Source organism: Streptomyces sp. NPDC056600 (assembly GCF_042792855.1).
Classification (GTDB): domain Bacteria; phylum Actinomycetota; class Actinomycetes; order Streptomycetales; family Streptomycetaceae; genus Streptomyces.
This window is the reverse complement of the sequence record NZ_JBHTVQ010000025.1, coordinates 1-54,810: the sequence shown is the minus strand read 5'-3', so window position 1 is coordinate 54,810 and position 54,810 is coordinate 1. Positions and strand designations below refer to the sequence as shown.

Genomic DNA, 54,810 nt, shown 5'->3' with positions numbered 1-54,810 from the left:
CGTGAGCGGGGACAACGCCTCGCTGGACGTGGTGCGCGGGATCGCGGAGCGGTTCGGCCCCTTCGACGTGGCGGTGCTCTTCGCGGGCGGGGTGCTGACGCCGCTGCTGCCGGGCGCCTTCCTGACCCTCTCCAGCGCCTGGGCCGCGCAGGCCGCGGAGATCCTCGGGGCGCGGCAGGTGGTCCCGCTCCACTTCGAGCACTGGCAGCACTTCAGCGAGGGCGGCGACGCCCTGACCGAGGCGTTCGCGGCGGCGGGGCTCTCCGACCGTCTGCGGATGCCGAAGCCGGGCGGGAGCGTGGAGGTGGCGGCCGGGTAGGCGCCGTGGGCGGCCGCCCGCGGACCGGAGGGCCGGGGGGGCCGGGGGCCCGGGGGTGGCCGGGGCCGCGGTCCGGCTCCTCACGGGTGGCGCATACGGTCGCGGTGTGGAGACGACGCGCCGGGTGGCTGCCCGGATCCTCTGTCTGGACGCCGTCGGACGCCTGCTGCTCATGCGCTGGCGCGACCCGTTCGACGGGACGCACCTCTGGGAACCGCCGGGGGGCGGGGTCGAGCCGGGCGAGACGCCGTTGGCCGCGGCCCGCCGTGAACTGGCCGAGGAGACGGGGCTCGACCCGGCCGCCGTCCTCGACCGGTCGGTGCCGGTCGGGCGTGACGTGGTGTGGGGCGGCAAGCGGTACGTCGGGACGGAGCACTTCTTCGTCGCGCGGTTCGCCGAGGAGCGCCCCGCGCTGGTGCGGACCGGCCTGCTCCCCTACGAGCTGACCAGCCTGGACACCCACGCCTGGGTGGCGTGGCCGGACCTGGGCTCGCTCCCCGACCCGGTCGAGCCGCCGCAGCTGGCCGCCGTGCTCGCCACGCTGGCGCCGGACGGCCCCTGGCGGGACGACGCCTGACGCGCGGGACCGGCTGCGCGGGCGGGCGTCCGTGACGGACCCGGCGCGCGTGGGAGGGCGACCCGATCGCCCCTGAACCCGCACGTCGGCGCCCCGTAAGGTGGCCGTATGTTCGATCGTCTGGAGATCACGGTGCTGCCGCCGGGACCCCGGTGGTCGGCCCAGGTGCGGTTCTGGGTCAACGGCGAGGACATCGTCGAGGAGGCGGTCGCACAGGGCGGTCGCGGTCCGTGGGCCTCGGACGTGCTGCCGGAAGGGCGGCACAGCCCGCTGCGCGGGACCGGGGAGGCCCGCCGCCTGGAACTCGGGGAACCCGAGTGCACCGGCGGGTGCTGCGGCTTCATGACCCTGGTCGTGCAGCGGTTCGGAGAGATCGTCCGGTGGTCGGACCGGCAGGTGCCCTGGCCCGCGCACACACTCGTGCCCCACCCGCCGCCGGACCTCCACTTCGACGCCGGGCAGTACGACGCCGAACTGACGCGCGTCGAGGCGGACCGCTGGTGGCAGGTGTACTCAAGGCTCGCGTAGGGGCCGGTCGGGCGCCCCGTCTCAGGCCGGCAGGGGGCGGCCGTCGTCGGCGGGCCGGTGGATGGGGCCGTCCAGGGCGGAGAGCGGGAGGGCGGTGCCCCCGCGGCGGGTGCGGACGATCTCCGCGGCGATGGACACGGCCGTCTCCTCGGGGGTGACGGCGCCCAGGTCGAGGCCGATCGGCGAGGCGAGGCGGCGCAGAGCGGCCTCGTCGACGCCGGCCTCGCGCAGCCGGGCGGTCCGCTCGGCGTGGATGCGGCGGCTGCCCATCACGCCGATGTACGCGGCGGGCGTGCGCACCGCCTCGACCAGCAGCGGGACGTCGAAGCGGGGGTCGTGGGTGAGCACGCAGATCACCGTCCGCGCGTCGACCTCGGTGGCCGCCAGGTAGTCCGAGGGCCAGGCCCGCACCACCTCGTCGGCCATCGGGAACCGCTCGGGCGTGGCGAAGACGGGGCGGGCGTCGCAGACGGTCACCCGGTAGCCGAGGAAGGCGCCCATCCGCGCGGTGGCCGCCGCGTGGTCGATGGCGCCGAACACCAGCATCCGCGGCGGCGGCGTGAAGCTCCGGACGAAGACGGCCGTCTCCTCGCGGCGCCGCTCGCCGCGCGGGCCGTAGCGCCGCAGCGCGTCGCCCCCCGCGGACAGCAGCGCCCGCGCGTCCTGCGCCACAGCCCGGGCCAGCTCGGGGGCGCCGCCCCACGCGTCGTCGCCCTGGGGCAGGGTCCCGCCGTCGCCGTCGGCCACGGTGCCGCCGTCGCCATGGGTCCCGGTCCCGCCGTCGCCGTGGGCCACGGTCCCGTCGGGCCGCACCGCCAGCTGCGCGCCGACCGCGACCCCGACGGCCGGGCCGTCACCACCGACCGCGCCGTCAGCGCGGATCTCGCCGCCGCCTTCGCCACGGCCGCCGTCCTCCCCCGCGGCCCCGCCCCGGCCGGGCGGCTCCGCCGCGGGGGCCGTGTCCACCACCGTCGCCAGGGCCACCGCCTCGCCCCGCTCCGCCGCCTCCAGGACGTCCAGCAGCGCGGCGCGTTCGCCCGCGCCCCGGTAGGCGCGGACCAGCACCCGCAGCGTGCCGCCGCAGGTGAGGCCCACCGCGAAGGCGTCCTCGTCGCCGACCCCGAAGACGTGGACCTGCGGGATGCCGTCGGCCAGCACCGCCAGGCCGGCCTCGTAGACCGCGCCCTCGACGCAGCCGCCGGACAGGCTCCCGGCCACCGCGCGGTCCGCGCCGACCGCCATCGCGGCGCCGGGCCGCCGGGGCGCGCTGCCGTGGGCCTCCACCAGGAGGGCCACCGCGAAGTCGGTCCCGGCCTCGTGCCACCGTCGCAGCGGCGTCAGCAGGTCGATCATGAGGTCGTTTTAACACTTAAAGAGTTTTGAAGACACCCCTTGTGGCCTGCCCGGAAAGGGTGTTAAACATCTCCGCAATCGAATATTCAGGCATTAGATAACTCTGTGTAGCGGTTCCCGTGCCCCCGGTCGCCGCGTCGCTGGAGGTCCTGCCCATGCTCCTGCTCCCCAACGGTCTGGTCGCGCCCACCCAGCGCACCATCGCGCCCTTCGCCCTGCACCGCCCCACCTCGGTGGAGGAGGCGGTGTCCGAGGGCGCCCGCCCCGGCGCGGTCTACGCGCAGGGCTGCAGCGACCTGTTCGCCCAGTTCCGGGAGGGGCTGCGCTGCGACAGCCTGGTCGCCCTGGACCGGGTCGCCGGGCTGGACGGGGTGGTCGCCGAGGACGGCGGGCTGCGGATCGGCGCCGGGGTCGCCCACCACGACGGCGCCCGCCACGAGGTGGTCCGGAGCGCCCTGCCGAACTTCGCCGCGGCCTGGGGGCGGATCGCCAACCACCGGATCCGGCAGCGGGCGACCGTCGGCGGCAACCTGATGGCGCGGCGCACCCGCTACGAGATGTCGATCATGCTGCAGGCGCTCGGCGCGCGGCTGCTGTTCCACACCCCCGAGGGGCCGCTGGAGCTGGACCCGGCCGCCCTGTGGGACCGGCCGGAGCCGCCCGGGGCGCTGCTGACCGAGGTGGTGGTGCCGGACACCGCCGGCGTCTGGTTCGGCTACGAGCGGTCGATGCGCCCGCTGGCCACCGCCGCCGTCGCGGTGCGCGGCGACCAGGTCACGCTGACCGTGGGCTCGGAGTACACCCGCCCGCACACCGTCCGCCTGGCCCTGGGCGAGGACCCCGCCCGGGCCGCGGCCGCACTGCCCGACGGTGTCGGCGACGCCGCGGCGGGCGCCGACTACCGCCGCCACCTGGCCGGGGTTCTGCTGCGCCGCCTGCTGGACGCCCGTACCGCCGAACAGGCCGAAGAGAAGGAGAGCGCGTGAGCACCGACCGGACCGCCGCCCGGCGGATCACCGTCGATGTGGAGGTCGACGGCCGCCGTCGCCGCGAGGAGATACCCGCGCAGACGGTGCTGCTGGACCTGCTGCGCGACCGGATGGGCAACACCGGGGTGAAGGCGTCCTGCGAGCGCGGCGTCTGCGGGGCGTGCACCACGCTGATCGACGGCGTGCCCACGGCCTCCTGCAGCGTCTTCGCCTTCAGCGTGGACGGCCGCTCGGTGGAGACCGTCGCCGGGCAGTCCGAGGGCGGCGGACCCGGCCCCGTGCAGCGGGCGTTCGCCGAGTGCGGCGGCTTCCAGTGCGGCTACTGCACCCCCGGCATGGTGATGCTGACGACCGCCCTGCTGCGCGAGCACCCCGAGCCCACCGAGGAGCAGATCCGCGACTGGATCTCCTCCAACATCTGCCGGTGCACCGGCTACGCGATGATCCTCGACTCGGTCCGCCGGGCCGCCGAGCTGATCCGGGAGGAAGCGTGACCGGCAGGACCAGCGCCTTCGGCTCCACCGCGCCCCGCAAGGACGCGACCCTCAAGGTCACCGGCGCCGCCCGGTACACCGCGGACGTCACGCTGCCCGGCATGCTGCACGCCAAGGTGCTGCGCAGCCCGCACCCGCACGCCCGGCTGGTGTCGGTGGACGCGACCAGGGCGCGCGAGGTCCCCGGCGTGCACGCGGTGATCACCCGCGACGACCTGGACGGACTGGACGCCGTCTACGGCTACTTCATCAAGGACCAGCCGATCGTCGCGACCGACCGGGTGCGGTACGTCGGCGACCCGGTCGCGGCGGTGGCCGCCGAGGACGAGGCGGCCGCGCTGGCTGCGCTCGCGCTGATCGACGTCGAGTACGAGGTGCTGGACACCCTGCCGGACGTCGAGGCCGCGTTGGCCGAGGGCGCCCCCGAGCTGTTCCCCGGCGACAAGCCGCGCGGCGTGGTGCCGCCCTACGGGGCCGGGGCCTCCGGCGCGCTGTGGCCCAGGCCCAACGTCTGCTACGAGTTCCGCTACGAGACGGGCTCCGACGAGGTGTGGGAGCGCTGCGACCACGTCTTCGAGGACACCTTCGTCTTCTCCCGGATGAACCACTTCCACCTGGAGCCCTTCGTCACCGTCGCCGACGCGCGCGGCGACCGGATCGAGGTGTGGACCTCCACCCAGAACCCGTTCCCGCTGCGCCGGGAGATCGCCCGGGTGTTCCGGGTGGAGGAGTCCTCGGTGCGGGTCGACGTGCCGTTCGTGGGCGGCGGTTTCGGCGCCAAGCACAACTGCAAGACCGAGCCGGTGGCGATCCTGCTGTCGAGGCTCACCGGGCGGCCGGTCCGCTACTGCCTGACCACCGAGGAGGGCTTCCTCACCCTCAGCCAGCACGCCGCGGTGCTGAAGGTGCGCACCGGCCTCCTGGCCGACGGGACCTTCGTCGCCCGGGAGAGCGAGGTGCTGCTCGACGCCGGCGCCTACACCGACGGCAGTCCGCTGGTCGCGGAGAAGGCCGGCTACCGCATCCCCGGCCCCTACCGCTGGGAGCACGTGCGCTCCTCGTGCGCCTGCGTGATGACCTCGACCACGCCGGCCGGGCCGTTCCGCGGCTTCGGGGCGACCCAGGCGACCTGGGCGAGCGAGAGTCAGATCGACATGATCGCCCGACGGCTCGGCATGGACCCCTACGACCTGCGGGTGAAGAACCTCAAGGCGCTGGGCGAGCCGTTCATGCCGGGCGAGAGCGGCATCGACAGCGACCTGGTCGAGGGACTGGACCTGGTCGCCGCCGAACTCGGCTATCAGGGCCGGGAGAAGCGGCCGAACCGCGGCATGGGACTGGCGATCGGGTTCAAGGACGGCGGCGGCGTCAACAAGCCGGCGCAGGCCCGGGTGAAGGTCAACGCGACCGGACAGGTCATCGTCTCCACCGGCTCGGTGGAGATCGGCCAGGGCATCTCGACGGCGCTGTGCCTGGTCGCCGCGGAGGTGCTGGGGCTGCCGCCGGAACGGATCTCCTACGCGTCCGTCTCCACCGACACCTCCCCCTTCGACCAGGGCACCAACGCCTCCTCCGGCATGACGGTGACGGGACGCGCCGTGCAGCTCGCCGCCGAACAGGCCCGCGACCGCGTGCTGGAGTTCGCGGCCGGCCGGCTGGGATGCGCGCCGTCCGACCTGGAGCTGGTCGACTGGGGAGTGCGACTGGACGGCACGGTCCACCCGCTGACGCCGATGATCCTGGCCGTCTTCGGCGGCACCGGCTACGAGTTCAGCGGCGACGGCTTCTTCAAGGCGCCCAACTCCCCTCAGGCGCCGCTGGAGGCGCCCTGCGTGTTCTGGGAGATCGGCTGGGCCGGCGCCGAGGTCGAGGTGGACCCGGACACCGGCGCGGTGACGGTGCTCAAGCTGGTGGCGAGCGGCGACGTCGGACGGGCCGCGAACAAGCTGGTGGTGCGGGGGCAGGAGGAGGGCGCCGCCCTGATGGGCTACGGGCAGGCGCTGTTCGAGGAGATGCGGTACGAGGACGGCGTCCTGGTCAACGGCGAGGCGCTGGACTACCGGGTGCCGATGGCCGAGGACCTGCCCGCCTCCTTCGTCTCCATCTCCCAGGAACAGGGCCACGGACCCGGTCCGTTCGGCTCCAAGGGCGCCGGCGAGGGCACCATGGTGCCGATCGCCGCCGCCATCGCCAACGCCGTGCAGGACGCCACCGGAGCGAGGGTCACCACCCTTCCGCTGACCCCCGAGCGGGTCTTCCGCGCCCTGCGGGAGGTGGACTCCCCCACTGCCTGAGCTGCCCGTCCCCGGCGGGGACAGCCCTCTCGCCGCACCCCCTCGGTCCGGACCGGACACCGGCCGAGGGGGCCTCGGCGCTGCCCCCGAGCGCGGCCGTCGAAGCATCGAATTAATTTCAGGCCAAAAATATTGACCCCTTAGATATGCGGTCCTAGGGTCGCCGCATCTGCTCACGCATCCGCCGACCCGCCCCGCTCGCGGAAGGACTCCCATGACGACCGTGGCCACGAAAGAGGTGGTGGGCTCCGGCTCCATCGCCGCCAGGATCGAACGACTGCCGCACTCCCGCTGGCACGTGAAGGTCCGCTTCCTCATCGGCGCCGTCACCTTCTTCGAGGCGTTCGACCAGCTGCTCGCCGCCTCCGCCCTGCCCGTCCTGACCGAGCAGTGGAACCTGTCCACCGGCCAGGCCACCTTCGCCGTCACCGCCGCCTCGGTGGGCATGCTGCTGGGCGCGTTCGTCGCGGGCTGGCTCGGCGACCGGATCGGCCGGGTGCGCACCGTCGCCCTCGGCGTGCTGCTCACCGGGCTCGCCAGCATCGCGGTGGCGGCCTCCGCCAACATCGAGATGTTCGCCCTGTTCCGCTTCGCGCAGGGCGTCGGCATCGGCGGCGTGGTGCCGATCGCGGCCACCTACATCAACGAGATCGCCCGCTCGGACAGCCGCGGCAAGCTGGTCCTGCTCTACGAGCTGATCTTCCCGGCCGGCCTCTCCGCGGCCTCCCTGACCGCCGTGTGGGTGGTGCCCAACCTCGGCTGGCAGGCGATGTTCCTGCTGGGCGGCCTGCCGGTGCTGCTCGCCCTGGTGCTGGTGCGCAAGGTGCCGGAGTCCCCGCGCTGGCTGGCCTCGCAGGGGCGCCTGGAGGAGGCCGAGGAGGTCGTCGCCCGGATCGAGGAGGAGATCACCGCCGCCACCCGCGAGCCGCTGCCCGAGCCCGCGCCGGCGATGCCGGCGGAGGAGTCCCGGGGCCGCCTGCGGGAGATCTTCCAGGGCCGCTACCTGCGCCGCACCGCCGTCCTGTCGACGATGTGGTTCGTCGCCTACTACGTGAACCACGGCATCTCGACCTGGCTGCCGTCGCTGTACACCAAGCACTTCGGCCTGGACCTCACGACGGCGCTCACCTACTCCCTGCTGAGCAACGCCACCGGCCTGGTCGGCACGCTGATCGCCGCCCTGGTGGTCGACCGCATCGGCCGCAAGCCGCTGCTGCTGACCGCGCTGATCGGCACCACCGCGGCGCTCGCTGCGCTCGCGGTGGCCGGCGCCACCTCCAGCGGCCAGGTCGCGCTGTTCGCCTCCTGCACCACCTTCTTCATCTTCGTGATCAACGCCTCGCTGTACCTGTACTCGCCCGAGCTGTACCCGACGCGCAACCGTGCCAAGGGCGCGGCCTTCGGCGGCGTCTGGAACCGCCTGGGCGTGATCCTCGGTCCGATCACGGTGGGCGCGATCCTCGCCTCCGGCGCCGACCTGAGCGTGATCTTCATCCAGCTGGCGGTCGTCGCCGCGGTGGGCGCGATCGTCGCCTGCTTCGCGGTGGAGACCAAGGGGAAGACGCTCGAGGAGCTGAACTCCTGACCTCGCGCGTCACGACGACGGGCCGGACACCCCGCACGGGGCCGTCCGGCCCTTCGCGTGCAGCGGACGTACCCGCGGGGTCCGTTAAGGGAGTAACTTTTCACCAGCAAGAAGAACCGGGGAGGGAGACCGCTGTGGCCGGCAGGGAACAGGGCGCCGATACGGACGCCGTGTCGCGCATCATCGAGGAGTGGCACCGTGAGCGGCCCGACCTCGACCCGTCCCCGATCGAAGTGCTGGGGCGGCTGCACCGTTCCTTCCTGCTCTACCAGGCGCAGACCAGCAAGCCGCTGGTCGCGGCCGGGCTCTCGATGGCCGGCTTCGACGTGCTGGCGGCCCTGCGGCGGGCGGGCGAGCCGTACCGGCTCACCGCGGGCGAGCTGGCGGCCACCAGCCTGGTCTCCTCGGCCGGTGTGACGCTGCGGCTGGACCGGCTGGAGGGCGACGGCCTCATCGTGCGCGAGAGGGACGCGGGCGACCGGCGGGTGGTCCACTGCCGGCTCACCCCGGCCGGCCTCAAGCTGATCGACACGCTCTTCGCGGAGCACCTGGACAACGAACGCCGGATGCTGGCCGGGCTCAGGCCGAAGGAGCGGGTGCAACTGGCCACGCTGCTGCAGAAGCTGGAGCGCAGCCTGGCGGACTCCGCGGACGCCAACGGCACGGGGTGACCGCTCGCCCTGCCGCACGACGCGGGCCCCCTCGCGCTTCTGGCGCGAGGGGGCCTGCGTGCGGTGCGGCGTGGGGCGAGGGCTCGGTTCAGGCGAGGAGTTCCGCCGCCTGCCGGGCGGCCTCCGCCCGGTAGAACCGGCGGATCCGCACCACGCCCAGGTCGTGCTGGTACAGGTTCTCCCCCACGTCCCCGTCGGCCGGCATGCCCTCCAGCATCACCCGGTCCTGCTCCAGCACCTCGTGGTGGCGCGCCTCCAGCGTGGTCCGGTACAGGAAGCGCCAGGAGGCCCGCTCCCAGCCCTGGACCTTCCGGGTCCGCCAGTGGAACACCGCGCACTCGGTCGCGGTGACCGGCACCACCATGCCGACGATGCCGAAGGCGCCGCCCGGCCCCGCGTACGGCTGGTACGGGATCTCCAGGTCGACCCAGTCGACGCCGGTGCGGCCGAACTCGACCCAGTCGAAGTTCACGCCGACCTGGTCGGTCTTCTCGAAGAAGAAGCCCCGCCCGGTCTCCCGGATGCGGAAGCGCGCCGACTTCGCGCCGCCGGACATGGAGTGGGAGTGGCCGTGCAGGAACGCCCCGTGCATCGGGTCCAGCACGTTGTCCACGTAGAAGCGCCACGGGGCGCCCCACTCGGCGTAGTTGAGGAAGTGGGCGGTGTCCGCGTCGCGCAGCCGGTCCGGCAGCACCAGCTCCGGCGGCTCGGGGTGCCGCTCGTCGCCCCAGTAGGCGAAGATCGCCCCGCAGTGCTCCTGGACGGGCAGCGAGCGCACCAGCCGCTTGCCCTCCAGGTTGCAGCCGGGCAGGCCGGGCACGGAGACGACCGTGCCCTCGCCGTCCACCTGGACGCCGTGGTAGAGGCAGGCGACCCGGTCGCCGAGGTGCTGGCCCAGGGAGAGCGGGGCGCTGCGGTGCGGGCACCGGTCGGCGATCATGTGGAGCTGCCCGGTGGGACGGCGGAAGAGCAGCCAGGGCTCGCCCCAGCGCGTCACGCGCTTCATCTCGCCGTCGCCCACGTGGTGCGAGGGCAGGACGGGGTACCACTGGTTGCGCAGCCCGGTGGCGTGGATCCGCTCGGCGAGTTCCTCGACGGACCCGGCGGAGGCAGGTGCGGCAGTCGTCATCTCGTCACGCTCCCAGTCGCTCGATCTCGGCCCGGAACGACTCCTCGGTCCAGGTTCCGCCGTCCGGCGGGAAGACGCTGCTGCTGTTCAGTCCCCGCACCACGTCGGCCAGTTCGTGGCCCTGCTTCGCGTAGACCTCTTCGAGGGCCCCGGCGAGCTTGAGTTCGTAGGCGGTGGGTTCGTGGGTGCGCGTCTGGTGCACCACGACATATCGGGTCGTCATGGGTTACTCCGGTGAACGGGCGTAAGGGGCGGTGGAGTTCAGAGGTCCAGCACCAGGCGGGCGGAGGCGCAGCGGGAGACGCAGATCATCATCGACCTGCCCGCGGCCTGCTCCTCGCTGCTGAGCAGCATGTCCCGGTGGTCGGGCGTGCCGTCGAGCACGCGGGTCTCGCAGGTTCCGCAGATGCCGTCGCGGCAGGAGGTCTCCACGGCGACACCGGCGTTCTCCAGGGCGTCGACGATCGACTCCTCGGGGCCGACGGTGACGGTGGCGCCGGAGCGGGCGCACTCGACCTCGAAGGCCTGCTCCCCGCCCTCCGGGGCGGGCGCCTTGACCGCGGCGAACCGCTCCAGGCGCAGCCGGTCGCGCAGGCCCCGCTCCGCGCAGGCGGTCTCGATCGCGGCGAGCAGCGGCTCGGGCCCGCAGCAGTAGACGAGGGCGCCGGGGTCCGCCTCGGCCTCGGCGAGGATCGCCGGCAGGTCGAGGTGGCCGTGGGTGTCCTGCGGGTGGAGCACCACGGGGCCGCCGCCGAGCGCGGCGAGTTCGTCGCCGAACGCCATGGAGTCGCTGCGGCGGCCGCCGTGCCAGAGCTTCCAGGGCCGGCCGAGGGCGGTGGCCTCGCGGGCCTGGGCGAGGATCGGGGTGATGCCGATGCCGCCGGCCACGAACAGGTACCGCTCGGCGTCCTCGAGGGCGAAGTGGTTGCGCGGGCCCTTGACGGTGACGCTCTGCCCGGGCCGCAGCTTCGCGTGCACGTGGGCCGAACCCCCGCGTGAGGACGGCTCGTTGAGGACGGCGATGCGGTAGCGGCCGGTGTCGGCGGGGTCGCCGCAGAGGCTGTACTGGCGGATCAGGCCGCCGAGGTGGACGTCGACGTGGGCGCCGGGCGTCCAGGCGGGCAGCGGCTTGCCGTCGGGGTGGACCAGTTCCACCGAGACGACGCCGTCGGCCTCCCAGGTCATCCGGTGGACCAGCAGGTCGAGCCGTGTCTCTTCTCGGGTGTCGCTCACGACCGCCCTCCTTCTCCTGGTGCTGGCTACGGGTGCTGACTACTGGGTCCGGCCGGGGACGGAGACCGGCGGGGTGAACGGGTTCTTCATGGGGCCGAGGGCGTCGAGGTCGACCTCGACGAGGGTGGGGCCGTCGCTCTCCACGGCGGCCCGGATCTGCGGGCCGGCGTCCTCCTCGGAGGCGATCCGCCGGTAGGGCAGTCCGGTGGCGGCGGCGAGCGCCTCGAAGTCGGGGGTGAACAGGTCGACGCCGGAGCGGCGGTCGAAGTAGCGGTCCTGCATGTTGCGCAGGACGCCGTAGCCGCCGTCGTTGAAGACGACCAGGGTCAGGCGGGGCCGCTCCTGGGCGAGGGTGAGCAGTTCGCCGAGGTGGACGGCGAGGCCGCCGTCGCCGGCCATCACCACGGTGGGCCGCTCCGGGTGGGCGAGGGCGGCGCCGATGCCCATGCCGAGGCCCTGGCCGATGCCGCCGCCGCGCGGGAAGACGTTGTCGCGCGGGTCGTGGATCGGCAGCAGGCGGTTGCCCCAGCTGGAGGAGGGGACGGTGACGTCCCGGGCGATCACCGCGCGGCGCGGGAGGGCGGCGGTGAGGGCGTCGAGGACGGCGGCCTGCGGGCCGATGCCGTCGCGCAGGGCGGCGCGGGCACTGTCCCGGGCGCCGCGCACCTGCTCGCCCCAGCCCTCCTCGGTGGCCGCGCCGCGTTCGGCGATCCGCCGGGCGAGCGCGGCGAGCACCGTGTCCGCGTCGCCGCGCAGGGCGTGCGTCGCGGGGTACACGCGGCCCAGGGCGGCCGGGTCGGCGTCGATCTGGACGTGAGCGGTGGGCAGCTGGAGCCCGTAGTCGCCGGTCTCGTTGGAGCGGAAGTGGGTGCCGACGCTGAGGAGCGCGTCGGCCTCGGCGAGCAGGGCGCGGCCGGTGGGGCCGGAGGCGAAGTTCCCGACGACGCGCACATCGTCCTCGGGTACGGCTCCGCGGCCGGAGTTGGAGGTCAGCAGGCCTGCCCCCAGGGCGTCCAGCAGCGCGGAGAGTCCGGCCCCCGCACGGGCCGCGCCTCCTCCGGCCCACACCAGCGGTCGACGCGCGCCGGCCAGCAGGGCGGCCGCGGCGTCGAGTTCGGCGGCGGACGGCTCCGGAAGCACCGGGGCCTCCGGGAGGGTGCCGTCCAGGGCCGCCGGGTCCTGGGGCGCGTACTGCAGGTCGATGGGCCACTCGACGCTCGCCGGGCCGCCGGGGACGGCGAGCGCGGCGGCGGCCGCCTCGCGCAGGATGCGTCCGGCCTCGGCGGGGTCGGTGACCGTCGCCGCGTACGCGGAGACCGCGGTCAGCATGCCCAGCTGGTCCTTGGTCTCGTGGATGAAGCCGCGCCCCAGGCCCAGGTAGGCGCTGTCGATCTGCCCGGTGACGTGGAGCACCGAGGTCCCGGCGGACAGCGCCTCGATCAGCGACCCGGCGGCGTTGCCGGCGCCGGTGCCGGTGGAGGTGAGCGCGCAGCCGAGGGTGCCGCGGGCCCGGCCGTAGGCGTCGGCGGCGTTGACGGCGCTCGCCTCGTGCCGCACGGGGACGAAGCGCAGGTCGCGGTCGACGGCCTCGACGAGCGGCAGGTTGTGGACGCTGACGACGCCGAAGACGGTGTCGACGCCGAGCGCGCGGAGCGTGGCGACCAGCAGGTCGCCGCCGTTGGGCGTGGTCATGGGTGGGGCTCCTGGGGCTGAGGGGGGCGCGGGCGCGGAGGGCTCAGGCGGCGTGGCCGATGCCGCCGCAGACGTCGACGCTGATGCCGGTGATGTAGGAGGCGCGCGGGGAGAGCAGGCCGGTGACGGCGTAGGCGACCTCCTCGGCGCGGCCGAGGCGGCCCAGCGCGATGCCCCGGTCGGCGGCGAGGGCGGCCTGCCAGTCGTCGTAGCTCCGGTCGGTGCCGGAGGCCCGGTACCGGCGTTCCCACTGGCCGGTGTCGATCAGGCCGAGGCAGACGGAGTTGACCCGGATGCCGTCGGCGGCGAGCTCCCGGGAGAGCGACTTGGAGAGGTTGAGGATGCCGGCCCGGGCGGCGCTGGTGGTGATCAGGCGGGGCGAGGGTTCCTTGGCGAGCACCGCGTTGATGTTGACGACGGCGGCCGCGTCGGAGCGCCGCAGCAGGGGCAGCGCGGCCTTGAGCGGGTTGAGGACGCCGTCGAACTTGAGCTCCAGCTCGTCGCGCCAGTCCTCGGTGGTGCACTCGGCGAACGGCTTCATCCGGGACTGTCCGGCGTTGTTGACCAGGCCGTCCAGTCCGCCGAACCGCTCCCGCACGCCGTCGACCATGCGGGCGACGGCGTCGGCGTCGCGGACGTCGCAGACCGCGGTGTGCAGCCGCTCGTGCGCGCCGATCCGCTCCAGGGCCTCGGCCCGCCGCCCGCAGGTGGCCACCTGGGCGCCCTCGTCGAGCAGCGTCCGGACGGTGGCGAGGCCGACGCCGGAGCTGCCGCCGGTGACCAGCACCGTGCGGCCGGTGAGTCCGAGATCCATGGGTGTCGTCTCCTACAGGTGATTCAGTGCATCGTGAAGCCGCCGTTGACGGCGACGGTCTGGCCGGTGAGGTAGCGGGACTCGTCGGAGAGCAGGAAGGCGATGAGTCCGGTGAGGTCGTCCGGCTGCTGCGGGCGGGAGATGGCCCGGTTGAGCCGGTACAGCTCGTGCCGTTCCTCGGGGATCCGCTCGGAGGACTCGCTCTCGGTGAGCCCGGGGGCCACCGCGTTGACGGTGATCCCCAGGTCGCCGGTCTCGCGGGCCATCGCCCGGGTGAGGGCGATCAGGGCGCCCTTGGAGGCGATGTAGTGCGCCAGGCGGGGCGAGCCGTACAGGGCGGCGTCGGAGGCGACGTTGACGATGCGGCCCTCGCCGTTCGCCCGCATCAGCGGGAGCAGCGCCCGGGCGACCAGCCAGGGTCCGCGGGCGTTGACGGTCATGATGCGGTCGAAGTCCTCGACCTCGATCTCGTGGAAGTACCGTCCGCCCACGGCGTCCGCCAGGCCCGCGTTGTTGACCAGGCCGTGGAGTTTGCCGCCGCTCGACTCGCCGACCTGGGCGGCCATGTCGGTGACCGAGGCCGGATCGCCGACGTCGCAGCGGACGAACTCCGCCTCTAGGCCTTCGGCGTTGAGCTCCGCCACCGCCTTCTCGCCCCACTCCGCGCGGAGTTCGGCGACGACGACGCGGAATCCGTCGGCGCCGGCCCGGCGGGCCGTGGCCAGTCCGAGGCCACGGCCGGCGCCGGTGACGACGACGGTGCGCCGCTCAGTCACGGGTGACGCCGTACAGCGGCGAGTACTCCGGGTAGGTCGGCACCTGCGGCTTCTGCGTGCCGATGATCACGCAGAACAGCGCGTCGGTGTCGCCCTCGTTCTTCAGCGAGCGGGTCACCCCGGCCGGGACGACGATCATGTCGCGGTAGCCGAGGGTGCGGTACTCGACCTCGTCGGGGCCGCGGTGGATGCCGACGCGGACCTGGCCCTCCAGGACGAAGAAGGCCTCCTCGACGTCGTGGTGGGTGTGCGCCGGGCCCTCGCCGCCCGGAGGGAGCAGCATGTTGGAGAAGGTGAAGCCGCCGGAGGGGAGGATCCGGGAGTCGTTCTCGTGGTTGCCGGTGGCGCCGGAGCCGACGTAGCGGATCTGGGCGCGGCGGTACTGCGGGCCGGCCTTCTCCTGGAAGGACAGGGTGCCCCAGTCGGGCTCCCGGGAGTCCTTGCTCGCGATGAGCCGGTCGGTGTAGGTGGCGAGGTCCCCGCCGTTGTCGTACTCGGTGGTGGTGAGAGGCATGACTGCTCCTGTTCGCGGTGTGGGATGTGCGGGTGGTGGTGGCGGTCAGTCGGACTCGGGGAGCCGGGCGGCGATGCGCAGGTGGGCCCGGACCCAGTCGTTGAAGGCGGCGGGCTGTTCCTGGTTGGCCAGGTGGCCCGCGCCGGTCATGATCACGAAGACGCCGCGGCGCATGGCGCCGGCGATGATCTGGCTCTCGGCGATCCCGGTGACCTGGTCGTCCTCGCCGCAGAGCACCAGGGCGGGGGCGGTGATCCGCTCCAGCTCCCCGGTGAGGTCGGTGGCGGCCATGGACTCGGCGGCGTGGCCGTAGCCGGGGAGCCGGACGGCGTCCGCCATGATGTCGACGGCCGCGCGGACCTGTTCCGGGGATGCCTGCGGGGAGAGCAGGCGCGGGGCGCGCCGCTCGGCGAACGCCCGCGGTCCGGCCTCGGCGAGCTGCTCGCCGCGGGCCCGCATGGCGGCGGCCTTCTCCTCGGCCGTGCCCGAGCCCCGCGTGGAGTCGGCGATCACCAGGCTGGCGACCAGTCCGGGGTGGCGCACGGCGAGCCGCATGGCGATCACGCCGCCCCAGGAGACGCCGACCACGTGCGCGTCGCCGCCGCGCTCGGCGATCAGGCGGGCCGCGGTGTCCGCATAGTCGTCGAGGGTCAACGGGCCCTCGGGGTCGGGTGACCGGCCGTAGCCGGGGGCGTCCCAGGCGACCACCCGGGCGACCGGGGCGAGGCCTTCGAGCTGGGCGGCGAAGGAGGCGGAGGAGGAGCCGATGCCGTGCAGGCACAGCACCAGCGGGCCCTTCTCGCCGGCCTCCTCGACGTGCACCGGGTGCGTCGCGTACGGCGTCGCCGTCGCGGGGGTCGCCGTGCGGGTCACAGGATCTGTCCCTTCCGCCCGGTGAGGGCGCCGATGCCGCGCAGGACCGCGTGCGGGACGACCTGGCTGGTGGCCGGGTTGCCCGGGTCGGGCGCGTGGTTGACCTCGAAGCGGTAGTGGCCGTGCGGCCCGGCGGCCTCCACGACGTGCCGGGTGAGGACGGCGGCCGGGTCGGCGACCACCCGCACCTCGACCTTGTCCGCGTCGCCCACGGCCAGGGCCACGGAGGCGGCCACGTTGGTGGAGCGCGGGAAGCGGGCGGGCACCTCGCGGGCGGTGCCGCACATGACCTCGACGGGGCGGTCGGCGGTGCGCATCCGCTCCAGCAGCCCGGCGTCCATCCAGGGCTGTTCGAGCGTCGCGGGCAGCTTGGTGGTGGTCAGCCGGACCTCGGTGAGCTCCCCCATGGTCCGCGCGGCCTGCAGCAGGTCGAGTCCGCCGACCGCGCCGCCGGTGAAGTACACCCGGCCGGGTCCGGCCGCGTGCAGCTCGGCGGCGAGGGCCTCGTCGGTGAGCGCGCCGGTGGAGGCCACCAGCAGGTCGGTGCCGGAGGCGAGGATGCGGGCGCCCCACTCGCGGACGAAGCCCTGGCCGGCCGCCTCCACGACCAGGTCGCACACCTCCAGCGCCTCGGCGATCGGGCACTGGGGGGCGGGCGCCTCGGGGCGGGGCCGGTTGTCGATCACGCGGGTGAGCTCGGCGCCGGGTACCTCGCCCCCGGCCAGGGCGGTGCCGACCACCCGGCCGATGGCGCCCCAGCCGACCACGCCGATCCGCAGCGGCGCGGCGGCGCTCACGCGGTCACCCCGGAGTTCCGGTCCGCGGCGGGGGCGGAGGTCCGGTCCGCGGCGGGGGCGGGGGCCGCGTCGACCGGCGCGGCCAGCGGGCCGGGGTCGGGGACGCCCGCCATGTGGCAGCGGATCTCCTTGCTGGGCGGCCCGGCCGTCCCCCACAGGTCGGACAGCTCGGGCACCCGGCGCCACACCTTGGCGATCCAGCGGTCCTCGACGATCTGCGCGACCTCGGAGGTGTACTCGCAGACCAGTCCGGCCGGGTCGGTGAAGTAGGAGAAGGTGTTGTCGCCCGGCCCGTGGCGGCCGGGACCCCACTGCGGCGTGATGCCGTGGTGCCGCAGCCGGCCCAGGCCCCGCATGAAGTGGTCGACCGAGTCCATCTCGTAGGCGACGTGGTTGAGGGAGGTCCACTCGGCCTGGTTGAAGGCGATGCAGTGGTGGTCGCTGTTGACCCGCAGGAACGCCATCTGGTGCTCGGACCAGTCGGAGACCCGCATGCCGAGCACGTCGCGGTAGAAGGCGACGGCGGCGTCGATGTCGACGGTGTTCAGCACGGTGTGCGTGACGCCGACCGGCACCGCGGCCTGCCGCCCGCGCTCGGGCACCGCCTCCACCAGGGCGCTGATCTCGATCAGCCGCCCCTCCGGGTCGGTGAACCGCACGCCGTACCCGCCGCCGGCCTGCTCCAGCGGGCCGGGGCCGTGCACGGGGACGATGCCCCGGCCCAGCAGCCGGCGGGCGGCCTCGTCGACCTCCTCGCGGGAGCCCACGGCGAAGGCGATGCGGCCGAGGCCCACCCGGTCGGCGCGGGTCAGGCGCAGCACGTGGTGCTCGTCGCCGGTGCCGCGCAGCCAGGCGGCGTCCCGGTCGGCGTCGACCGTCTCCAGGCCCCAGACCTCGGCGTAGAAGTCGGCGGACTCGGTGAGCGTCGGGACGAAGAGCTCCACGGCGCGCAGCTTGCGCAGCCGCGCGACGGGGGGCCGCTGGAGGGCCGTCTCGGACATGCCGTCTCTCCTGAACGTCGAACGGGGTGTGGGGTGAGGCAGGGCGGGTGCGGGTGGGGGCCGTGGCCTAGGAGGCCCAGGGCAGCGGGGCGGGGTCGGTGCCGAAGTACAGGGACTTCTGCCGCTGGTAACCGCGCAGCCACGCGCGGCCCTTCTCGCTGCCGAGTCCGCTCTCCTTCCACCCGGTGAAGGGGGTGCTGGAGCTGAACTGCTTGTAGGTGTTGATCCAGACGGTGCCGGCCTCGATCCGGCGGGCGAGCCGCCAGGCGCGGGCCAGGTCGCGGGTCCAGATGCCGCAGGCCAGGCCGTAGACGGTGGAGTTGGCCTGGCGGACCAGGTCCTCCTCGTCGTCGAAGGGCAGGCAGACCAGCACCGGGCCGAAGATCTCCTCCTGGCAGGTGCGGGCGTCGGCGGGCAGGCCGTCGAGCACGGTGGGCAGGTAGTACGCGCCGCCGGCGTACTCCTCGCCCTCGGGGACCGCCCCGCCGCACAGCACCCGGGCGCCCTCCTCACGGGCCAGGTCGACGTAGGCGGCCACCTGGTCGCGGTGCCGGTGGTGGACCATCGGCGCCACCTGGGTCGCCGGGTCGGTGCCGGGTCCCACGCGCAACTTCGCGGTGCGGGCGACCAGTTCGCCCACGAACTCGTCGTAGAGGCTCCGGGCGACGAAGAGCCGCGAGCCGGCGATGCAGGACTGGCCGCTGGAGGAGAAGATCCCGTACATCACGCCGGCCAGGGCCTGTTCGACGTCCGCGTCCTCCAGGACGACGGTGGGCGACTTGCCGCCCAGCTCCAGGGAGACGGGGATCAGCTTCTCGGCGGCGGCGTGCGCCACGGTGCGGCCGGTGTTCGTCCCGCCGGTGAAGGTGACCTTGCCGACCAGCGGGTGCTTGACGATCGCGTCGCCCACCACGCTGCCGCGGCCTGGCAGCACCGACACCAGTCCCTCGGGCAGTCCGCTCCCGCTGATCAGCCGGCCCAGGGCCAGCGAGGTGAGCGGCGTCCAGTCGGCGGGCTTGAGCAGCACGCCGTTGCCGGCCGCGAGGGCGGGGGCGATCTTCTGCGCGTCGGAGGCGATCGGCGAGTTCCACGGGGCGATGGCGCCGACCACGCCGATGGGCTCGTGGGTGGCGACGGTGACGTACGCGCCGCGTGAGGGGGTGACGGCGTCCTCCGCCGTCTCCAGCAGGGCCGCCGCGTACCGGAAGGTGCCCGCCGCGCTGGCCGCCAGCGCGGCGGTCTCCGTGAGGGTCTTGCCGGTGTCGGCGGTCTGGATCGCCGCGAGCCGCCCGGCGTTCGCGTCGATCAGTTCGGCGATCCGGTGCAGGTGACGGGCCCTCAGGTGCGGTGCCAGGTCCCGCCAGGCGGGGTCCGCGGCGGCCCGGGCCGCACCCCGGGCCGCCTCGTCCACGTCCTCGACGGAGGCGGCGTGCAGCGTGGTCAGCACCCGGCCGGTGGCGGGGTCCACGACCTCGGTGGGCGCGCCCGCCCCGGTCCTCCAGCGCCCGGCGATCAGCGCCTCGTCCGGCGGCAGCACCGTCTCGGTCATGGCTTCTCCTCCAGGGCGTTCCGCGTGGACGACCGGACCTTTGAGGCCCCGATCACTTGGCACTAAAAAGCTAACCCCTTAAATATTTCGGCGCAAGGGTCCACGCCCGGCGAAAGCGTGGACCCTGCACGGTTCCGGCCGTGCCGAGCGGCTTTGCGGGAAGAAGGCGGTGGTGACGAACTCATCCATGCAGATCAAGGCCGTGATCGTGGACGCCGTCGACCCCGAGCGCCTCGCCGGGTTCTGGTCCGAGGTGCTGGGCCGGCCGGTGGCGGGCCGCACGGGCCCCTACGTCTGGCTGGGCCGCCAGGGCGACCTGGTCGTCGGCTTCCAGCAGGCCGAGGCGCCCCGGCCGGGCAAGAACCGCGTCCACGTCGACATCGCCTCCCCCGACCCGGCCGCCGAGCAGCGGCGGATCGAGGCGCTCGGCGGGCGCCGGCTGCACGACTACGACGACGGCGGCTTCCTCGTCATGGCGGACCTGGAGGGCAACGAGTTCTGCGTCATCCCGGACGGCCCGGACGGCTCCGTCGGCCTCGACGACGAGGGCCGCGCGCACTACCTGGACCGGCGGGCCGACGGGGACGGTCACTGAACTCCCGCCCGTGACGCACCGACCGGTCACGCGGGCGGCGGCTCACGCCAGGGTGACGCGCACACCGCCCTCGGCCAGCACGTCGAGGACCACGCCGAACAGGTCGTGGGGCCGGCCGTCCGGTGTCAGCGCGTGGGACAGGTGCTCGCGTGCCGTCGCGGCCTCGCGCCAGAGCAGGGTGGCGGGGGCGGTGTAGCCGAAGGTGCCGCGCAGACAGTCGTCGAGGGCGGCCAGGCAGCCGCCGAAGTAGCCGCCCGGGCCGTTCACCGCCTCGCCGAGCGCCAGGTAGAGGCCCGGTTCGTCGGTGACGTGCCGGCCGTCGAGTACGTAGGCGTGACCGGCCTGCCGGTCGGGGCGGGTGCGCCGGCAGGCGCGCTCCCGGACGAGGTCGAGCCAGGCAACGCGGCGCCGGGTGTCGAGGCCGGCCCAGGCGCCCCGGACGTCCGGTGGACCGGCGAACCACCGTTCCCAGACGGGCCGGGTGTGTTCGGGAACGGGCGTGAAGAGCTCTCCGTCGAGCTCGAGGTCGATCCGGTCCGTTCCCTCGGACGCCGGGCGCCACGCGCCGACCCTGGCCCACAGCAGGCGTTCGGTGAGCGGCTCACCGAGGTCGTCCCGGATCTCCAGGGCGGCCTGCTCCAGGTCCAGCGCCCGCCGGGTGCCCTTCGCCAGTGCCGCCCGCAGCCGCTCCCCCGGGACGAGGCCCCGCAGGACGAGCGGCGGCGCCGACCGCTTGGGCGGCAGCACGCGGGCGAACTCCCGGCAGGAGCCCAGCAGGCGACGCCCGTCGTGCACCCGGACCCGGCCCCTGTGCCCCTCGGGCGGCCCTTCGTAGTCGTCCAGGCCGGTCAGGACGAGACCGTCCGCCCCCCGCGGCCGGCCCACGCTCTCCGCGTCCTCCAGCAGCCAGGGACCCAACGTCTCGTCGTCCGGGACCAGCCACACCCGGTCGCCGACCCAACCGCGCACCTCTGCCCGTGGATCCCAGCCGAACAGTTCGCAGGTCCCCCGCCCGGGCTCACCGAAGAGGCCTTCCACCTCGGCGCAGACGCCCCAGGCGTGCCCGTGCGCGCCGTCGACCAGCGTGTACCGCGCGTGCCCGCGACGGTCTTCGTCCTCCCTCACGGTGGGCATCATGCCCGGACCGGGTCTCCACGGCGAGGGCGTTTCCGCGTGCGGCGGGTGGGTGCTCAGCAGCCGATCAGGCGCGAGGCGAGGTAGCCCTCGATCTGGTCGAGGGAGACCCGCTCCTGCTTCATGGTGTCGCGCTCGCGGACGGTCACCGCGTTGTCGTCCAGGGTGTCGAAGTCGACGGTGACGCAGAACGGCGTGCCGATCTCGTCCTGGCGGCGGTAGCGGCGGCCGATGGCGCCCGCGTCGTCGAACTCGATGTTCCAGTGCTGGCGCAGCGCCTGGGCGAGGCCCTTGGCCTTCGGGGACAGCTCCGGGTTGCGGGAGAGCGGGAGCACGGCGACCTTGACCGGCGCGAGGCGCGGGTCGAGGCGCAGCACGGTGCGCTTCTCCATCTTGCCCTTGGCGTTGGGCGCCTCGTCCTCGACGTAGGCGTCGAGCAGGAAGGCCAGCAGGGTGCGGCCGACACCGGCCGCCGGCTCGATGACGTACGGCGTGTAGCGCTCGTTGGCCTCCTGGTCGTAGTAGACCAGGTCCTGGCCGGAGGCCTTGGAGTGCGCGGTGAGGTCGTAGTCGGTGCGGTTGGCGACGCCCTCGAGCTCGCCCCACTCGCTGCCGCCGAACTGGAAGCGGTACTCGATGTCGGCGGTGCGCTTGGAGTAGTGGGAGAGCTTCTCCTTGGGGTGCTCGTACCAGCGCATGTTCTCCTCACGGAGACCCAGGCCGGTGTACCAGCCCCAGCGCTGCTCCATCCAGTACTCCTGCCACTTCTCGTCCTCGCCCGGCTTGACGAAGAACTCCATCTCCATCTGCTCGAACTCGCGGGTGCGGAAGATGAAGTTGCCGGGCGTGATCTCGTTGCGGAAGGACTTGCCCATCTGCGCGATGCCGAACGGCGGCTTGCGGCGCGCGGAGGTCTGCACCTGGGCGTAGTTGGTGAAGATGCCCTGGGCCGTCTCGGGACGCAGGTAGGCGATGGAGCCGCTGTCCTGGGTCGGGCCGAGGTGGGTGGAGAGCATGCCGGAGAACTGCTTGGGCTCGGTGAACTGGCCCTTGACGCCGCAGTTGGGGCAGTTGATGTCGGCCAGGCCGTTCTCGGGGGCGCGGCCCTTCTTCTCCTCGAACGCCTCCTCCAGGTGGTCGGCGCGGAAGCGCTTGTGACAGGAGGTGCACTCGGTCAGCGGGTCCGAGAACGTGGCGACGTGGCCGGAGGCGACCCAGACCTCGGAGGCGAGGATCACGGAGGAGTCGATACCGACGACGTCCTCGCGGGAGGTCACCATGTAGCGCCACCACTGGCGCTTGATGTTCTCCTTGAGCTCGACACCCAGGTGACCGTAGTCCCAGGCGGCGCGCTGACCGCCGTAGATCTCACTGCAGGGGAATACGAAGCCACGGCGCTTGCTCAGGCTGACGATGGTGTCGATCTTGTCGGCGGCCACGGTGCTCTCTTCATTACGACGACGGGCGGCGGCGAAGGACCGGCCGGCGGCTGCCTCACCGGCCCCTCGGAGCTTGCTGTACAGCGAATGCCTCAGGTTACCGGCGGGGACTGCCCCCCGATCAAATCGGTTCCGCTCCCGGGACGCCAGGCGGGGACCGACACACCCCATCCGGCCCCTTCGCGCCGCTTTGACCTCCGCCTCCGCCTCCGTTGTTGACAACGGTTTCCATATTAGTTGAAAATGAGAGTCATGAACGTCCGACGACTCATATCCGCGACCGCCGCCGCCTCCGCCGTCGCCCTGGGGGCCACGGCCCTGACCGCGTGCTCCGGCGACGGCACGGCCTACGCCAAGAACACCGAGAAGTTCGATGTCGTCGCGTCGTTCTACCCCATGGCCTTCCTGGCCGAGGAGATCGGCGGGAAGAACGTGAACGTGACCACCCTGGTGAAGCCCAACCAGGAGCCGCACGACCTGGAGATCACCGCCCGCCAGACCGCCTCCCTCACCGAGGCGGACGCGGTCCTCTACCTCCAGGGCCTCCAGCCCGCCGTCGACGAGGCCGTCGCGCAGACCGAGGGTCCGCGGAAGATAGACGCCGCCTCGCTCACCGACCTGGAGAAGCACGGCGCCGAGGTCGACGGCCACGCCGAGGAGTCCTCCGACGCCCACGCGGACGAGCACGCGGACGAGCACGCCGAGGAGTCCGGCGACGAGCACGAGGGCCACGACCACTCCCACGAGGCCGACGGCAAGGACCCGCACGTCTGGCTGGACCCGGCCAAGTACGCCGAGGTCGCCCAGGGCGTCTCCAAGGCCTTCCAGAAGGCCGACCCCGAGCACGCGGCCGAGTACCGTGCCAACACCGAGGACCTGGTCAACCGCCTCGACGCGCTGGACAAGAAGTTCGAGGCCGGCCTGAAGGACCGGAAGACCGACGTCTTCCTCACCAACCACTCCGCCTTCGGCTACCTCGCCGAGGCGTACGGCCTGATCGAGGAGTCCCTCACCGGCCTCGACCCCGAGTCGGAGCCCAGCGCGGCCCGGGTCAAGGAGCTCCAGCACATCGCGAAGGAGGACGGCGTCACCACCGTCTTCTACGAGACGCTGGTCAGCGACCGCACGGCCCGCACCGTCGCGAGGGACGCCGGGCTGCGCACCGACGTGCTCGACCCGCTGGAGGGCATCACCGAGAAGTCCCGCGGCGACGACTACTTCCAGGTCATGGAGGCCAACCTCGCCGCCCTGCAGAAGGCGCTGGAGGCCAAGTGACCCGGCCGGACTCCCCCACCCAGGAGGGCACCGTGGACGAGCCCGTCATCTCCCTGCGCACGGTCCGCGCCGAGCTCGGCGCCAAACCCGTGCTCCGCGGCATCGACCTGACCGTGCGGCGCGGCGAGGTCGTCGCCCTGCTCGGCGCCAACGGCTCCGGCAAGTCGACCACGGTCCGTGCGGTCATCGGCCAGGTGCCGGTGGTCTCCGGCGAGATCGAGCTGTTCGGCGTCCCCCGCCGCCGGTTCCGGCAGTGGTCGCGGGTGGGCTACGTCCCGCAGCGCACCACCGCCGCCGGCGGGGTTCCCGCCACCGTGACCGAGGTGGTGGCCTCCGGTCGGCTGTCCCGGGCCCGCTTCGGCCTGCTCCGCAAGGCCGACCGCGAGGCGGTGCGGCACGCCCTGGAGCTGGTCGGTCTCGCCGACCGCGCCAAGGACCCGGTGGACGCCCTCTCCGGCGGCCAGCACCAGCGGGTGCTGATCGCCCGCGCGCTGGCCTCCGAGCCGGAGCTGCTGATCATGGACGAGCCGATGGCGGGCGTCGACCTGGCCAGCCAGGAGGTCCTCGCGGACACCCTGCGCGAGCAGGTCGCGCGCGGCGTCACCGTCCTGCTCGTCCTGCACGAGCTGGGCCCGCTGGAGCCGCTGATCGACCGCGCGGTGGTGCTGCGCGACGGCTGCGTGCTGCACGACGGCCCGCCGCCCAAGGCCCTGGGGCAGCACGCGCTGCCCGGCCACGACCACGTCCACCCGCACGACGACGAGAACGCCGACCACCTGCGCACGGGACTGCTGAGCTGATGGACCTCCTGAGCTACCCCTTCATGCAGCGAGCACTGCTCGCGGCCGTCCTGGTCGGCCTCACCGCCCCGGCCATCGGCGTCTACCTGGTCCAGCGCCGCCAGGCCCTGATGGGCGACGGCATCGGCCACGTCGCCATGACCGGCGTCGGCCTGGGCTTCCTGCTGAACTCCTCCCCGGTCTGGGTCGCCGCCGGTGTGGCGGTGGCCGGCTCGGTGCTGATGGAGCTGATCCGCTGGTACGGCCGCACCCGCGGCGACATCGCGCTCGCCATGCTGTTCTACGGCGGCATGGCGGGCGGCGTGCTGCTGACCGCGCTCGCCCCCGGCGGCACGAACGCGGGCCTGACCACCTACCTGTTCGGCTCGCTCACCACGGTGAGCGCCTCCGACGTCACCGCGATCTGCGTGCTCGCCGCCCTCGTGCTGCTCGTCACCCTGGGCCTGCGCCGCCAGCTCTTCGCGGTCAGCCAGGACGAGGAGTTCGCCCGGGTCACCGGGCTGCCGGTGCGGGCGCTGAACCTGCTGGTCGCGGTCACCGCGGCGGTCACCGTGACGGTCGCCATGCGGGTCGTCGGCCTGCTGCTGATCTCCGCGCTGATGGTCGTCCCGGTCGCCGCCGCGCAGCAGCTCGCACGTTCCTTCGCCGCGACCTTCGCGATCGCGGTCGCCCTCGGCGTCACCGCAGCGCTGGGCGGCACGACCCTCTCCTTCTACAACGACGTGCCGCCGGGCGCGACCATCGTGCTGCTCGCGATCGGCGCGTTCGTGCTGCTCACGGTGGCCGCGACGCCGCTGGCCCGGCGCCGGGCGGCGGCCGAGGCGCGGCGGGCGAGGGCGGCGCGGGTGCCGGGTCCCGAGGACGAGCCCGAGTACGACCTCGCCCTGGCCGAGGGGTCCTCCGGCGGATCCCACGCCGCGCCCTCGGCGGGCCCTTCGGGGAGGGCCACGGGTCCCGCCGGACGGCCGGGACCCTGACCCCGCACCGCCGGGCTGGCACAATGGCCCGGCGACCCACGAATGTGAGGAGGCAACGGTGACGCCGACCGCCGGATCGCCCGTACGGGGCCGTTCCACCCGACAGCGCGCGGCCGTCGCGGCGGCCCTGGACGAGGTCCAGGGGTTCCGCAGCGCGCAGGAGCTCCACGACCTGCTGCGGCACCGGGGGGACTCCGTGGGCCTCACCACCGTCTACCGGACGCTGCAGTCCCTCGCCGACGCGGGGGAGGTGGACGTCCTGCGCACCTCGGAGGGCGAGTCCGTCTACCGCCGCTGCTCCAGCGAGGAGCACCACCACCACCTGGTCTGCCGCGGCTGCGGCAAGGCCGTCGAGGTCGAGGGCCCCGCCGTCGAGCGGTGGGCCGACGCGATCGCCGCCGAACACGGCTTCGTCGACGTCGACCACACCGTCGAGATCTTCGGCACCTGCGCGAGCTGCGCGGCGGCCGCAGGCTGACGGGGGACCTCCCGGCTCACCGCGCACCGGAGCCCTGTCGTGTCCCGGCGCGTGCCCGGCGCGGGACACGACAGGGCTCCGACGCGCCGGGGCGCTCTACGAGGCGCACGCCATGCTGAGGTAGACGCGCACCTCGTCGTCCTGGAGTGTCTGCACCCTCACAGTGACGCTGTTGTCGCAGTCACCGATCCGGTTGCTGTAACTACCGCCCTCCATCGGCTCACCTTCGGGAAGGGCTTGCCATTCCCTCCCCTCGCCTTCGTATGTTCCGTCGAACAGGGCGAGGTCGGGCTGGCCGGAATCGACGAGGAACGTCCGCAACCCATCCCTGGACGTGTCGAACTGCACCTCTGCATCGCTGCCCGACCACTCCTCCTGCTCGCAGAACCGCAGGTTATCCGCATGCTCCGGAATCCCCAGGCCGTAGGCCCGCTCGATCTCCTCGAGACTCCGCCCGTCGGAACACCCGTCATACGTGCGAGGGCCGCTCCTCCCCGCAGCCTCCCCACCTGGCCCACCCGCACCGGGACCGCACCCGAAGCAGGCCAGAGAGGCAAGCACACACACGAGGAAACGCGATATCGCTCCCGGTCTGTCAGACATCGCGACCACCGATCAGAACCCTGGGGACGGGACGAAACCGGGCCACCACGGCGGCACACCGCTGGGGCAGTGCGGGCGAGGGGCGTCCCAGAACACGGAGATCGCGCACCAGATGATCGCGAGCAGCGTCACCGCGAGGACACCCGCGTGGAGAGGGGGACGGTTCCCGAGCAGGGCACCCACCGCGAACCAGCTCAGCAGCAGCAGTACCCAGAGACCGGGTATGAACAGGAACAGCAGGAAGCCGCCGTTCGCGGCGTTGTTCACCCCCACGTCGCAGGCGTTCCAGTACCGGCCCAGCAGCATGGCCGACAGCACCGCGAGGGCCATCGTCACCACCACGCCAAGACACCCGTGGAACTTCCGGTCTTCCATCCCCCCACCCCTCTCGTGAACCGCTGCCCGGCCAGGACTGGACCTCAGCTCCCCGGCGCGTCAGGCCCGGGGAAGACGCCGGCCGGGCAGGACGCGGAGCCGGTCCGGCGCCGTCAGAGTCGATCAACGAGCCGTGATCGTAACCTCGTCCGCCGGAAGCCCGGCAGGAGGGAGGAGCCGGGCACGGGCCGCCATGCTCACCCGACGGAAGCTTGCTCACGCGACGAAAACCGGAGTGAGCCAGACCGACACCAGGTGGCCCCCGTCGAGGCCGAGGACGGTTCCGTCGGCGATCCGCACGAACGTGGGGCCCGAGTCGCCGTTCAGTCGAACGGCGACCGTCCCGGAGGACGGGTCATGGGTGACCCGTCAGTCGTCTCCGGGCACGCCGACGGAGACTCCCGGCTCGAAGCGCTCCTCCGACGAGACCACGACCCGGCCCGCCACGGACCGCGGAGGGTCAGCATCGGCCACCACGCTCCGTACGTTCGGGAGATATCCCCAGGCGAACAGCACTTCCCCGGACTCGATGTCGACCTCGAGCTGGAGCGTGCCGATCACCACACTCGTCACCCCCTGCGAGCCGAGTCGCACGCTCAGCGCCTGCCCGTCCCGCACGCTGAAGGAGAAGCCGTACTCGGACTCCGTGTACGCGAGAACACCCTCGAGCGGGGGTCCTTCCCGGACGGAGAACCTCACGGTGCTGACGGGGCGCCCTTCATCGCCGACTCCATCGCGAGGAGCTGCTCGTTCGGGACGGCCCCGCCGAAGCGGCGGTCGCGCTGCGCGTACTCCAGGCAGGCGCGCCACAGGTCGCGGCGGTCGAAGTCGGGCCACAGGACGTCCTGGAAGACCATCTCCGCGTAGGCGGACTGCCACAGCAGGTAGTTGGAGGTCCGCTGCTCGCCGCTGGGGCGCAGGAACAGGTCCACGTCCGGCATGTCCGGGTAGTACATGTACTTCGCGAAGGTCTTCTCGTTGACCTTGGACGGGTCAAGCCGCCCGGCCTTCACGTCCTCGGCGAGCGCCTGCGCCGCGTCGGCGATCTCCGCGCGGCCGCCGTAGTTCATGCAGAAGTACAGGGTCAGCCTGTCGTTGCCCTTGGTCTGCTCCTGGGCGATCTGCAGCTCCTTGGCGACCGAGCGCCACAGCTTCGGCATCCGGCCGACCCACCGGACCCGGATGCCCAGCGCGTCGAGCTGGTCACGGGTCTTGCGGATGAAGTCGCGGTTGAAGTTCATCAGGAACCGCACCTCGTCGGGCGAGCGCTTCCAGTTCTCGGTGGAGAACGCGTACAGCGACACCGACCCGACGCCCACCTCGATGGCGCCCTGGAGGACGTCCAGGACCCGCTCCGCGCCCACCTTGTGGCCCTCGGTGCGCGGCAGCCCGCGGTCCTTGGCCCAGCGGCCGTTGCCGTCCATGACGATCGCCACGTGCCCGGGCACCAGCTCGGACGGCAGCTTCGGCGCACGCGCCCCCGACGGGTGCGGCTCCGGCGCCGTGTACTCGCGGCGCTGCCGCCCCAGGAATCCGCCTACGGCCATGTGTCGTAGCTCCTCGTCTCGTACCGTTCCTCGTGCGATCGGCCGGGTCCGACGCCTTGGCCCGCACCGCACTGCCCTCCGGGGCGGACACGAGGCATACCCCACGCGTTCCCGGCGCGCTGCGAAGGCTACACGGGGGCGTCGGAGACCCCAGGTGCCCGATCGGTCATCACCGGGCCCGCCCCGGCGATACTGTAATCGCGTGAACACTGAACGTGAGAAGGTGAAGCGGCAGTTCCGGCATCGCGCCCGGCTGGCGCCGACTCCTGCTCAGGTTCTGCTGTTCGACGAGCAGGCGCACGCTGCGCGCACCGTGTGGAACTGCCTGCACGCATGGTGGACGATGCTCCCGAAGGACAAGCGCACCTTGGCGGCTGCGGACGCCGCGATCCGGCAGGCCCGCAAGGATGTCGACTTCCTGGCCGTTCTCCCTGCCCAAGCCGCGCAGGCGGTCCTGAAGATCTACTTCCGCGCATGGAGGAACTGCTGGGAAGGCCGCGCGGGCGCCCCGCGCTACAAGGCGCGTTCTCGCACCAGGATGTCTGTGGACATCCCGCAGGGGGACGGTCTCCGCGTTCGGCGCGTGCACCGGCGCTGGGGGGTGGTCAGTGTCCCGAAGGTCGGCAAGGTCCGCTTCCACTGGACCAAGGACCTACCCGTGGGCAGCGGTGCTGACGGCGCCAGCCGGATCACCGGGGCACGGCTCGTGAAGGACGCTCTGGGCTGGCACATCTCGTTTCGCGTCCAGACCCACGTACCTGCTCCTGCTCCCCACGAAGGGCCGGAGGTCGGTATCGACGCGGGCATCAACATTCCTCTTGCTCTGGCGGACGGCAATCACCAGCACCACGGCCGCCCACCCCGTCTTCCCGACGGCACCGCCGACCGTGACAAGTGGCTGAACCCGGAGGAGAAGGCCAAGTTGCTGCGCCTCGAACGTGAGGCAGCGCATCGAAGAAGCTTCCGGGAGCCCGGGCGAGCGGCATCCCGCCGTCTTCGGCGGACCTATGAGCAGATCGCGAGCCTGCGTGCGAAAGCCAAGCGGCGGGCGACCGACTGGCAGCACAAGACCACCACACACCTTGCCCGCGCCTACAGCACGATCGTGGTCGAAGACCTCGACATCCCCCGTATGACCAAGAGCGCCAGGGGAACCGTCGACCTCCCGGGTAAGAATGTGGCACAGAAACGCGGACTCAACCGATCCATCGCCCAGGAAGCCTGGGGCCGCACCATCACCATGCTCACTTACAAAACAGCCTGGTGCGGTGGCGCACTGCGGAAGGTCCCGGCACCGTACACCTCCCAACGATGCAGCGTCTGCGGATGCCTCACCGAGGGGAGCCGGGAGTCCCAGACCGTGTTCGCGTGCAAGAACCCGGGCTGCGCATGGGTCGGCAACGCCGACCACAACGCGGCTCGGAACGTCCTGCATCTCTACCGGGCGGGCCACGCGCTCACCCCGGCTGCTGGGAGAGCAGTCGTCAGGCGCTCATGAGGCGTCGAGCCCTTCGTCGCAAGACAGGAGGGAGTCTCCCGACCTCGGCCGGGAGAGCACTTCAATTTTCCACGAACCTGAGCGACCGCAGACCCCGCTCCAGGTGCCAGTGCAGGTAGGCGGCGACCAGCCCGCTCCCCTCGCGGACGTGGCGCGGCTCGGCGGCGTCCGCGGTCTCCCAGTCTCCCGCGAGCAGCGCGCCCAGCAGACCCAGGGCCTGGGCGGAGGGCACCACGCTGCCCGGCATGCGGCAGTCGACGCAGACCGAGCCGCCGCCGGCCACGGAGAAGAAGCGGTTGGGCCCCGGCATCCCGCACCGGGCGCAGTCGCCGAAGCTGGGCGCGTAGCCGTTGACGGCCAGCGAGCGCAGCAGGAAGGCGTCGAGGATCAGATGCGGGGCGTGCTCGCCGCGGGCGAGGGTGCGCAGCGCGCCGACCAGCAGCAGGTACTGCTGCACGGCCTGCTCGCCCTCCTGCTCGGTGAACCGCTCGGCGGTCTCCAGCATGGCGGTGCCGGCGGTGTACCGGTCGTAGTCGGTCACGATCGTCCCGCCGTACGCGGCGATGGTCTCGCTCTGCGTGCACAGCGGCAGGGTGCGCCCGACCAGCTCGCTGCCGCGGGCGAAGAACTGCACGTCGACGTGGGAGAACGGCTCCAGCCGCGCTCCGAACTTCGACTTGGTGCGGCGCACCCCTCGGGCGACCGCGCGCACCCGGCCGTGGTTGCGGGTCAGCAGCGTGATGATCCGGTCCGCCTCGCCGAGCTTCTGGGTGCGCAGGACGACGCCGTCGTCCCGGAAGAGACTCATGGCCCCATTCTCCCGCACCCGCCGCCGGGCCCGGCCGCCCCCTCGCGGATCGCCCGGGGACGCCCTGCGGAACCCTCACACGTCGACCATCCAGGCTCCGTCCTCCTCGTCGTCGACGCGGGTCTCCAGGTCCCGCAGGTTCATCCCGGCCTCCCACAGCTCGTGGAAGCGGCGCAGGCGCTGGCCGACGTGGTCGGGGCGGGCGATCAGGCGGGTCTTGACGTTGACGTCGCGCAGGTCCTGCTCGATCTCGAAGGAGACGCCCTCGTCGTAGAGGATGAAGTCGCTGGTGGTGCCGCGCTGCAGGTGCGGCGGGAGTTCCTGCATGACCGCGGCGCGCAGCTCGATGCCGAGCAGTTCCTGTTCCTCGCACAGCCGCAGCAGCTTGTCGTCGAGCATCTCGGCGGACTCCAGCAGGAAGAGCCGCTGCACGACCACGCCCCGCTCGATGGCCTCGCGCTGGGCCTGGAGGTAGCGGGAGGCGGGTTCGCTGTTCCAGAACTCCCGGTCCACCGAGGTGCTGGTGGCGAGGAGGGACCGCTCGGTGGAGTGGGTGAGGGAGAGCATCCAGTCGTGGTTCTCCCCCGCGCACTCGGCGGTGAGGCTGTTGAGGTCGGCCATGTGCCGCACGACCCGTTCCAGCTCGGCGCGGGCGAAGGTCTGCAGGATGTCCGGGCCGGTGGTGAGGACCTCGGCGATGGCCCGCCGGGACTGCTCGGGGATCGAGTCGGAGGCGACCTGGCTGTCGACGCGGTGGACGACGGCCTCCACCGGGGCGCCGGCGCCCGACGCGGTGGCCACGGGCCGGTTCCGGTCGGTGCCGCGGGCGGCGGCGGCCTGCCGCTCCAGGCTCTCGCGGACGGCGGCGGCCGTGCCGTCCAGCGCCTCGCGGGTCTCGCGGGTCTGCCGGGCCTGCTCCTCCAGCTGCCGGGACAGCCCTGCCAGGTACTGGACGACGAGGGCGGTGGCGCCGCAGACGACGGCGAGCGCGATCCGCAGCAGCGGCGTGTCGTCGATGTCCAGGGCGGCGGCGACGGCGAAGACCACCGCCGCCAGGGCCAGGCCCACTCCGGCCCGCCGCAGCCGCAGGGGCGTCGGGCCCACGCGACCCGTCTCTCGCGTGGTGTCGTCGGGCTGAGGTGACTGCGTGGTGCTCATCTCGCTGCTCCCCCCGTTGGGATGTCCGTCGGGATGTGCGTGGATCGGCTGTACGGCGCGTCAGCTGTACCGGTGTCGGTGTCTGCTCAGGGAGCCATCACCGCCTCCTGGTGCAGCGCGGGGATCGCGTGCAGCGCGAGCTGGTCGCGGATGCGCCGGACGAGGGCCTGCCACTGGCGGGTGAAGCCGGGGCGTTCCTCCAGGGCGTCCCAGAGGACGGCGAACGCGGGGTCGAGGCGGGCCCGGGGCATCCAGAGGTGGAGCAGGTGGTCGACGGCCGGCCGCAGCGCCCGCACCACGGCGGTGCCGTCCGCGGAGCCCAGCCGGCTGCCGTCGAGGAGGCGGACGAGGGTGGTGAGCAGCCAGTCGTGCAGGGCGAGGTCCTCGCAGAGGGCGGCGACCTCGGCGGGGTCGGCGCCGGGCGGGACGCGCAGGGTGAGGGTGCGCAGTTCGTCCTCGGCCAGGGTGAGGGCTTCGATGGTGGGGCGGTCGGCGCCGGGGCCCGCGGTCAGCGCGGTCCAGCGCAGTCGGGTGGGGCGGGACTTGAAGGGCGGCCGCTGGTCCAGCAGCGGGTGGCGCAGCAGCCGGGTGAGCAGGCCGTCGGCGATCAGGCCGACGTCGAGTTCGCCGCGGCGGGCCCCGGCCAGGACGCCCTCGGCGACCGCCTCCCGGGGGAGCCGCCCGAAGGGTTCGAGCAGGCCGGGGCGGACCAGGTAGTGGCCCCAGGGCTGCCGGTGGTCGGGGCCGCGGGCGGTGACGGAGAGGCGGGCGGAGGTCTGCAGCACCCGGCCCTCGGTGAGGGCGCCGCGGGCGGCGACGGTGCCGACGGCGCGGACCTTGGCCCCGTTGGCGCTGGGCAGCGGGCAGTCCACGCCGGTGAGCGCGTCCGGGGAGCGGGCGTAGAGGTTGGGCCGCTCGGAGACCAGGACCCGTTCGTCGGCCCGCAGCCGCAGCAGCTGGGCGGCGGCCCGGATGTCGAGGGCCTGGTGCGCGGGGAGCAGGCAGGTGCGGACCTCCCCGCACAGCAGCACGGTCTCCGCCCCCGCTCCCGCCTCGTGGCTCTCCCGCGGACTCATGTCGTCACCCCCCTGTGTGCCTGCCCATGCCCCCGCCGCATCTCACTGCCCCGCGTAGAAGACGTAGGAGATCCGGTCGGCCACCGAGGCGGGGACGGCGGCGCCCTCCCCCGCGGAGCGGGCGGCGACCTGCCGGAGCGCGCCGGGGTCGACCTCGGTCTGGTCGAGGATGACGCGGACCGCGTGCTCGACCGGCACGAACCGGTTGGGCAGCACCGAGCAGGTGCGGTAGGCGGCGAACGGGGCCGCGCGCGGCTGGAGTTGCAGCAGGGGCGGCATCTCGTCCCAGTCGTCGGGGAACGGCCCCTCGTGCGGGCGGGGGGTGAGGACCGCCTGGCCCTCGTGGCGCAGCAGGCCGAGCCGGGCGAGCTGCCAGACGGCGGCGAGGAAGGGGCAGGACCACAGCTTCCCGCCGCCGGGGCGCTCGCTCCACAGCTCGACGTCGAGGAAGACGGAGTGCTGCCGGGCGGCGGTCTCCCGGGGCGCCTGCCAGGGAATCGCCTTCTTCATGGCCTGCGGGGTGCGGGCGACGGGGCTGCGTTCGCCGTTGGCGAGCCAGCCGGACTGCCCGGCGGGCGGGCGGGCCCCGTAGGCGCCGGGCGGCGGGGACTCCACGAGGCGTCCGGCGACCGCCTCGGCGACCTGGGCGCCGTCGGCCTCGGCGCAGCCGGACTCGCGGGCCAGGTAGTCGATGCCCAGCCCGGCCCGCTCGGCCTCCTCCAGGAGGACCGGCACGAGGTCGCGGGGCGTGGAGAAGCGGGTGAAGTAGTCGTCGATGAGGAAGCAGGTGGAGATCCGGGGACGCTTGCCGGTCGCGGCGGCGGTGCTGCCGCGCACCGCCTCGGCCCAGTGCGCGACCTGGGCGAAGTGGCGGCGCAGGCGCTCGGGGCCGGCTTCGAAGTCCTCCATGTAGAGGTGGCCCAGCTCCAGCGAGAGGTGGGCGAGCGGCACCGCCTGGGTGCGTGGTTCGGCGGTGGTCTCGCGGAACACTGCTTCCGTCATGGCCGCCCCCAGCAGGCGTCGTCGGTGAGGCGGCGGGCGATCTCCTCCAGTGCCTCGAGGGTCTCCTTGTTCGCGATCTGCTTCGAGAGCACGTCCTCCTCGGTGATCAGCTGCTCGCGCCACTGCAGGATGGGTTCGAGCGGCACGATGCCGAGGACGACGCTGTCGCCGATGCGGTTGTCGGAGGCGAGGCGGCGCAGCGCCTCGTCGCAGGCCTGCATCCAGGCGGCCTGCGCGGGGGTGACCTGGGACCACAGGGGCGACTCGGGGTCGGGCACGGCGGCGCGCACGAAGCGGATGTGGCCGCGCAGCGCCTCCTTGTCGTGGCCGTGGCCGGCGCCGCAGTCGAGGATGCCGTGGTCCTTGTGGACGAGGCCGGCGGCGGCGATGACGTGCTGGCGGGTCCAGCGGTGGAAGACCAGCCAGCGGAAGGGCACGTGGCGCATCCGGGGGTGCGCGGTGGCCGCGAGGACCATGTCCATGGCGTAGCTGCGGCCGGCGCTGAGGTCGACGACGATCAGGTCGAACTCGGTGTTGAGCCGCAGCAGCAGGTCGACGCAGCGTTCCAGGGTGTCGTCGTCGGTGGCGAACTCGCCGCCGCTGATGTTGCCGGGGAAGAGCACCAGCCGGCCTGCCTGGTTGGGCCGGTTGCGCAGCACGGGGTGCTCGGTCTGCCGCCAGACGTCGATCTTCGCCGGTTCGTTGGTCTCGCCCTCGAGGTAGGAGTGCAGGCCGTTCTCCTGGATGCCGCGGATCGCTCCGGGCACGTCGAAGACGGCGGCGGCGGTGGGCGAGCCGAAGTCGAAGTCCACGTACGCGACGTGGTCGCCGAGCAGGGCGCGCTGGTAGGCCAGGTTGGCGCTGGTCACCGAGCGGCCGGTGCCTCCCTTGTCGGAGGCGGCGAAGACGAGCACGGCTCACACCTCCTGGGCGGCGGCGCCCCTGGCCTGGGCCAGCGTGTCGAGTTCCTGGAGCACCGGCAGGGCCAGGGCGAAGGCGGTGGCGGGCTGCCGGTCGACCAGATCGCGCGCCCGGTCGAGGCGGGCCTCGATGGAGCGCATGGCCCGGCCGCGGCCGCCGTCGTCGGTCGGGGCGGCCTCCAGCTGTTCCTTGCCGAAGAGGTGGGTCGCCTCGCTGAGCAGGTGCCGGGAGAGCTCGGCGAGGTCGGCGCTGCGGATGGGGTCCTGGTGGTAGAGCTGGCGGGCGGCGACCAGGCACTCGGTGACGCGCTCGGTGACCGACCAGGAGAGCCGGGAGGGGATGCCCTCGAGCTCCGGGTAGGCGCCCGCGACGTCGTCCCACAGGCCGGTGCCCTCGCCGTCCTCGATGCGGCGGGCCCACAGGTGCTCGTAGATCTGCTCGGCGAGCCGCAGCAGCCGGTCCTGGCTGCCGAGGTTGCGGGAGAGCTCGGCCAGCTGCACGGTCCGCTTGAGGAGGTGGGCGGAGAAGTCGGTCATCCGCCACAGCAGCGGCGGCCGGCCGTTCTTGCCGGCCCCGGACAGGGGCAGCGTGGCGCCGGGGCTGTGCAGGTGGACGTAGGGGTCGTCGAAGGCGAGCCGGCTGGTGACGCGGCCGCGTTCGGCGAGCCGCTCCATGATGGTGACGGTGCGGGTGAGGTCGTCGTCGGTGGCGCGGCGGCGCACCAGGTCGTGCACGAGGATGGCGGCGACGGTGAGGGAGAAGTACTCGGACTCCAGCTGGAGGCCGGTGGTCCGCCAGGGCAGGTCCTCCAGCGGCCAGCGGTTCTCGCCGAAGCGGGCGATGCCGGACCAGTACTGCTGGCTGATCTCCCACCGCAGGCGCAGCGCCTCGGCGAGCTTCTGCTGGTCGGCGTCGAGCAGGCCGAGGGTGAGGGTGCGCTCGGAGAAGAGGTCCTGGATGCCGTCGAGGGCGATGACGGTGAAGTACACGTAGGGCAGGTTGTCCGCGGAGCCCTGGGGCTGGCTGACCGGCGGCTCGGCGAGGTCGACGATCGCGGGGGCGTCGCGGACGATGCCCCAGGCCCAGCCGCACTCGAAGAGCTGGTTGTCGTCGCGCAGCATCTCCTCGACCTCGATGCCGAGGACCAGGCTCTCGCCGATGGTGGCCCGCAGGGCCTTGAAGCGGCGGGAGAACTGCTGGATGACCGCGCGGTCGGACTGGCGGCCCTGGCCGATGAGCTGGATCAGCCGCTTGCCCTGGTCGGACTCCGGCTGGAAGACGTTGACGCTGAAGGACCGCAGCAGGCTGACCATGGCGGCGGTCAGCCGGGCCCGGGTGGCCTCTCTGAGGTCCTCGACGGCCTGGCGCACGTCGCTGCGGGCGGTGGTGTCCTCGTAGACCTTGAGGAAGCCGAGCGCGGCCAGGCAGAGCGTGATGGACATGGAGTAGGAGTCCACGACCCCCCAGCGGCGCTGCTCCTCGGTGACCTTGTCCTCGGGCCTGCGGGGCCGGAAGTAGTGCCCTCCGGCGAAGCTGGGCTCGCCGTCGGGTCCGGTGTGCTTCTGCATGAAGTCGGCGAGGACGCCGACGATGTTGGCCGGGATCTCCAGCCGGGTGCCGACCGGCTCCAGGGCACGCAGGACGTCCCGTTCGGTGGTGTCCGGCTGGTCGAGGCGGAAGGAGGGGATCTCCGTCGCGGGGTAGAGCAGGCACAGCAGCCGCTCGGCGTCCGCGACGGAGCTGACTCCGCCGAGCTCGCCCCAGGCGAACTTGCCCCCGTCGCGGAACGAGTGGCGGGCGATGGCCCGCCAGATGTCCAGCAGGTGCTGGCGCGGTTTGATCTGCATTCCCCGTACCCCTCACAACAGATCAACCGGGCGGTGTCCCGCCCGGCTCGTTCAGTCGGTCCTGCGGTTCACCCGGTCCTGCGGAACCCGAGCGCCAGGAGCATGCCCTCGTGGCCCTCCCGCAGGACGAAGTCCAGCTCGTGGTAGGCGACGTTCTGCGCCAGCGGCTCGAGCGCCCCGGCGACCGCGGGCTGGTCGACCGCGTACGCCGGGTACTCGTAGGCGCCGACCTCGTAGCCCTCGGACTGCAGCATGAAGGCCGCGGCGAACGGGGCTCCGGGCTCGAGCACGCCCAGGAAGTGGTCGACCGCCGTCCGGAACTCCTCGCCCGAGCTGGACATGGACTCCGCGACGAAGAACATCGCGCCCACGCCCCAGCGTTCGGCCGAGCCGCCGAGCTCCAGCAGGTCTCCCTCACGGGGCTCCGCCACCTGGCGCAGCCGCTCGTGCCGCTCGCCGTGCACCGCCTTGTAGCGGGGGTGCGAGTAGGCCAGCTCGTCCCAGAAGGCGTCCCAGGCGGGGTCGAAGCCGTTCTGGGCCTGCTCGCGCAGGTAGTCGAGGTTCTTCGGGCCCTTCTCCAGGAGAGTGATCTCCGAGCACCAGGGCAGCATGCACAGCGCCGGGTAGAGATTGGCGCCCGCGCCCACGTCGACCCCCTTCACCGGCCCTTGGTGACGCCCGCCGAAATGATCGGTGAAATGCTCGCCGACCAGGCGGACGATCTGCTTGTCGACGTCAAGTGGGGAGGCATAGTTCCGCTTCACATAATCATTTGGGCAGAACAAGTCCCATGGTGCTTCAGAATTGAGGGCCATTTCTAGAAAATACCAACGCCAGACCCCTGCCGAACCCCCAACGCCTCGTCAAGATAGCAAAGTTGGCCTCCCCCGCGCGCCCCTACCCCTCGCCCAACGAGCGTGCATGGAACGGGACTTGAGGGGAAGGCTTCTGACACCCCCACCGGCGAGAGCCGGCCGCCCGCGCACCGGATTCACCCGATCGAAGGTGGTGCGCCCGCATGACCGCATACACGGAGGCCCTTCCCTCCGCCCCCACGGAGCTGGTCCTCCGACGCGCGGAGGAAACGGATCTTCCCGAACTGCGCCGTCTCGACCACGAGATCTTCGGCCAGTTCGCCTACCCCGCGTTTCTTCTCCGCCAGCTCTTCGATCTCTACCAGCGGCACTTCCTGGTCCTGGACGACGGTTCCGGCCGCCTGCACGGCTACGTGCTGGCCGGGACCGACACGCTCAGCCAGGACTGCTGGATCCTCGGCCTGTGCGTCACCCGCGACCGACGCGGGCGGGGTCTGGGCCGCGACCTGATGCGCGAGGTCCTCCTGCTGCTGGGGGACGACGGGATCGGCGTGGTCCGGCTCACCGTGGAGCCGGCCAACAGCGCGGCCATCCTGCTGTACCGCTCGCTCGGCTTCGTCTGCGAGGAACCGGACGGCGGCCTGCGACCGGACTACTTCGGCCCCGGCCAGGACCGCCTGGTGATGCGGCTGGACCTCACGCCTCCGGTCCCGGGGCGCTGAAGCGCCGCACGTACCGCCGCTGCCACAGGGTCTCCACGGCGCGTGGGTGGTAGCGGCGGCGCACCCAGGCCACCGCCTCGGCGGGGTCCACCCCGTCGAGGACGGCGAGACACGCCAGCGCCGTCCCGGTGCGTCCGCGCCCGCCGCCGCAGGCGACCTCCACGCGGCGGCCGGCGGCGGCCCGCCACACCTCGGCCAGCGCCGACCGGGCCTCCTCCCGGTCGGCCGGCAGCCGGAAGTCCGGCCACCGCAGCAGCCGCGCCTCCCACGGCACCTCGGGGGCGCGCCGGGCCTGCAGGTACAGCCCGAGCTCCGGCGCGGGCCCCGGCGGCAGCGGGTCCCGCAGCCCCCGGCCGCGCACCAGGCGGCCCGACGGCAGCCGCACCACTCCGGGTCCGTCCTCCGGCCAGCTCTCCCACCCGTCCGTCATGCCCTCATCGAACCACGCCGGGCAGGTCGAGCAACCTGATCGGGCAGGGGTGCGGTCAGTGGGGTGAGGAGGTCGTGATGCAGACCGAACTGGAGGACGGGTTCCAGGAGTTCGTACAGGCCCGGTGGCCCCGTCTGGTGCGGACCGCGTACCTGCTGACCGGCGACCGGCACCTGGCCGAGGACCTGACGCAGACCGCGCTCGCCAAGGCGTACCGCTCCTGGCGGCGCGTGCTGCGCGCGGACAGCCCGGAGGCGTACGTCCGGCGGATCCTGGTCAGCTGCAACAGCGACCGGTTCCGCAAACGCCGGGTGCCCGAGTCGCTGACCTCGGCGGTGCCCGAGCGGGCCGGCGGGGACGAGGGGGAACGGGCCGACACGCGACGGGCGCTGATGGCGGCGCTGGCCGCGTTGCCGGCCCGGCAGCGGGCGGTGATCGTGCTGCGCTACTGGGAGGACCTGTCCGAGTCCGAGACGGCCGCGGCCCTCGGCTGCTCGGTCGGCACGGTCAAGAGCCAGGCCGCCAAGGGCCTGGCGAAGCTGCGCGCGACACCGGGCCTGGCCGAGGCGCTGGACCGAGCGGCGAACGGGACGACGAGTGGGCAGGTCCGCACGGAACAGGGAGGGGCACGATGAACGGCAACGAGACCCACGGCGGCGCGGACTCGTCTCAGGAGGCCGCACTGCGGTCGCTGCTGGCCGAGCAGGCCGGAGAGCTGGATCCCTCCCCGGCTCCCTACGGGAGAATCCGCCACCGCGGCCGCATCGCCCGCCGGAAGCGGTCCGCCGTGCTGGGGGCCGCGCTGGCCGTCCTCGCCGTGGCGCCCCTGGGCGTGTACCGGCTGGCCGCGCCGGCGACCACCGGCGGGGACACGGTCGGCCCCGCGGCCGGGGGCCGACTGCTGGACGGAGTCACCCACGAGCAGGCGACCCGAGGACTGCGGGCGTGCCTCGACCACTGGCGCGAGGCGACCGCCGGCGAACCGCCGCCGTCCGGTCCCCTGCCCGTGGCGCCGCCCGTCGAGGAGTTCCGCATGCTGCTCGCCATGCGGGCCACCGTGACGGACGATCCGATGAAGGCGGGCTTCGTGGTCGTGGCGGTGGACGACGAGGCCGCACCGGGCCACGTCGCCCGCACCGTCTGCCACGTCAAGGACGGATCGAAGGCCTCCGGCGGCCAGGTTCGCGGCCCCGCGCGGGGCGCCGGGCCGGTGGCGCTGGACCGCGACATCTCCGTCCTCTCCCCCCGGTTCGACGACGGCTCCGGCAAGGGCTGGAAACTGCCCTTCCGATGGGGTGCCGTCGGCACGGTGACGCCCTCGGTCGCCCGGGTCACCGTCACGTACGGCGGCAGGACCGAGGAGGCGGCGCTGGACGAAGGCTGGTTCGTCGCCGCCGGTGAACTCGACCGCAAGGCGACCGCCCCACCGCACATCAAGGGGTACGACGCCGCAGGGGAGCTGGTCTACGACTCCGACCGGGACAAGGGGTACCCCCGGTCGCTGCCGTAGGGCTCAGGACGGCGTGCGGGCGGACTCCAGGAGGCGGGAGACGTCCGCGTCGGGGAGGGCCAGCGCCGCGCCCACCGTGGTGAGCGCGGCCCGCTCGACGGGCCGGTAGGGGCCGTCCGCCAGGGCGACGCGGGCGGCCTGGAGGAGAATCGATTCGCGTCCGAGCGGCGCGAGGTGGGGGGCGAGCGGGCCCAGCGCCTCGTGCAGTTCGAGGGCGATCGCCGCCTCGCAGGGGCGCCCCAGGGAGCGCGAGGCGTCCTCGTCGTCGACGACCCGGACCAGCAGGGCGAGTTCGTCGGCGGTGCAGTCGTCGAAGCCCGCGGCCCGCACGCCCTCGGCGGCGGTCTCCAGGGCGGTCCGGGAGCCGGCGCCGCCGGTCGCCAGGACCGCCAGGGCGACGGTCCGCACGGCGTCCCGCAGCATCGTGGAGAAGCGCGCGGTGGTGAGGTGGTCCAGGACCTCGGCGCCATACCGCGCGGCGCAGGAGGAGCACTCGACGACCGGCCCGGTCTGCCCGCGGCCGGCCAGCGGGACGCCGAGCACGGTGAGCCGCACCTGGCCGTGCAGGCGCCGGTAGTTGCGGTCCCCGCCGCAGCCGGGGCAGAAGAACTCGCCCTCGCCGGCGTCGGTCCAGCTGGTGCGCAGGCCCACCATCCGCAGTGCGCGCGCGGGGCGCCGTCCGCCGTCTCGTCCGCTCCCTGGCAGCACGTCGCACCTCCGTACGGGTAAGCCGCGGCAACATCGTCGCGCTCGGCGTGATGTTAGCCACACCACCGAGGCCGCGTCAGCACCCTGGAGGAGACCAATTCGTGATCATCCGCGCCAGGTGGCCGGAACGCGCCGGGGCCCGCCCGCCGGTGGACGGCGAGCGGGCCCCGGGAAGTCGCCCGGCCGGCCGGGCCGGGCGGAGTGATCAGCGGGCCGCGCGGTTGACGGCGGAGACGACCGCCTTCAGCGAGGCACGCGTCGTGTTGGGGTCGATGCCGATGCCCCACAGGACCTTGTCGCCGACGGCGCACTCGATGTACGAGGCGGCCTGCGCGGAGGCGCCCTCGCTCATCGTGTGCTCCTGGTAGTCCAGCAGGCGTACGTCGACGCCGATGTTCTGCAGGGCGTCGAAGAAGGCCGAGATCGGACCGTTGCCGGTACCGGTCAGCACCGTCGGCTCGCCGTCGACCGTGCAGCGCACGGTCAGCGTGTCGACGCCGTCCTGGTCGGTGGTGGTCTGGCCGGTCTCGACCTGGATGCGGCCCCACGGGTTCTGCGGGTTGGGCAGGTACTCGTCCTGGAAGATCTCCCAGATGTTCGTCGGCGTGATCTCGCCGCCCTCGGCGTCGGTCTTCGCCTGGATGATCTTCGAGAACTCGATCTGCATCCGGCGCGGCAGGTCCAGCTTGTGGTCGTTCTTCAGGACGTACGCCACGCCGCCCTTGCCGGACTGGGAGTTGACCCGGATGACCGCCTCGTAGGAGCGGCCGACGTCCTTGGGGTCGATCGGCAGGTACGGGACCGCCCACTCCAGGTCGTCCACCGTGACGCCCTGGGCGGCCGCGTCGGCCTCCATGGCGTCGAAGCCCTTCTTGATGGCGTCCTGGTGGGAGCCGGAGAAGGACGTGTAGACCAGGTCGCCCACGTACGGGTGGCGCGGGTGGACCTCCATCTGGTTGCAGTACTCCCAGGTGCGGCGGATCTCGTCGATGTCCGAGAAGTCGATCTGCGGGTCGACGCCCTGCGAGAAGAGGTTCATGCCCAGCGTCACCAGGTCGACGTTGCCGGTGCGCTCGCCCTGGCCGAACAGGCAGCCCTCGACGCGGTCGGCGCCGGCCATCACGGCCAGTTCGGCGGCGGCGACGGCGGTGCCGCGGTCGTTGTGCGGGTGGGCGGACAGGACGACGAACTCGCGGCGGGACAGGTTGCGGTGCATCCACTCGAACCGGTCCGCGTGCGTGGACGGCGTCGAACGCTCCACGGTGGCGGGCAGGTTGAGGATGATCTCGCGGTCCGGGCCGGGCTGCCAGACGTCCATGACGGACTCGCAGACCTCCAGAGCGAAGTCCAGCTCGGTGTCGGTGAAGATCTCCGGGCTGTACTGGTAGCCGAACTGCGTCTCGTCGCCCAGCAGCTTCTCGGCGTACTCCATCACCAGGCGGGTGCCGTCGACGGCGATCTGCTTGATGTCGTCCTTGGAGCCGCGGAAGACGACCCGGCGGAAGACCGGCGCGGTGGCGTTGTACAGGTGGACGGTGGCCCGGCGGGCGCCCTTCAGGGACTCCACCGTGCGCTCGATCAGGTCCTCGCGGGCCTGCGTCAGCACCGAGATGGTGACGTCCTCGGGGATGGCGTTCTCGTCCTCGACGATGGAGCGGACGAAGTCGAAGTCCGTCTGGCCGGAGGCGGGGAAGCCGACCTCGATCTCCTTGTAGCCCATCCGGACCAGCAGGTCGAACATGGCGCGCTTGCGCGCGGGGGACATCGGGTCGATCAGCGCCTGGTTGCCGTCGCGCAGATCGGTGGAGAGCCAGCGGGGGGCGGCGGTGACGCGCCGACCGGGCCAGGTGCGGTCGGGGATGTCGACCTGCTCGTAACGCCCGTACTTGCTGATCGGCATCGAGGAGGGCTTCTGGCGGTTCACCATGACGGATTCGGCTCCTTGGGTGTCCGGTGGACGTAGGTCCTGGAGGACGGCCGACTGTCGGCAGCAACGCCGGACACCGCGGGGAGGGGGTCGGCCTTGCGACTTACAGACCCTCGCCGCGGCAGCTAAGGAGGAGCAGCCAGTACCGCATGATGTGCCGCAGCCTAACCGAGCCACGCCACGATGCGCGGTCGTGTATCAGTATGCGGGACTCCCGCGATCAATCGGGCAAAAGGTGCCCGAGACCACAAGACAAGCGACAAAGCCGGTCATCGGCGGCGATGTTGGATCACTTACCGTCACTGCTAGTGACTTTTTCGTCACTCCTCGCGACCATGGGGAGGTATGAGCACAAACCGGGTCTTCTGCACGATCATCCCCCCGCACATCCTCGACACCCTCTCCCGGCACTCCGACGAGCTCGTCTCCGGCCGGGCCCGCCGCACGAGGGAGCGGGACTCCCTGGAGCGCACCCGCCGCCGGCTGAACGCCGTGGCCGGCGCGCGGATCCTCGCCCGTCCGGAGGCCGCCGAGGACGGCAAGCCGCACCGCACGATCTACGACGCGAAGAAGCGCGAGACCCTTCCCGGCACCAAGGTCCGCGGCGAGGGCCAGGAGCCCGGTCAGGACGCCAGCGTCAACCGCGCCTACGCCGGGCTGGGCGCCACCTTCGACCTGTTCCTGAAGGTGTACGGCCGCGACTCCATCGACGGCGGCGGCCTGCCCCTCGACGCCACCGTCCACTACGGCGTGGAGTACGACAACGCCTTCTGGAACGGCGAGCAGATGGTCTTCGGCGACGGCGACGGCGAGGTGTTCCTGGACTTCACCATCCCCGTCGACGTGATCGGCCACGAGCTCACGCACGGCGTCACCCAGTACACCGCCAACCTCGAGTACTACGGCCAGTCCGGGGCGCTCAACGAGTCGCTCTCCGACGTGTTCGGCTCGCTGATCAAGCAGCACACGAAGGGCGAGACGGCGGCGGAGGCCGACTGGCTGGTGGGCGCCGGGCTGCTCGCGCCGCGGGTGACCGGCAAGGCGCTGCGCTCCATGAAGGAGCCGGGCACCGCGTACGACGACGACGTCCTCGGCAAGGACCCGCAGCCGGGCTCCATGGACGACTACGTGGACACCCGCCAGGACAACGGCGGGGTGCACATCAACTCCGGCATCCCCAACCGGGCGTTCTACCTCGCCGCCACGGCGCTGGGCGGCCACGCCTGGGAGAAGGCGGGGCAGGTCTGGTACGACGTCCTCACCGGTGGCGACCTCAAGGCGGACGCGGAGTTCGCGGACTTCGCGCGCCTCACGCTGAAGGCGGCGGCGACGCGGTTCGGCGAGGGAGCGGAGGCCCAGGCGGTCGAGAAGGCCTGGCAGGAGGTCGGCGTCCTCAGCCGCGAGGCGTGACGGCGCCCGCGAGGCGTGACGGCGCCGCAAGGCGCCCGCACCGGGTGACGCCTTCCGCCCGCGTCGCGTGACGGTTCCCCACGACCGGCCGCGGCGCGGGCCCGGATGCGCTAGACAGGTGCCATGCATATCGAAGTGACACGTTCGGGCGGGTTCGCCGGGTTGGTCCGCCGCGCGCTGGTGGACACCGACGGGCTGGCCGACGCGGAGGAGTGGCACCGGCTGGCCGAGGCGGCCCTCGCCGACGGGGCGGGGCCGTCCCAGGCCGACTCGTCCGTCCGGGACGGGTTCCGCTACGAGATCGCGGTGGACGGCTCCCCCGGTGTGGAGGTCGGCGAGCAGGACCTGACCCCCGCCCAGCGCGACCTCACCGCACGCGCCCTCGCCGAGGGCACCCGCCTCTGACCTCTCGGGCCCCACCGGGCGCCAGGCACCGGCAGGAGCCGGGAGCTCGGTGCAAGGAGCAGGCCGCGCAAGGGTGTTGACCTTCCCCCCGCGGGGTGAGGAGGATCCGCCCCATGGCAGCCGACCCGCTTCCGCCGTTCCCGCCCGGTTTCCTCTGGGGCGCGTCCACCTCCGCCCACCAGATCGAAGGCGCCGCGGACCTGCGCGAGCGGTCCGTCTGGGACGTCTTCGAGGCGCGCCCCGGCAGCATCGCGGACGGCTCCACCGCCGCCGTGGCCTGCGACAGCTTCCACCGTCACCGCGAGGACGTGGAGCTCCTCGCCGGGCTCGGACTCGACGCCTACCGGTTCTCCGTCTCCTGGCCGCGCGTCGACTCCCCGGGCGGGCTCGATCACTACGACCGCCTGGTGGACGACCTGCTCGCGGCCGGCGTCCGCCCCGTGCCGACGCTGTTCCACTGGGACCTGCCCGCCGCGCTGGACTGGCGGGAGCGGGACACCGCCGCCCGGTTCGCCGCCTACGTGGAGCGCGTGGCGGCCCGGCTCGGCGACCGGGTGCGGACCTGGATCACCGTCAACGAGCCCGCCGAGCACACCTTCCTCGGCCACGCCCTCGGCGTGCACGCGCCGGGCCACAGGATGCTGTTCGAGGCGCTGCCGGTGGCGCACCACCAGCTCCTCGCCCACGGCCTCGCGGTGCGCGCCCTGCGCGCGGCGGGGGCCGCCGACGTCGGGATCGCCGTCTCGCACGCGCCGACCTGGCCCGTCTCGGAGCGGAAGGAGGACCTGGCCGCCGCCGATTTCTACGACGTCCTGATGAACCGCGCCTTCTCCGACCCGCTGCTGCTGGGCCGCTACCCGGAGGGCGTCGCGGAGCTGATGCCGGACGGCGCGGAGGCCGACCTGGAGATCGTCTCGGAGCGGCTCGACTGGTACGGCGTCAACTACTACGCACCCTCCCTCGTCGGCGCGCCCACCGGCGGGCCGAGCGCCTACGGCACCCTCGACGTCCCGCCGGAGATGCCCTTCTCGGTGCACGAGATCGAGGGCCGCCCGCGGACCGACTTCGGGTGGCCGGTGGTGCCCGAAGGGCTGACCGAGGTCCTCACCGGGCTCCGCGACCGCTACGCCGACCGGCTGCCGCCCCTCATGGTCACCGAGAACGGCTGCTCCTACCCCGGCCTGGACGACCAGGACCGGATCGCCTACCTCGACGCCCACCTGCGTGCCCTGCACCGGGCCCTGGAGGCGGGCGTGGACGTACGCGGGTACTTCGTCTGGTCGCTGCTGGACAACTTCGAGTGGGCCGAGGGCTACCGGCAGCGTTTCGGCCTGGTCCACGTCGACTTCGACTCCCCGGAGCGGACCCGCACCCCGAAGGCCTCCTACGCCTGGCTGCGCGACCAGTTGCGCGACTGCCTCCGGGCGCAGCGGTGACCACGGCGTCCGGCGCGGACGCGGAACCGACGGGCGCGGGCCCGGTGGGCGCGGGCCTCTCCGGCGCGGCCGTCGGCCGGCCCCTGTCCGAGGACCTGCCCGTCGGCGGCGGCGCGGACGGCGGGCCCCCGGTCGAGCCCACGAAGCGCGTGGGCGGCCGCTGGACGGCCTCGCTGTCGCTGGCCAACGGCGCGGTCTGGGTGGGCTGGTACGGCCCGATGCAGATCCTGCTGGCCTCGCAGACCGCCGCGTTCGCCGCCGGCGGCGACGCGGCCGGGGCGTTCGGCCTGGCCGGTATGACCAAGGAGACGATGCTGGCCTGGGTGACCGGCGTCGGCGCGGTGGTGGCGCTGGTCGCGAGCCCGGTGTTCGGCGCGCTGTCGGACCGCACCGCTTCCCGGTGGGGCAGGCGGCGGCCGTGGATCCTGGCCGGTTCGGCGAGCGGCGCGGTGTTCCTGGTGCTGCTCGGCCAGGCGCCCGGGCCGTGGACGATGCTCGTCGGCTGGTGCCTGGTCCAGCTGACGCTGAACGCCTCGTTCGCGGCGGTCACCGCGGCGGTCCCGGACCGGGTGCCCCGGCCGCAGCGGGGAACGGTGGGCGGGTGGCTGGGCGGCGTCCAGATCGTCGGCGTGGTGGCCGGCACCGCTCTGGCCGCCGCGGCGGGCGGCATCGGCGCCGGGTACGCGGCCTGCGCGGTGCTCAGCCTGCTCGGCGTGGTCCCGCTGCTGCTGCACCACGAGCCGCCGCTGCCCGGGGCGGAGCGTCCCGCCCCGGTGACGGCGCGCCGGTTCGTGGCCGGGCTGGGGTTCGACCCGCGCCGCCACCCGGACCTCGGCTGGGCCTGGCTGACCCGGTTCCTGATCAACCTGTCGAACGCCCTGGTGCTGCTCTACCTCCTCTACTATCTGCGCGACCGGGTCGGTCACCCCGACCCGGAGCAGGGCGTGCTGGTGTTGACCGTGGTCAACGCCGTGATGCTGCTGGCGACGGTGGTGATCAGCGGCGTGCGCTCGGACCGTTCGGGCCGCCGCAAGCCGTACGTGCTGTGGTCGGGGGTGCTGATGGCGGGGGCCACGCTGATGCTGGCCGGATGGCAGACCTGGTCGTCGGCGCTGGTGGCCGCGGCGCTGCTGGGCGTCGGCTTCGGCGTGTTCACGTCGGTGGACTTCGCGCTGATGACGGAGGTGCTGCCGCACGCGGCCGCCCGGGGCAAGGACCTCGGCGTGATCAACGTCGCCAACTCGCTGCCCCAGGTGATGGCGCCCGCGCTGGCCGCGCCGCTGGTCACGGGTCTGGGCGGGTACACCACGCTGTACGTCGTCGCGGGCCTGCTGGCCCTGGCCGGCGCCCTCCTCGTCCACCGGGTGCGCGGCGTCGACTGACCCGTGCCGCCGCGTACCGGGGCGAGGCCTGGGGCAGACTGGCGGAAACCGCACCACCGGCAAGAAGGCTCCGCCCGTGAAAGCGCCCAGGTACCCCGACGACGCCGCCCCCGACGCCGCGTCCCCCGACGATGCCGCCCCCGACGAGCCCACTCCCGGCCGGCCCGTCCCCGACGTGCCCGCCCGCGTCCCCGCCGACGTCGCTCCCGCCCAGGACCGGTCCGGCCCGCAGGTCGACCCCTTGGCGGCCCTGCGCGCCCCGGACGAGCCGCCGTGCGACGTGTTCCTGACCGGGACCGTCTTCCTGGACATCATCTTCACCGGGCTGGACCAGGCCCCCGTGCGCGGCACCGAGTCCTGGGCCCGCGGCATGGGCTCCAGCCCCGGCGGGGTCGCGAACATGGCCACCGCGCTGGCCCGGCTGGGGCTGCGCACCTCGCTGGCCGCGTCCTTCGGCGACGACCACTACGGCGAGTACTGCTGGGACGCGCTGGAGCAGGGCGAGCACATCGACCTGTCCCCGTCCCGCACGGTGCCCGGCTGGCACTCGCCGGTGACCGTCTCCATGGCCTACGAGGGCGAGCGCACGATGGTCTCGCACGGCCACGAGCCGCCGGAGCGGGCGCAGCCGTCGCCGGACCTGCCGCCGCGGTCACGGGCCGCGGTGGCCTCGCTCGCGCCGGGCCGCCGGGAGCCGTGGGTGGCGCACGCCGCGCGGGCGGGCGCGCTGATCTTCGGCGACGTCGGCTGGGACGACACCGGCGCGTGGGACCTGGCCGCGCTGCCGGACCTGGCGCACTGCGAGGCGTTCCTGCCGAACGCGGCCGAGGCGATGCGCTACACCCGCACCGACTGCCCGCGCCGCGCCGCCCACGCGCTGACCGAGCACGTGCCCGTCGCGGTGGTGACGCTCGGCGCGGAGGGCGCCTACGCCGTCGACGGGCGGACCGGCGAGGCGGCGGAGGTGCCGGCCATCGCGGTCGAGGCACTGGATCCCACCGGGGCGGGCGACGTGTTCGTGGCCGGGTTCGTCACGGGGACGCTGGCCGGCTGGCCGCTCGCCGACCGGCTGGCGTTCGCCGGGCTCACGGCGGCGCTGTCCGTGCAGGACTTCGGCGGGTCGCTGTCCGCGCCGGGCTGGGCGGAGGTCGCCGCCTGGTGGCGGACCGTGCAGTCCCTGGAGGGCCAGGACCCGGAGGGCCTGCGGCGCTACGCCTTCCTCGACGCCCTGATCCCCCGCCCGCTGCGCCGGGCCACCGCTCCCTGGCCCCGCCGCCGCGCCGTCCCCACCATCGGCTTCCGCCGCTCCGGCTGACCCGCCTCACACCGGGTGGCGCCTGCCCGGGGGCCGCCGGGTGTGAGGGCGCCCTGGCGTGGCAAAAGGCTTGGGGGCTTGACCGTGGCCCGTCGTACCCTGGGACACGGAAGGCCCCGTGTGACGGGCGAACTCCAGCGAGGAGGATGTGCAGGCCTCGAGCCGGCCCATGACGCAGACACCCCATGCTCCCGGTCCCGGTGAGGGACCCGCACGCGCCCAGATCACCATCCCCGCCAAGCACCCGATGGTGACGGTGCTCGGGTCCGGAGACTCCCTTCTGCGCGTGATCGAGACGGCCTTCCCCGGGGCCGACATCCATGTCCGGGGCAACGAGATCAGCGCGGTGGGCGACCCGGGGGACGTGGCCGTCATCCAGCGCCTGTTCGCAGAGATGATGCTGGTGCTCCGCACCGGGCAACCGATGACGGAGGACGCGGTGGAACGATCGATCGCCATGCTGAAGGCGGGCGGAAACGGCGGCGGCGAGGGCGGCGGTCAGGAGACCCCGGCGCAGGTGCTCACGCAGAACATCCTGTCCTCGCGCGGCCGCACGATCCGGCCCAAGACGCTCAACCAGAAGCGCTACGTCGACGCCATCGACAAGCACACCGTCGTGTTCGGCATCGGTCCGGCCGGTACCGGCAAGACGTACCTGGCGATGGCGAAGGCGGTGCAGGCACTCCAGGCCAAGCAGGTCAACAGAATCATCCTGACCCGCCCGGCGGTCGAGGCCGGCGAGCGGCTCGGGTTCCTGCCCGGAACGCTGTACGAGAAGATCGACCCGTACCTGCGCCCGCTGTACGACGCGCTGCACGACATGCTCGACCCCGACTCGATCCCCCGCCTGATGGCGGCCGGGACCATCGAGGTCGCGCCGCTGGCCTACATGCGCGGCCGGACGCTGAACGACGCCTTCATCATCCTCGACGAGGCCCAGAACACCTCGCCCGAACAGATGAAGATGTTCCTCACCCGTCTCGGCTTCGACTCCAAGATCGTGATCACCGGCGACGTGACCCAGGTCGACCTGCCGGACGGCACCAAGTCGGGCCTGCGGCAGGTGCAGCACATCCTGGAGGGCGTCGAGGACGTCCACTTCTCCCGGCTGTCGTCGCAGGACGTCGTCCGGCACAAGCTCGTCGGACGTATCGTCGATGCCTACGAGAAGTACGACAGCACGCACGGCACCGAGAACGGCGCCCACCAGGGCGGCCGCGGCCGGACCGGGCACAAGGGGAAGTAGAACAGCCGCACCATGGCGATCGACGTCAACAACGAATCGGGCACCGAGGTCGACGAAGAGGCGATCCTGGACATCGCCCGCTACGCCCTCGCGCGGATGCGCATCCACCCCCTCGCCGAGCTGTCGGTGATCGTGGTGGACGCCGACGCCATGGAGCAGCTGCACATCCAGTGGATGGACCTGCCGGGTCCGACCGACGTGATGTCCTTCCCGATGGACGAGCTGCGTCCGCCGTCCAAGGACGACGAGGAGCCCCCGCAGGGGCTGCTCGGCGACATCGTGCTCTGCCCGGAGGTCGCCGAGAAGCAGGGCAAGGAGGCGGAGACCGGGCACTCCATGAACGAGGAGCTTCAGCTGCTCACCGTCCACGGCGTCCTCCACCTGCTGGGCTACGACCACGAGGAGCCCGACGAGAAGGCCGAGATGTTCGGCCTTCAGGCCGCCATCGTCGACGGCTGGCGTGCCGAGAAGGGCCTCACCGGCCCGTCGCCCGCCCCGACCGTCTCATGACCGTCCAGCTGATCGTGGGCGTCGTCGCCCTGCTCGTCCTCGCCTGGCTCGCCGCCTGCGCCGAGGCCGGTCTGGCGCGGGTGTCGAGCTTCCGCGCCGAGGAGGCCATACGCACCGGCCGCCGCGGCAGCGCCAAGCTCGCCCAGGTGGCTGCCGACCCCACCCGCTACCTCAACGTGGCGCTGCTGGTCCGCGTGGCCTGCGAGATGGCGGCGGCCGCCCTGGTCACCTACGCCTGCCTCGACTTCTTCGCGGAGACCTGGCAGGCGCTGCTGACCGCCATCGGCGTGATGGTGCTGGTGTCGTACGTGGCGGTCGGCGTCTCGCCGCGCACCATCGGCCGCCAGCACCCGCTCAACACCTCGACGGTCGCGGCGTACGTGCTGCTGCCGCTGGCGCGGATCATGGGCCCGGTGCCCTCGCTGCTGATCCTCCTGGGCAACGCCCTGACCCCCGGCAAGGGGTTCCGCCGTGGCCCGTTCGCCTCCGAGGCCGAGCTGCGCGCCATGGTGGACCTGGCGGAGAAGGAGTCGCTGATCGAGGACGAGGAGCGCCGCATGGTGCACTCGGTCTTCGAGCTGGGCGACACCCTGGTGCGCGAGGTGATGGTGCCGCGCACCGACCTGGTGGTCATCGAGCGGTTCAAGACGATCCGTCAGGCGCTCACCCTGGCGCTGCGGTCCGGCTTCTCCCGCATCCCGGTCACCGGCGAGAGCGAGGACGACGTCGTCGGCGTCGTCTACCTCAAGGACCTGGTGCGGCGCACGCACATCAGCCGGGAGGCCGAGAGCGAGCTGGTCAGCACGGCCATGCGCGCGGCGGCGTTCGTGCCGGACACCAAGAACGCCGGCGACCTGCTGCGGGAGATGCAGCGGGACCGCAACCACGTCGCGGTCGTCATCGACGAGTACGGCGGCACGGCCGGCATCGTCACCATCGAGGACATCCTCGAGGAGATCGTCGGCGAGATCACCGACGAGTACGACCGCGAGCTGCCCCCGGTGGAGGAGCTGGACGACGGCTGCCACCGGGTCACCGCGCGTCTGGACATCAGCGACCTCGGCGCGCTCTACGGTGTCGAGGAGTACGACGACGAGGACGTCGAGACGGTCGGCGGTCTGCTCGCCAAGGCGCTGGGGCGGGTTCCCATCGCCGGCGCCTCCTCGGAGGTCGAGCTCCCCGACGGGCGCCGCCTCAGGCTGACCGCGGAGTCCGCGGCCGGCCGCCGCAACAAGATCGTGACCGTGCTGGTGGAGCCGGTGCCGGCTCCCGAGCCGTCGGAGGACGGGGAACGGCAGGACCGATGACCCCTCAGGAGCTGCGCGCGCTCTGCCTTTCGTTCAACGGCGCGTCCGAGGACTTCCCGTTCGGGCCGGAGACCTCCGTGTTCAAGGTGGGCGGCAAGCTCTTCGCCCTGTCGGCGCTCGACGCGCGGCCCCTGACGGCCAATCTCAAGTGCGACCCGGACGACGCGGTCCGCCTGCGCGAGGAGCACGAGGGGCTGGTCGTGCCGGGCTGGCACATGAACAAGCGGCACTGGAACACGGTGACCGTCGGCGGGGGAGCCGGGGCCCTGCCCGACGCCCTGATCCGCGAACTGGTCGAGGACTCCTACGACCTGGTGGTCGCCGGCCTCCCCCGCGCGGAGCGGCTGCGGCTGGACCGGCCGTAATCGCGTTGTCCTCGGGTCCTTCGGCCCGGCAGACTCACGGGGCATGACGATACGTTTCCCCAGGCCCCTGCGCCCAGGTGACCGGATCGGGGTCACCGCCCCGTCCAGCGGCGTGCAGAAGCCGCTGCTGCCCCGGCTCGACCACGCCGTCCAGGTCGTGCGCGACCACGGTTACGAGGTGGTGGTCGGTGAGTGCATCGGCACGCCCACCCACGTCAGCGCGCCGGTCGCCGAGCGGGCCGCCGAACTGACCGCCATGCTCACCGACCCCGAGATCAGGGCCGTGGTACCGCCGTGGGGCGGGGAGACGGCGATCGACCTGCTCCCCCACCTGGACTGGGACGCGATCCGCGCCGCCGAGCCGACCTGGGTGGTCGGCTACTCCGACACCACCGCCTGGATGACGCCGCTGACCTTGCTCACCGGCTGGGCGAGTGTGCACGGCAACAACCTGATGGACACGCCGTACGAGACGCCCGAGGGGCTGCTGTCCTGGCTGGACGTGGTGACCGCCCCGCAGGGCCCGGACCACCCGCTGACCCAGGTGCCGCCGGGCCGGTACCGGGTGTCGGGAAGCTTCGACGACTGGGAGTCCGACCCCGGCTTCAGCGCCCAGGGACTGAACACCGAGGGCCGCTGGACGCGCCTGGACGGCGACGGCGACCTCACCGTCGAGGGCCGCCTGATCGGCGGGTGCACGGAGATCGTCAGTCCGCTCGCCGGCAGCCCCTACCTGGACCTGACCGCCTTCGCCCGCGAGCACGCACCCGAGGGGCTGCTCGTCTACGTGGAGGCCTGCGAGGACAACGCCTACTCCATCGCCCGCCAGCTGCACGGCATGCGGCTGTCCGGCGCCTTCGACGCCGCCACCGCGGTCCTGGTCGGCCGGACCACCGCCCCCGACACCCCGACCATGACCCAGCACGAGGCGGTGCTGGACGCGCTCGGCGGTCTCAAGGTGCCGATCCTCGCCGACCTCGAGTGCGGGCACGTGCGGCCCTGGCTGCCGCTGGTGAACGGGGCGCGGGCCCGGGTGACGCACACCGCCGGGCGCGGCGAGGTCGTCCAGACGCTGGCCTGACGCCCGCGGCCCCGCCGGGGCTTCGTATGCTCGGACCATGACCGACAGCAGCGCGCTCGACCTCGACCCCGAGGACCGCAAGATCGTGACCCTGGCCCGCTCCGCGCGGGCCCGCAACGGCGTGCCGGAGGGCGCGGCCGTGCGGGACGAGACGGGGCGGACGTACGTCGCCGGGACGGTGGCCCTGGAGTCGCTGGGGCTGAGCGCGCTGCGCACGGCGGTGGCGATGGCCGTGGCCTCCGGGGCGAAGTCGCTGGAGGCGGCGGCCGTGGTGACCGAGGCGGACCTGCCCGCCGAGGACCTCGCCGCCGTCCACGACCTCGGCGGCGCCGGCACTCCCGTGCTGGTCGCCGGCCCCGACGGCGCGGTCCGCGAGACCCGGACCGTCTGACCGTTCCCGCGGAGCCCCGCACGCGCGGGACGGGGCTCCGCGGACCCCGTTGTGGGGCGGGTCACCCGCCCGTGCGGGCCGCGGGAGCGCCCGCCGGTACGAGGGCGGCCCGCGATCGGGGAGAATGGGCGGCATGAGCGTTCGTACACAGTCACCGCAGCCGTCCGAGGACCACCTCCACCGGGCCGGCTTCGCCTGCTTCGTGGGCCGCCCCAACGCGGGCAAGTCCACCCTCACGAACGCTCTGGTGGGCCAGAAGGTGGCGATCACCTCCAACCGCCCCCAGACCACCCGGCACACCGTGCGCGGCATCGTGCACCGCCCGGACGCCCAGCTGATCCTGGTGGACACCCCCGGCCTCCACAAGCCGCGCACCCTGCTCGGCGAGCGGCTCAACGACGTGGTGCGCACCACCTGGGCCGAGGTCGACGTGATCGGTTTCTGCCTGCCCGCCGACCAGAAGATCGGCCCCGGCGACCGGTTCATCGCCAAGGAGCTCGCGGCCATCAAGAAGGCCCCGAAGGTGGCGATCGTCACCAAGACCGACCTGGTGGACTCCAAGCAACTCGCCGAGCAGCTGATCGCGGTGGACCAGCTGGGCAGGGAGCTGGGCATCGCCTGGGCGGAGATCATCCCCGTCTCGGCGACCGCCGGCAAGCAGGTCGATCTGCTCGCCGACCTGCTGATCCCGCTGATGCCCGAGGGCCCGGCGCTCTACCCGGAGGGCGACCTCACCGACGAGCCGGAGCAGGTGATGATCGCGGAGCTGATCCGCGAGGCCGCCCTGGAGGGCGTGCGGGACGAGCTGCCGCACTCCATCGCCGTGGTCGTCGAGGAGATGCTGCCGCGTGAGGACCGGCCGGCCGACAAGCCGCTGCTGGACATCCACGCCAACCTGTACATCGAACGCTCCAGCCAGAAGGGCATCGTCATCGGCCCCAAGGGCCAGCGCCTGAAGGACGTCGGGATCAAGTCCCGCAAGCAGATCGAGGCGCTGCTGGGCACCCCGGTCTTCCTCGACCTGCACGTGAAGGTCGCCAAGGACTGGCAGCGCGACCCCAAGCAGCTGCGCAAGCTGGGCTTCTAGGAGCCCGGCGGGCACACGACGGCCCCGGGACCGCTCGTCGGC

At 73.0% G+C, this 54,810-nt stretch carries 57 protein-coding genes (1 of these 57 only partly in view); 29 read left to right on the top strand and 28 right to left on the bottom strand.

Features of this window, described 5'->3' with window-relative positions; all coding sequences use genetic code 11:
* From ACFRAV_RS15235 to ACFRAV_RS15225, 3 genes are all read left to right on the top strand, one after another.
* Positions 1-319: the end of an MBL fold metallo-hydrolase gene (locus tag ACFRAV_RS15235; protein WP_382555425.1), read on the top strand. Its footprint begins 488 nt before the window's first position; only the last 319 of its 807 coding nucleotides appear in the window; the start codon falls outside the window, past its left edge; it ends in the stop codon at positions 317-319.
* A gap of 106 nt (positions 320-425) precedes the next feature.
* Positions 426-896 carry an NUDIX hydrolase gene (locus ACFRAV_RS15230; protein ID WP_382555423.1) on the top strand — a complete coding sequence of 157 codons (471 nt, stop codon included), beginning with the start codon at positions 426-428 and terminating at the stop codon, positions 894-896.
* A 108-nt stretch (positions 897-1,004) separates the two neighbouring features.
* Positions 1,005-1,424 (top strand): hypothetical protein, encoded by a 420-nt coding sequence (locus ACFRAV_RS15225; protein ID WP_382555421.1) that lies wholly within the window; start codon positions 1,005-1,007, stop codon positions 1,422-1,424.
* A gap of 21 nt (positions 1,425-1,445) precedes the next feature.
* Here the strand turns inward: ACFRAV_RS15225 and ACFRAV_RS15220 are convergent, their stop codons facing one another.
* On the bottom strand, positions 1,446-2,777 hold the full coding sequence (locus ACFRAV_RS15220; protein WP_382555418.1) for an XdhC family protein: 1,332 nt from the start codon (positions 2,775-2,777) through the stop codon (positions 1,446-1,448).
* Between the two features lie 119 nt (positions 2,778-2,896).
* Between ACFRAV_RS15220 and ACFRAV_RS15215 the strand changes: the two genes are divergently transcribed.
* From ACFRAV_RS15215 to ACFRAV_RS15195, 5 genes are all read left to right on the top strand, one after another.
* Positions 2,897-3,763, top strand: coding sequence for an FAD binding domain-containing protein (locus ACFRAV_RS15215; protein WP_382555415.1), 867 nt, complete (start codon positions 2,897-2,899; stop codon positions 3,761-3,763).
* Positions 3,760-4,260: a (2Fe-2S)-binding protein gene (locus ACFRAV_RS15210; RefSeq protein ID WP_382555413.1), complete on the top strand. Its 501-nt coding sequence runs from the start codon at positions 3,760-3,762 to the stop codon at positions 4,258-4,260. Before ACFRAV_RS15215 ends, ACFRAV_RS15210 begins: the two co-directional genes overlap by 4 nt.
* Positions 4,257-6,554 carry a xanthine dehydrogenase family protein molybdopterin-binding subunit gene (locus ACFRAV_RS15205; RefSeq protein WP_382555410.1) on the top strand — a complete coding sequence of 766 codons (2,298 nt, stop codon included), beginning with the start codon at positions 4,257-4,259 and terminating at the stop codon, positions 6,552-6,554. The genes ACFRAV_RS15210 and ACFRAV_RS15205 overlap by 4 nt, the downstream gene beginning before the upstream one ends.
* Positions 6,555-6,768: 214 nt before the next feature.
* The gene (locus tag ACFRAV_RS15200; RefSeq protein ID WP_382555408.1) at positions 6,769-8,139 is read left to right on the top strand and encodes an MFS transporter; all 1,371 of its coding nucleotides are present in this window, start codon (positions 6,769-6,771) and stop codon (positions 8,137-8,139) included.
* A 134-nt stretch (positions 8,140-8,273) separates the two neighbouring features.
* Positions 8,274-8,810 carry a MarR family winged helix-turn-helix transcriptional regulator gene (locus ACFRAV_RS15195; RefSeq protein ID WP_382555405.1) on the top strand — a complete coding sequence of 179 codons (537 nt, stop codon included), beginning with the start codon at positions 8,274-8,276 and terminating at the stop codon, positions 8,808-8,810.
* An 88-nt stretch (positions 8,811-8,898) separates the two neighbouring features.
* Here the strand turns inward: ACFRAV_RS15195 and ACFRAV_RS15190 are convergent, their stop codons facing one another.
* The 11 genes from ACFRAV_RS15190 to ACFRAV_RS15140 all read right to left on the bottom strand — a co-directional run bounded on the left by ACFRAV_RS15190 (position 8,899) and on the right by ACFRAV_RS15140 (position 19,188).
* Positions 8,899-9,939 (bottom strand): Rieske 2Fe-2S domain-containing protein, encoded by a 1,041-nt coding sequence (locus ACFRAV_RS15190; RefSeq protein WP_382555403.1) that lies wholly within the window; start codon positions 9,937-9,939, stop codon positions 8,899-8,901.
* Between the two features lie 4 nt (positions 9,940-9,943).
* On the bottom strand, positions 9,944-10,162 hold the full coding sequence (locus ACFRAV_RS15185) for a recombinase-like helix-turn-helix domain-containing protein (RefSeq protein WP_382555402.1): 219 nt from the start codon (positions 10,160-10,162) through the stop codon (positions 9,944-9,946).
* A gap of 38 nt (positions 10,163-10,200) precedes the next feature.
* On the bottom strand, positions 10,201-11,124 hold the full coding sequence (locus tag ACFRAV_RS15180) for a PDR/VanB family oxidoreductase (RefSeq protein ID WP_382555498.1): 924 nt from the start codon (positions 11,122-11,124) through the stop codon (positions 10,201-10,203).
* Between the two features lie 87 nt (positions 11,125-11,211).
* On the bottom strand, positions 11,212-12,864 hold the full coding sequence (locus tag ACFRAV_RS15175) for a thiamine pyrophosphate-binding protein (protein WP_382555399.1): 1,653 nt from the start codon (positions 12,862-12,864) through the stop codon (positions 11,212-11,214).
* Between the two features lie 43 nt (positions 12,865-12,907).
* Positions 12,908-13,678: an SDR family oxidoreductase gene (locus ACFRAV_RS15170; protein WP_382555397.1), complete on the bottom strand. Its 771-nt coding sequence runs from the start codon at positions 13,676-13,678 to the stop codon at positions 12,908-12,910.
* Between the two features lie 23 nt (positions 13,679-13,701).
* Positions 13,702-14,454, bottom strand: a complete 753-nt coding sequence (locus ACFRAV_RS15165; protein WP_382555396.1) for an SDR family oxidoreductase — start codon at positions 14,452-14,454, stop codon at positions 13,702-13,704.
* The gene (locus tag ACFRAV_RS15160; protein ID WP_382555394.1) at positions 14,447-14,968 is read right to left on the bottom strand and encodes a cupin domain-containing protein; all 522 of its coding nucleotides are present in this window, start codon (positions 14,966-14,968) and stop codon (positions 14,447-14,449) included. Before ACFRAV_RS15160 ends, ACFRAV_RS15165 begins: the two co-directional genes overlap by 8 nt.
* A 45-nt stretch (positions 14,969-15,013) precedes the next feature.
* Positions 15,014-15,841, bottom strand: a complete 828-nt coding sequence (locus ACFRAV_RS15155; protein ID WP_382555392.1) for an alpha/beta fold hydrolase — start codon at positions 15,839-15,841, stop codon at positions 15,014-15,016.
* Complete coding sequence (locus ACFRAV_RS15150; protein WP_382555390.1) at positions 15,838-16,638, bottom strand: aspartate dehydrogenase domain-containing protein; 801 nt, start codon at positions 16,636-16,638, stop codon at positions 15,838-15,840. Before ACFRAV_RS15150 ends, ACFRAV_RS15155 begins: the two co-directional genes overlap by 4 nt.
* On the bottom strand, positions 16,635-17,639 hold the full coding sequence (locus ACFRAV_RS15145) for a VOC family protein (RefSeq protein ID WP_382555387.1): 1,005 nt from the start codon (positions 17,637-17,639) through the stop codon (positions 16,635-16,637). Before ACFRAV_RS15145 ends, ACFRAV_RS15150 begins: the two co-directional genes overlap by 4 nt.
* A gap of 67 nt (positions 17,640-17,706) precedes the next feature.
* Positions 17,707-19,188: an aldehyde dehydrogenase gene (locus ACFRAV_RS15140; protein WP_382555386.1), complete on the bottom strand. Its 1,482-nt coding sequence runs from the start codon at positions 19,186-19,188 to the stop codon at positions 17,707-17,709.
* A 172-nt stretch (positions 19,189-19,360) separates the two neighbouring features.
* On the opposite strand from ACFRAV_RS15140, the gene ACFRAV_RS15135 reads away from it, so the two are divergent.
* On the top strand, positions 19,361-19,783 hold the full coding sequence (locus ACFRAV_RS15135) for a VOC family protein (protein WP_382555383.1): 423 nt from the start codon (positions 19,361-19,363) through the stop codon (positions 19,781-19,783).
* A 42-nt stretch (positions 19,784-19,825) separates the two neighbouring features.
* Here the strand turns inward: ACFRAV_RS15135 and ACFRAV_RS15130 are convergent, their stop codons facing one another.
* Positions 19,826-20,920, bottom strand: coding sequence for a barstar family protein (locus tag ACFRAV_RS15130; protein WP_382555381.1), 1,095 nt, complete (start codon positions 20,918-20,920; stop codon positions 19,826-19,828).
* 53 nt (positions 20,921-20,973) lie between these two features.
* Positions 20,974-22,356 carry a glycine--tRNA ligase gene (locus tag ACFRAV_RS15125; protein WP_382555380.1) on the bottom strand — a complete coding sequence of 461 codons (1,383 nt, stop codon included), beginning with the start codon at positions 22,354-22,356 and terminating at the stop codon, positions 20,974-20,976.
* 252 nt (positions 22,357-22,608) lie between these two features.
* Here ACFRAV_RS15125 and ACFRAV_RS15120 point away from each other — a divergent pair, with 252 nt between their 5' ends.
* The 4 genes from ACFRAV_RS15120 to ACFRAV_RS15105 are packed head-to-tail and all read left to right on the top strand — an operon-like array spanning position 22,609 to position 25,886.
* A complete protein-coding gene (locus ACFRAV_RS15120; RefSeq protein ID WP_382555378.1) occupies positions 22,609-23,631 on the top strand; it encodes a metal ABC transporter substrate-binding protein in 1,023 nt (340 codons plus the stop codon).
* Positions 23,628-24,431: a metal ABC transporter ATP-binding protein gene (locus tag ACFRAV_RS15115; RefSeq protein ID WP_382555375.1), complete on the top strand. Its 804-nt coding sequence runs from the start codon at positions 23,628-23,630 to the stop codon at positions 24,429-24,431. The genes ACFRAV_RS15120 and ACFRAV_RS15115 overlap by 4 nt, the downstream gene beginning before the upstream one ends.
* A complete protein-coding gene (locus tag ACFRAV_RS15110) occupies positions 24,431-25,408 on the top strand; it encodes a metal ABC transporter permease (RefSeq protein ID WP_382555373.1) in 978 nt (325 codons plus the stop codon). Before ACFRAV_RS15115 ends, ACFRAV_RS15110 begins: the two co-directional genes overlap by 1 nt.
* A 58-nt stretch (positions 25,409-25,466) precedes the next feature.
* Entirely contained in the window at positions 25,467-25,886 is a 420-nt protein-coding gene (locus ACFRAV_RS15105) for a Fur family transcriptional regulator (protein ID WP_382555371.1), read from the top strand.
* A gap of 96 nt (positions 25,887-25,982) precedes the next feature.
* Here ACFRAV_RS15105 and ACFRAV_RS15100 read toward each other — a convergent pair whose 3' ends face one another.
* The 4 genes from ACFRAV_RS15100 to ACFRAV_RS15085 form a co-directional block, all read right to left on the bottom strand.
* A complete protein-coding gene (locus ACFRAV_RS15100) occupies positions 25,983-26,447 on the bottom strand; it encodes a hypothetical protein (RefSeq protein WP_382555368.1) in 465 nt (154 codons plus the stop codon).
* A gap of 54 nt (positions 26,448-26,501) precedes the next feature.
* On the bottom strand, positions 26,502-26,864 hold the full coding sequence (locus ACFRAV_RS15095) for a hypothetical protein (RefSeq protein ID WP_382555365.1): 363 nt from the start codon (positions 26,862-26,864) through the stop codon (positions 26,502-26,504).
* 369 nt (positions 26,865-27,233) lie between these two features.
* Positions 27,234-27,563 (bottom strand): hypothetical protein, encoded by a 330-nt coding sequence (locus ACFRAV_RS15090; RefSeq protein WP_382555363.1) that lies wholly within the window; start codon positions 27,561-27,563, stop codon positions 27,234-27,236.
* On the bottom strand, positions 27,560-28,411 hold the full coding sequence (locus tag ACFRAV_RS15085) for an isoprenyl transferase (RefSeq protein ID WP_382555360.1): 852 nt from the start codon (positions 28,409-28,411) through the stop codon (positions 27,560-27,562). Before ACFRAV_RS15085 ends, ACFRAV_RS15090 begins: the two co-directional genes overlap by 4 nt.
* A gap of 202 nt (positions 28,412-28,613) precedes the next feature.
* Here ACFRAV_RS15085 and ACFRAV_RS15080 point away from each other — a divergent pair, with 202 nt between their 5' ends.
* Positions 28,614-29,909 carry an RNA-guided endonuclease InsQ/TnpB family protein gene (locus ACFRAV_RS15080; RefSeq protein WP_382555358.1) on the top strand — a complete coding sequence of 432 codons (1,296 nt, stop codon included), beginning with the start codon at positions 28,614-28,616 and terminating at the stop codon, positions 29,907-29,909.
* Between the two features lie 61 nt (positions 29,910-29,970).
* Here ACFRAV_RS15080 and recO read toward each other — a convergent pair whose 3' ends face one another.
* From recO to ACFRAV_RS15045, 7 genes are all read right to left on the bottom strand, one after another.
* Positions 29,971-30,717: a DNA repair protein RecO gene (recO, locus tag ACFRAV_RS15075; protein ID WP_382555355.1), complete on the bottom strand. Its 747-nt coding sequence runs from the start codon at positions 30,715-30,717 to the stop codon at positions 29,971-29,973.
* Positions 30,718-30,792: 75 nt separating this feature from the next.
* Positions 30,793-31,875 carry a hypothetical protein gene (locus tag ACFRAV_RS15070; protein ID WP_382555354.1) on the bottom strand — a complete coding sequence of 361 codons (1,083 nt, stop codon included), beginning with the start codon at positions 31,873-31,875 and terminating at the stop codon, positions 30,793-30,795.
* 86 nt (positions 31,876-31,961) lie between these two features.
* Positions 31,962-32,951 (bottom strand): SCO2521 family protein, encoded by a 990-nt coding sequence (locus ACFRAV_RS15065; protein ID WP_382555351.1) that lies wholly within the window; start codon positions 32,949-32,951, stop codon positions 31,962-31,964.
* A 42-nt stretch (positions 32,952-32,993) separates the two neighbouring features.
* Positions 32,994-33,953 (bottom strand): SCO2522 family protein, encoded by a 960-nt coding sequence (locus ACFRAV_RS15060; protein WP_382555349.1) that lies wholly within the window; start codon positions 33,951-33,953, stop codon positions 32,994-32,996.
* Positions 33,950-34,867, bottom strand: a complete 918-nt coding sequence (locus ACFRAV_RS15055) for an SCO2523 family variant P-loop protein (RefSeq protein WP_351114553.1) — start codon at positions 34,865-34,867, stop codon at positions 33,950-33,952. Before ACFRAV_RS15055 ends, ACFRAV_RS15060 begins: the two co-directional genes overlap by 4 nt.
* A gap of 3 nt (positions 34,868-34,870) precedes the next feature.
* Entirely contained in the window at positions 34,871-36,721 is a 1,851-nt protein-coding gene (locus ACFRAV_RS15050; protein WP_382555346.1) for an SCO2524 family protein, read from the bottom strand.
* A gap of 68 nt (positions 36,722-36,789) precedes the next feature.
* On the bottom strand, positions 36,790-37,536 hold the full coding sequence (locus ACFRAV_RS15045; protein ID WP_382555344.1) for an SCO2525 family SAM-dependent methyltransferase: 747 nt from the start codon (positions 37,534-37,536) through the stop codon (positions 36,790-36,792).
* Positions 37,537-37,739: 203 nt separating this feature from the next.
* On the opposite strand from ACFRAV_RS15045, the gene ACFRAV_RS15040 reads away from it, so the two are divergent.
* Complete coding sequence (locus ACFRAV_RS15040; protein WP_382555341.1) at positions 37,740-38,258, top strand: GNAT family N-acetyltransferase; 519 nt, start codon at positions 37,740-37,742, stop codon at positions 38,256-38,258.
* Here the strand turns inward: ACFRAV_RS15040 and ACFRAV_RS15035 are convergent.
* Positions 38,233-38,688 (bottom strand): protein phosphatase, encoded by a 456-nt coding sequence (locus tag ACFRAV_RS15035; RefSeq protein WP_382555338.1) that lies wholly within the window; start codon positions 38,686-38,688, stop codon positions 38,233-38,235. The genes ACFRAV_RS15040 and ACFRAV_RS15035 overlap by 26 nt on opposite strands.
* A 77-nt stretch (positions 38,689-38,765) precedes the next feature.
* Between ACFRAV_RS15035 and ACFRAV_RS15030 the strand changes: the two genes are divergently transcribed.
* Both ACFRAV_RS15030 and ACFRAV_RS15025 read left to right on the top strand, forming a co-directional pair.
* The gene (locus ACFRAV_RS15030) at positions 38,766-39,323 is read left to right on the top strand and encodes a SigE family RNA polymerase sigma factor (RefSeq protein WP_382555336.1); all 558 of its coding nucleotides are present in this window, start codon (positions 38,766-38,768) and stop codon (positions 39,321-39,323) included.
* Positions 39,320-40,198, top strand: a complete 879-nt coding sequence (locus tag ACFRAV_RS15025) for a hypothetical protein (protein WP_382555334.1) — start codon at positions 39,320-39,322, stop codon at positions 40,196-40,198. Before ACFRAV_RS15030 ends, ACFRAV_RS15025 begins: the two co-directional genes overlap by 4 nt.
* Before the next feature lie 3 nt (positions 40,199-40,201).
* Here ACFRAV_RS15025 and ACFRAV_RS15020 read toward each other — a convergent pair whose 3' ends face one another.
* Positions 40,202-40,906 carry a TerB family tellurite resistance protein gene (locus ACFRAV_RS15020; protein WP_382555333.1) on the bottom strand — a complete coding sequence of 235 codons (705 nt, stop codon included), beginning with the start codon at positions 40,904-40,906 and terminating at the stop codon, positions 40,202-40,204.
* A 205-nt stretch (positions 40,907-41,111) separates the two neighbouring features.
* On the bottom strand, positions 41,112-42,833 hold the full coding sequence (leuA, locus tag ACFRAV_RS15015) for a 2-isopropylmalate synthase (protein WP_382555330.1): 1,722 nt from the start codon (positions 42,831-42,833) through the stop codon (positions 41,112-41,114).
* Between the two features lie 345 nt (positions 42,834-43,178).
* On the opposite strand from leuA, the gene ACFRAV_RS15010 reads away from it, so the two are divergent.
* From ACFRAV_RS15010 to era, 12 genes are all read left to right on the top strand, one after another.
* Positions 43,179-44,243: a M4 family metallopeptidase gene (locus tag ACFRAV_RS15010; protein WP_382555327.1), complete on the top strand. Its 1,065-nt coding sequence runs from the start codon at positions 43,179-43,181 to the stop codon at positions 44,241-44,243.
* A gap of 123 nt (positions 44,244-44,366) precedes the next feature.
* Complete coding sequence (locus ACFRAV_RS15005) at positions 44,367-44,648, top strand: protealysin inhibitor emfourin (protein WP_382555325.1); 282 nt, start codon at positions 44,367-44,369, stop codon at positions 44,646-44,648.
* A 113-nt stretch (positions 44,649-44,761) separates the two neighbouring features.
* On the top strand, positions 44,762-46,084 hold the full coding sequence (locus ACFRAV_RS15000; RefSeq protein ID WP_382555324.1) for a GH1 family beta-glucosidase: 1,323 nt from the start codon (positions 44,762-44,764) through the stop codon (positions 46,082-46,084).
* A 95-nt stretch (positions 46,085-46,179) separates the two neighbouring features.
* Positions 46,180-47,466, top strand: a complete 1,287-nt coding sequence (locus tag ACFRAV_RS14995; RefSeq protein WP_382555496.1) for an MFS transporter — start codon at positions 46,180-46,182, stop codon at positions 47,464-47,466.
* A gap of 175 nt (positions 47,467-47,641) precedes the next feature.
* Positions 47,642-48,781: a PfkB family carbohydrate kinase gene (locus ACFRAV_RS14990; protein ID WP_382555495.1), complete on the top strand. Its 1,140-nt coding sequence runs from the start codon at positions 47,642-47,644 to the stop codon at positions 48,779-48,781.
* Positions 48,782-48,950: 169 nt separating this feature from the next.
* Positions 48,951-50,027 carry a PhoH family protein gene (locus ACFRAV_RS14985; protein ID WP_382555322.1) on the top strand — a complete coding sequence of 359 codons (1,077 nt, stop codon included), beginning with the start codon at positions 48,951-48,953 and terminating at the stop codon, positions 50,025-50,027.
* 12 nt (positions 50,028-50,039) lie between these two features.
* A complete protein-coding gene (ybeY, locus tag ACFRAV_RS14980; protein ID WP_351114537.1) occupies positions 50,040-50,537 on the top strand; it encodes an rRNA maturation RNase YbeY in 498 nt (165 codons plus the stop codon).
* Positions 50,534-51,844 carry a hemolysin family protein gene (locus tag ACFRAV_RS14975; RefSeq protein WP_382555319.1) on the top strand — a complete coding sequence of 437 codons (1,311 nt, stop codon included), beginning with the start codon at positions 50,534-50,536 and terminating at the stop codon, positions 51,842-51,844. Before ybeY ends, ACFRAV_RS14975 begins: the two co-directional genes overlap by 4 nt.
* On the top strand, positions 51,841-52,209 hold the full coding sequence (locus ACFRAV_RS14970; RefSeq protein ID WP_382555318.1) for an MmcQ/YjbR family DNA-binding protein: 369 nt from the start codon (positions 51,841-51,843) through the stop codon (positions 52,207-52,209). The genes ACFRAV_RS14975 and ACFRAV_RS14970 overlap by 4 nt, the downstream gene beginning before the upstream one ends.
* A 43-nt stretch (positions 52,210-52,252) precedes the next feature.
* Positions 52,253-53,290 carry a S66 peptidase family protein gene (locus ACFRAV_RS14965; RefSeq protein WP_382555315.1) on the top strand — a complete coding sequence of 346 codons (1,038 nt, stop codon included), beginning with the start codon at positions 52,253-52,255 and terminating at the stop codon, positions 53,288-53,290.
* A 37-nt stretch (positions 53,291-53,327) separates the two neighbouring features.
* Positions 53,328-53,681 (top strand): cytidine deaminase, encoded by a 354-nt coding sequence (locus tag ACFRAV_RS14960; RefSeq protein ID WP_382555313.1) that lies wholly within the window; start codon positions 53,328-53,330, stop codon positions 53,679-53,681.
* A gap of 133 nt (positions 53,682-53,814) precedes the next feature.
* On the top strand, positions 53,815-54,768 hold the full coding sequence (gene era, locus ACFRAV_RS14955; RefSeq protein ID WP_382555311.1) for a GTPase Era: 954 nt from the start codon (positions 53,815-53,817) through the stop codon (positions 54,766-54,768).
* Positions 54,769-54,810: the final 42 nt, after the last annotated feature.

Coding starts and splice junctions, on each gene's coding strand:
- ACFRAV_RS15190 (WP_382555403.1), bottom strand. CDS start 9,939: ATGACGACTGCCGCACCTGCCTCCGCCGGGTCCGTCGAGGAACTCGCC.
- ACFRAV_RS15030 (WP_382555336.1), top strand. CDS start 38,766: ATGCAGACCGAACTGGAGGACGGGTTCCAGGAGTTCGTACAGGCCCGG.
- ACFRAV_RS14985 (WP_382555322.1), top strand. CDS start 48,951: ATGACGCAGACACCCCATGCTCCCGGTCCCGGTGAGGGACCCGCACGC.
- ACFRAV_RS14975 (WP_382555319.1), top strand. CDS start 50,534: ATGACCGTCCAGCTGATCGTGGGCGTCGTCGCCCTGCTCGTCCTCGCC.
- ACFRAV_RS15025 (WP_382555334.1), top strand. CDS start 39,320: ATGAACGGCAACGAGACCCACGGCGGCGCGGACTCGTCTCAGGAGGCC.
- ACFRAV_RS15005 (WP_382555325.1), top strand. CDS start 44,367: ATGCATATCGAAGTGACACGTTCGGGCGGGTTCGCCGGGTTGGTCCGC.
- ACFRAV_RS15185 (WP_382555402.1), bottom strand. CDS start 10,162: ATGACGACCCGATATGTCGTGGTGCACCAGACGCGCACCCACGAACCC.
- ACFRAV_RS15010 (WP_382555327.1), top strand. CDS start 43,179: ATGAGCACAAACCGGGTCTTCTGCACGATCATCCCCCCGCACATCCTC.
- ACFRAV_RS15040 (WP_382555341.1), top strand. CDS start 37,740: ATGACCGCATACACGGAGGCCCTTCCCTCCGCCCCCACGGAGCTGGTC.
- ACFRAV_RS15145 (WP_382555387.1), bottom strand. CDS start 17,639: ATGTCCGAGACGGCCCTCCAGCGGCCCCCCGTCGCGCGGCTGCGCAAG.
- ACFRAV_RS14965 (WP_382555315.1), top strand. CDS start 52,253: ATGACGATACGTTTCCCCAGGCCCCTGCGCCCAGGTGACCGGATCGGG.
- ACFRAV_RS15160 (WP_382555394.1), bottom strand. CDS start 14,968: ATGCCTCTCACCACCACCGAGTACGACAACGGCGGGGACCTCGCCACC.
- ACFRAV_RS15140 (WP_382555386.1), bottom strand. CDS start 19,188: ATGACCGAGACGGTGCTGCCGCCGGACGAGGCGCTGATCGCCGGGCGC.
- ACFRAV_RS15085 (WP_382555360.1), bottom strand. CDS start 28,411: ATGGCCGTAGGCGGATTCCTGGGGCGGCAGCGCCGCGAGTACACGGCG.
- ACFRAV_RS15060 (WP_382555349.1), bottom strand. CDS start 33,953: ATGACGGAAGCAGTGTTCCGCGAGACCACCGCCGAACCACGCACCCAG.
- ACFRAV_RS15000 (WP_382555324.1), top strand. CDS start 44,762: ATGGCAGCCGACCCGCTTCCGCCGTTCCCGCCCGGTTTCCTCTGGGGC.
- ACFRAV_RS15050 (WP_382555346.1), bottom strand. CDS start 36,721: ATGCAGATCAAACCGCGCCAGCACCTGCTGGACATCTGGCGGGCCATC.
- ybeY (WP_351114537.1), top strand. CDS start 50,040: ATGGCGATCGACGTCAACAACGAATCGGGCACCGAGGTCGACGAAGAG.
- ACFRAV_RS15070 (WP_382555354.1), bottom strand. CDS start 31,875: ATGAGCACCACGCAGTCACCTCAGCCCGACGACACCACGCGAGAGACG.
- ACFRAV_RS15225 (WP_382555421.1), top strand. CDS start 1,005: ATGTTCGATCGTCTGGAGATCACGGTGCTGCCGCCGGGACCCCGGTGG.
- ACFRAV_RS15045 (WP_382555344.1), bottom strand. CDS start 37,536: ATGGCCCTCAATTCTGAAGCACCATGGGACTTGTTCTGCCCAAATGAT.
- leuA (WP_382555330.1), bottom strand. CDS start 42,833: ATGGTGAACCGCCAGAAGCCCTCCTCGATGCCGATCAGCAAGTACGGG.
- era (WP_382555311.1), top strand. CDS start 53,815: ATGAGCGTTCGTACACAGTCACCGCAGCCGTCCGAGGACCACCTCCAC.
- ACFRAV_RS15200 (WP_382555408.1), top strand. CDS start 6,769: ATGACGACCGTGGCCACGAAAGAGGTGGTGGGCTCCGGCTCCATCGCC.
- ACFRAV_RS15220 (WP_382555418.1), bottom strand. CDS start 2,777: ATGATCGACCTGCTGACGCCGCTGCGACGGTGGCACGAGGCCGGGACC.
- ACFRAV_RS14960 (WP_382555313.1), top strand. CDS start 53,328: ATGACCGACAGCAGCGCGCTCGACCTCGACCCCGAGGACCGCAAGATC.
- ACFRAV_RS15095 (WP_382555365.1), bottom strand. CDS start 26,864: ATGGAAGACCGGAAGTTCCACGGGTGTCTTGGCGTGGTGGTGACGATG.
- ACFRAV_RS15035 (WP_382555338.1), bottom strand. CDS start 38,688: ATGACGGACGGGTGGGAGAGCTGGCCGGAGGACGGACCCGGAGTGGTG.
- ACFRAV_RS15065 (WP_382555351.1), bottom strand. CDS start 32,951: ATGAGTCCGCGGGAGAGCCACGAGGCGGGAGCGGGGGCGGAGACCGTG.
- ACFRAV_RS15180 (WP_382555498.1), bottom strand. CDS start 11,124: ATGACCTGGGAGGCCGACGGCGTCGTCTCGGTGGAACTGGTCCACCCC.
- ACFRAV_RS15110 (WP_382555373.1), top strand. CDS start 24,431: ATGGACCTCCTGAGCTACCCCTTCATGCAGCGAGCACTGCTCGCGGCC.
- ACFRAV_RS15170 (WP_382555397.1), bottom strand. CDS start 13,678: ATGGATCTCGGACTCACCGGCCGCACGGTGCTGGTCACCGGCGGCAGC.
- ACFRAV_RS15175 (WP_382555399.1), bottom strand. CDS start 12,864: ATGACCACGCCCAACGGCGGCGACCTGCTGGTCGCCACGCTCCGCGCG.
- ACFRAV_RS14970 (WP_382555318.1), top strand. CDS start 51,841: ATGACCCCTCAGGAGCTGCGCGCGCTCTGCCTTTCGTTCAACGGCGCG.
- ACFRAV_RS15120 (WP_382555378.1), top strand. CDS start 22,609: ATGAACGTCCGACGACTCATATCCGCGACCGCCGCCGCCTCCGCCGTC.
- recO (WP_382555355.1), bottom strand. CDS start 30,717: ATGAGTCTCTTCCGGGACGACGGCGTCGTCCTGCGCACCCAGAAGCTC.
- ACFRAV_RS15130 (WP_382555381.1), bottom strand. CDS start 20,920: ATGATGCCCACCGTGAGGGAGGACGAAGACCGTCGCGGGCACGCGCGG.